Source organism: Agromyces mediolanus (assembly GCF_023715325.1).
GTDB lineage: Bacteria > Actinomycetota > Actinomycetes > Actinomycetales > Microbacteriaceae > Agromyces > Agromyces mediolanus_A.
The window spans coordinates 114033-171703 of record NZ_JAMBNX010000007.1 but is presented as its reverse complement, the minus strand read 5'-3'; the positions used below and the strand labels follow the sequence as shown (position 1 = coordinate 171703).

General features: G+C 71.7%; 42 protein-coding genes (2 of these 42 cut by a window edge). 13 read left to right on the top strand and 29 right to left on the bottom strand.

Features of this window, described 5'->3' with window-relative positions; translation table 11 throughout:
- The 5 genes from M3147_RS13615 to M3147_RS13595 form a co-directional block, all read right to left on the bottom strand.
- On the bottom strand, positions 1 to 867 hold the 5' portion of the coding sequence (locus M3147_RS13615; RefSeq protein WP_251204008.1) for a LacI family DNA-binding transcriptional regulator. 195 nt of this gene lie to the left of the window's left edge; only the first 867 of its 1062 coding nucleotides appear in the window; the start codon lies at positions 865 to 867; the stop codon falls past the left edge of the window.
- Positions 864 to 1892 carry a DUF2804 domain-containing protein gene (locus M3147_RS13610; RefSeq protein ID WP_251204007.1) on the bottom strand — a complete coding sequence of 343 codons (1029 nt, stop codon included), beginning with the start codon at positions 1890 to 1892 and terminating at the stop codon, positions 864 to 866. The genes M3147_RS13615 and M3147_RS13610 overlap by 4 nt, the downstream gene beginning before the upstream one ends.
- Positions 1867 to 3753 (bottom strand): glycoside hydrolase family 2 protein, encoded by a 1887-nt coding sequence (locus M3147_RS13605; RefSeq protein WP_251204006.1) that lies wholly within the window; start codon positions 3751 to 3753, stop codon positions 1867 to 1869. Before M3147_RS13605 ends, M3147_RS13610 begins: the two co-directional genes overlap by 26 nt.
- A complete protein-coding gene (locus tag M3147_RS13600; protein WP_251204005.1) occupies positions 3750 to 5093 on the bottom strand; it encodes an MFS transporter in 1344 nt (447 codons plus the stop codon). Before M3147_RS13600 ends, M3147_RS13605 begins: the two co-directional genes overlap by 4 nt.
- Before the next feature lie 214 nt (positions 5094 to 5307).
- Complete coding sequence (locus M3147_RS13595) at positions 5308 to 5958, bottom strand: GntR family transcriptional regulator (RefSeq protein ID WP_251204004.1); 651 nt, start codon at positions 5956 to 5958, stop codon at positions 5308 to 5310.
- A 74-nt stretch (positions 5959 to 6032) separates the two neighbouring features.
- Between M3147_RS13595 and M3147_RS13590 the strand changes: the two genes are divergently transcribed.
- Complete coding sequence (locus M3147_RS13590; protein ID WP_251204003.1) at positions 6033 to 8858, top strand: FAD-binding and (Fe-S)-binding domain-containing protein; 2826 nt, start codon at positions 6033 to 6035, stop codon at positions 8856 to 8858.
- Between the two features lie 235 nt (positions 8859 to 9093).
- Here M3147_RS13590 and M3147_RS13585 read toward each other — a convergent pair whose 3' ends face one another.
- The 7 genes from M3147_RS13585 to M3147_RS13555 all read right to left on the bottom strand — a co-directional run bounded on the left by M3147_RS13585 (position 9094) and on the right by M3147_RS13555 (position 18914).
- Entirely contained in the window at positions 9094 to 10230 is a 1137-nt protein-coding gene (locus M3147_RS13585) for an NAD(P)/FAD-dependent oxidoreductase (RefSeq protein ID WP_308201071.1), read from the bottom strand.
- 5 nt (positions 10231 to 10235) lie between these two features.
- A complete protein-coding gene (locus M3147_RS13580) occupies positions 10236 to 10526 on the bottom strand; it encodes a YHS domain-containing protein (RefSeq protein WP_251204001.1) in 291 nt (96 codons plus the stop codon).
- A gap of 56 nt (positions 10527 to 10582) precedes the next feature.
- On the bottom strand, positions 10583 to 12853 hold the full coding sequence (locus M3147_RS13575) for a heavy metal translocating P-type ATPase (protein WP_251204000.1): 2271 nt from the start codon (positions 12851 to 12853) through the stop codon (positions 10583 to 10585).
- Positions 12853 to 13770: a heavy-metal-associated domain-containing protein gene (locus M3147_RS13570; RefSeq protein WP_251203999.1), complete on the bottom strand. Its 918-nt coding sequence runs from the start codon at positions 13768 to 13770 to the stop codon at positions 12853 to 12855. Before M3147_RS13570 ends, M3147_RS13575 begins: the two co-directional genes overlap by 1 nt.
- Positions 13770 to 13979: a heavy-metal-associated domain-containing protein gene (locus tag M3147_RS13565; RefSeq protein ID WP_251203998.1), complete on the bottom strand. Its 210-nt coding sequence runs from the start codon at positions 13977 to 13979 to the stop codon at positions 13770 to 13772. Before M3147_RS13565 ends, M3147_RS13570 begins: the two co-directional genes overlap by 1 nt.
- A 190-nt stretch (positions 13980 to 14169) precedes the next feature.
- The gene (locus M3147_RS13560) at positions 14170 to 15648 is read right to left on the bottom strand and encodes a VaFE repeat-containing surface-anchored protein (protein ID WP_251203997.1); all 1479 of its coding nucleotides are present in this window, start codon (positions 15646 to 15648) and stop codon (positions 14170 to 14172) included.
- A 122-nt stretch (positions 15649 to 15770) separates the two neighbouring features.
- Positions 15771 to 18914: a right-handed parallel beta-helix repeat-containing protein gene (locus M3147_RS13555; protein ID WP_251203996.1), complete on the bottom strand. Its 3144-nt coding sequence runs from the start codon at positions 18912 to 18914 to the stop codon at positions 15771 to 15773.
- A gap of 173 nt (positions 18915 to 19087) precedes the next feature.
- Here M3147_RS13555 and M3147_RS13550 point away from each other — a divergent pair, with 173 nt between their 5' ends.
- Both M3147_RS13550 and M3147_RS13545 read left to right on the top strand, forming a co-directional pair.
- Positions 19088 to 19492 carry a VOC family protein gene (locus tag M3147_RS13550; RefSeq protein WP_251203995.1) on the top strand — a complete coding sequence of 135 codons (405 nt, stop codon included), beginning with the start codon at positions 19088 to 19090 and terminating at the stop codon, positions 19490 to 19492.
- Positions 19489 to 19779, top strand: a complete 291-nt coding sequence (locus tag M3147_RS13545) for a winged helix-turn-helix transcriptional regulator (protein WP_251203994.1) — start codon at positions 19489 to 19491, stop codon at positions 19777 to 19779. The genes M3147_RS13550 and M3147_RS13545 overlap by 4 nt, the downstream gene beginning before the upstream one ends.
- A gap of 44 nt (positions 19780 to 19823) precedes the next feature.
- Here M3147_RS13545 and M3147_RS13540 read toward each other — a convergent pair whose 3' ends face one another.
- The 4 genes from M3147_RS13540 to M3147_RS13525 are packed head-to-tail and all read right to left on the bottom strand — an operon-like array spanning position 19824 to position 25850.
- Positions 19824 to 21701, bottom strand: a complete 1878-nt coding sequence (locus M3147_RS13540; protein ID WP_251203993.1) for a hypothetical protein — start codon at positions 21699 to 21701, stop codon at positions 19824 to 19826.
- A complete protein-coding gene (locus M3147_RS13535) occupies positions 21701 to 24301 on the bottom strand; it encodes an alpha-mannosidase (RefSeq protein ID WP_251203992.1) in 2601 nt (866 codons plus the stop codon). Before M3147_RS13535 ends, M3147_RS13540 begins: the two co-directional genes overlap by 1 nt.
- On the bottom strand, positions 24298 to 24876 hold the full coding sequence (locus M3147_RS13530; RefSeq protein WP_251203991.1) for a D-sedoheptulose-7-phosphate isomerase: 579 nt from the start codon (positions 24874 to 24876) through the stop codon (positions 24298 to 24300). Before M3147_RS13530 ends, M3147_RS13535 begins: the two co-directional genes overlap by 4 nt.
- A complete protein-coding gene (locus M3147_RS13525; RefSeq protein ID WP_251203990.1) occupies positions 24873 to 25850 on the bottom strand; it encodes an ROK family protein in 978 nt (325 codons plus the stop codon). Before M3147_RS13525 ends, M3147_RS13530 begins: the two co-directional genes overlap by 4 nt.
- Positions 25851 to 26019: 169 nt before the next feature.
- Between M3147_RS13525 and M3147_RS13520 the strand changes: the two genes are divergently transcribed.
- Positions 26020 to 27540 (top strand): sulfatase family protein, encoded by a 1521-nt coding sequence (locus M3147_RS13520; protein ID WP_251203989.1) that lies wholly within the window; start codon positions 26020 to 26022, stop codon positions 27538 to 27540.
- An 18-nt stretch (positions 27541 to 27558) separates the two neighbouring features.
- Here the strand turns inward: M3147_RS13520 and M3147_RS13515 are convergent, their stop codons facing one another.
- From M3147_RS13515 to M3147_RS13485, 7 genes are read right to left on the bottom strand one after another with little or no spacing between them, the layout of a single operon-like run.
- Positions 27559 to 28581 carry a LacI family DNA-binding transcriptional regulator gene (locus M3147_RS13515; protein WP_251203988.1) on the bottom strand — a complete coding sequence of 341 codons (1023 nt, stop codon included), beginning with the start codon at positions 28579 to 28581 and terminating at the stop codon, positions 27559 to 27561.
- Positions 28578 to 30428, bottom strand: a complete 1851-nt coding sequence (locus M3147_RS13510) for an MBL fold metallo-hydrolase (RefSeq protein WP_251203987.1) — start codon at positions 30426 to 30428, stop codon at positions 28578 to 28580. The genes M3147_RS13515 and M3147_RS13510 overlap by 4 nt, the downstream gene beginning before the upstream one ends.
- Positions 30425 to 32197 (bottom strand): hypothetical protein, encoded by a 1773-nt coding sequence (locus M3147_RS13505; RefSeq protein WP_251203986.1) that lies wholly within the window; start codon positions 32195 to 32197, stop codon positions 30425 to 30427. Before M3147_RS13505 ends, M3147_RS13510 begins: the two co-directional genes overlap by 4 nt.
- A 9-nt stretch (positions 32198 to 32206) precedes the next feature.
- Positions 32207 to 33679 carry an alpha-amylase family glycosyl hydrolase gene (locus M3147_RS13500; RefSeq protein ID WP_251203985.1) on the bottom strand — a complete coding sequence of 491 codons (1473 nt, stop codon included), beginning with the start codon at positions 33677 to 33679 and terminating at the stop codon, positions 32207 to 32209.
- On the bottom strand, positions 33676 to 34323 hold the full coding sequence (locus tag M3147_RS13495) for an aspartate/glutamate racemase family protein (protein WP_251203984.1): 648 nt from the start codon (positions 34321 to 34323) through the stop codon (positions 33676 to 33678). Before M3147_RS13495 ends, M3147_RS13500 begins: the two co-directional genes overlap by 4 nt.
- Positions 34320 to 35183 carry a hypothetical protein gene (locus tag M3147_RS13490; RefSeq protein ID WP_251203983.1) on the bottom strand — a complete coding sequence of 288 codons (864 nt, stop codon included), beginning with the start codon at positions 35181 to 35183 and terminating at the stop codon, positions 34320 to 34322. The genes M3147_RS13495 and M3147_RS13490 overlap by 4 nt, the downstream gene beginning before the upstream one ends.
- The gene (locus tag M3147_RS13485) at positions 35170 to 36591 is read right to left on the bottom strand and encodes an FGGY-family carbohydrate kinase (protein ID WP_251203982.1); all 1422 of its coding nucleotides are present in this window, start codon (positions 36589 to 36591) and stop codon (positions 35170 to 35172) included. The genes M3147_RS13490 and M3147_RS13485 overlap by 14 nt, the downstream gene beginning before the upstream one ends.
- Before the next feature lie 86 nt (positions 36592 to 36677).
- Here M3147_RS13485 and M3147_RS13480 point away from each other — a divergent pair, with 86 nt between their 5' ends.
- The 9 genes from M3147_RS13480 to M3147_RS13440 all read left to right on the top strand — a co-directional run bounded on the left by M3147_RS13480 (position 36678) and on the right by M3147_RS13440 (position 48981).
- On the top strand, positions 36678 to 37427 hold the full coding sequence (locus M3147_RS13480) for a DeoR/GlpR family DNA-binding transcription regulator (RefSeq protein ID WP_251203981.1): 750 nt from the start codon (positions 36678 to 36680) through the stop codon (positions 37425 to 37427).
- Positions 37424 to 38671, top strand: a complete 1248-nt coding sequence (otnK, locus tag M3147_RS13475) for a 3-oxo-tetronate kinase (RefSeq protein ID WP_251203980.1) — start codon at positions 37424 to 37426, stop codon at positions 38669 to 38671. The genes M3147_RS13480 and otnK overlap by 4 nt, the downstream gene beginning before the upstream one ends.
- Positions 38668 to 39264 (top strand): class II aldolase/adducin family protein, encoded by a 597-nt coding sequence (locus tag M3147_RS13470; protein WP_251203979.1) that lies wholly within the window; start codon positions 38668 to 38670, stop codon positions 39262 to 39264. Before otnK ends, M3147_RS13470 begins: the two co-directional genes overlap by 4 nt.
- A 153-nt stretch (positions 39265 to 39417) precedes the next feature.
- Positions 39418 to 40392 carry a carbohydrate ABC transporter permease gene (locus tag M3147_RS13465; RefSeq protein ID WP_251203978.1) on the top strand — a complete coding sequence of 325 codons (975 nt, stop codon included), beginning with the start codon at positions 39418 to 39420 and terminating at the stop codon, positions 40390 to 40392.
- Entirely contained in the window at positions 40392 to 41321 is a 930-nt protein-coding gene (locus M3147_RS13460) for a carbohydrate ABC transporter permease (RefSeq protein ID WP_251203977.1), read from the top strand. Before M3147_RS13465 ends, M3147_RS13460 begins: the two co-directional genes overlap by 1 nt.
- Positions 41322 to 41436: 115 nt before the next feature.
- Positions 41437 to 42798 carry an ABC transporter substrate-binding protein gene (locus M3147_RS13455; protein ID WP_251203976.1) on the top strand — a complete coding sequence of 454 codons (1362 nt, stop codon included), beginning with the start codon at positions 41437 to 41439 and terminating at the stop codon, positions 42796 to 42798.
- 98 nt (positions 42799 to 42896) lie between these two features.
- A complete protein-coding gene (locus tag M3147_RS13450) occupies positions 42897 to 45371 on the top strand; it encodes a hypothetical protein (protein WP_251203975.1) in 2475 nt (824 codons plus the stop codon).
- Positions 45368 to 47230 carry an ABC transporter ATP-binding protein gene (locus tag M3147_RS13445; RefSeq protein ID WP_251203974.1) on the top strand — a complete coding sequence of 621 codons (1863 nt, stop codon included), beginning with the start codon at positions 45368 to 45370 and terminating at the stop codon, positions 47228 to 47230. The genes M3147_RS13450 and M3147_RS13445 overlap by 4 nt, the downstream gene beginning before the upstream one ends.
- Positions 47231 to 47232: 2 nt before the next feature.
- Positions 47233 to 48981, top strand: coding sequence for an ABC transporter ATP-binding protein (locus tag M3147_RS13440; RefSeq protein WP_251203973.1), 1749 nt, complete (start codon positions 47233 to 47235; stop codon positions 48979 to 48981).
- A 53-nt stretch (positions 48982 to 49034) separates the two neighbouring features.
- Here M3147_RS13440 and M3147_RS13435 read toward each other — a convergent pair whose 3' ends face one another.
- From M3147_RS13435 to xylA, 6 genes are all read right to left on the bottom strand, one after another.
- Positions 49035 to 50444, bottom strand: coding sequence for a GH1 family beta-glucosidase (locus M3147_RS13435; protein WP_251203972.1), 1410 nt, complete (start codon positions 50442 to 50444; stop codon positions 49035 to 49037).
- Positions 50441 to 51961: a sulfatase family protein gene (locus M3147_RS13430; RefSeq protein ID WP_251203971.1), complete on the bottom strand. Its 1521-nt coding sequence runs from the start codon at positions 51959 to 51961 to the stop codon at positions 50441 to 50443. The genes M3147_RS13435 and M3147_RS13430 overlap by 4 nt, the downstream gene beginning before the upstream one ends.
- Positions 51958 to 53439, bottom strand: coding sequence for a sulfatase-like hydrolase/transferase (locus M3147_RS13425; RefSeq protein ID WP_251203970.1), 1482 nt, complete (start codon positions 53437 to 53439; stop codon positions 51958 to 51960). Before M3147_RS13425 ends, M3147_RS13430 begins: the two co-directional genes overlap by 4 nt.
- Before the next feature lies 1 nt (position 53440).
- Positions 53441 to 56026 (bottom strand): glycosyl hydrolase 2 galactose-binding domain-containing protein, encoded by a 2586-nt coding sequence (locus tag M3147_RS13420; protein WP_251203969.1) that lies wholly within the window; start codon positions 56024 to 56026, stop codon positions 53441 to 53443.
- A 79-nt stretch (positions 56027 to 56105) separates the two neighbouring features.
- The gene (gene xylB / locus M3147_RS13415) at positions 56106 to 57395 is read right to left on the bottom strand and encodes a xylulokinase (RefSeq protein ID WP_251203968.1); all 1290 of its coding nucleotides are present in this window, start codon (positions 57393 to 57395) and stop codon (positions 56106 to 56108) included.
- Positions 57396 to 57409: 14 nt separating this feature from the next.
- Positions 57410 to 57671 carry the 3' portion of a xylose isomerase gene (xylA, locus tag M3147_RS13410; RefSeq protein WP_439954201.1) on the bottom strand. 926 nt of this gene lie beyond the right edge of the window, so the window shows 262 of its 1188 coding nt (coding positions 927-1188); the start codon falls outside the window, past its right edge; the stop codon is at positions 57410 to 57412.

Genomic DNA, 57671 nt, shown 5'->3' with positions numbered 1-57671 from the left:
CCGGCCGGGCACGTCCACTCCGCCCTCGCGCAGGGCGCGCAGTGCACCGATCGCGAGCAGGTCGTTCGCGCAGACGAGCCCGTCGAGGCCGCCCAGGCCGTCCGGTGTCGCGAGCAGCGCCCGCACCCGCGCATCCCCCTCCTCGCGGGAGTAGTCACCGTCGGGCGAGCGCTGATCCCACGGCGACACCTCGAGCAGATGCCGCGGGTCCGCCTCGAGCCCGGCGGCGCGGAGGGCCGTACGGAACCCCTCGAGGCGGAGGTCCGCCGCGGCGGCGCCGCTCGAGGCATCCGGAACCGTGCCGAGGAAGCCGAGCGTGCGCCGACCCGCGGCGACGAGATGGCCGGTCGCGTCGCGCGTGCTCGTCACGCTGTCGACCACGACGCGGTCGACGCGGGCCGCGCGGATGCGCTCGCCCAGCACGACGAGCGGGGTGCGGCCTCGGGCCGCCATCAGTTCCTCGTCGCCGATCGACATGGCCGACAGCAGGATGCCGTCGCTCAGCAGGGTGCGGTAGCCGGATGCCGCGCGCAGCTCCCGTTCGGCATCGCCGTGGGTCTCGTCGACGACCACGTCGTAGCCGACCGCCTCGGCCGCGGTGACGACGGCGTGCGCGAGCTGGGCGAAGTACGGCAGCGAGAGGAACGGCACCGAGAGGGTGAGCAAGTTGCTGCGCCCGACGCGCAGCTGCCTCGCCGCGAGCTGCGGGCGGTAGTCGAGCTCGGCGATGGCGGCCTCGACCCGGGCGCGCGTCGCGGCGCTCACTGGCGCCTTCCCGCTGATGACGTTCGAGACGGTGCGGTAGGAGACGCCCGCGATCGCCGCGACGTCCTTCAGCGTCGGCCCGGCCGAGCGGCGGGCGCTCACCAGCGGTTCCGGACGTCTTCGGCCCAGCCGAGCAGGCCGTCGAGTTCGATCCGCTCGCCGCCGGCCTCGACCCAGCCGGAATAGTGCCCGAAGCACTGGTGCCCGTGCGAGCCGAACACGCCGAGCTCCGTCGCGCTGACCCGGTCCCAGAACGGTTCGAAGCGCAGCTGCGCGGATGCCCCGTGGATGCGCCAGGGCGCGAGCCAGTTCCGCTCGTCGTACTCCCAGTCGAGCTCCTCGCTGAGCTTCGAGAGCCGGCCGTCGACGACGACCGCGTTCTCGGTGGAGCCGGTGCCGTCGGTCCACTTGCCGCCGAGCTGCAGTCCGACGGTGCGGCCGCCGACCCGGCCCGAGGCGGCGCCCCAGTTCCACACCATGCGGTAGGGCCAACGGCCGCGGCCGTGGTCGAGCACCGCCCAGCTCTCGCCGAGGGGCAGCTCCACGATCTCGGGGGCGCCGAGCTCCGGCGCGTCGAGCTCGAGCCGGCCGCGCGCGGGGCGGGCGACGTCCTTCACCGTGTACTGGAACCGCCGCGCCGACCAGGGCACCACGACGCCGAGCCGCTCGTGCCCGACGGGCAGCTCCGCCAGGATGTCGACGCGGGCGCCCGGCACCTCGGCGCGGAGCCGCGTGCCCTTGGCGGTCTCCTCGAGGTCGATCGCGAGATCCTTCGCGCGTGCGCGGGCCGGGCCCTCGCCGAGCGAGGCGGGCAGCGTCACGCCTCGGCCGAACGGCACGATCGCCCCGCGGTCGAGCGTGCGCCCGGTGCGCCGGTCGTGCACGAGCACGCCGTGCACCGCCGCGTAGTCGATCGAGGAGACCGTGAGCGCCACGAGATGGCTCGGCGTCGTGACCGCCCAGTACTCCCAGCGCTTGTTGCGCCCCCAGCTGCGACGGCCGCCGATGCCCGAGGTGTCGTGCAGCGGCGTGCGGGTCCAGCCGACCGCGGCCGGGTTCAACCGGTTGTCGGCGCCGCGCAGTGCGACGGGGGCGGTGAGCTCACGCTCGATGATCGTGCGAGGCATCCTGGGCCTTTCTCGTGGGGTGCGGGGCGGGAGCGACCGCCTTCGCGAACCGGGCGGCGAGCTCGGCGTTCACCTCGCGCACGCGGTCGGCGTGCAGCTTGCGCACCCGGCGGTCCGCCGTGAGGACGCCGTTCAGCTCGTCCTCGACGTCGGAGAGCTGCGTGTAGACGAAGCCGCCGAGCCCGGCGTCGATCGCGGGGGCGATCTCGTCGCGGTGCAGCGCGACGAAGGCCTCGGTCAGCTCGTCGACGCTGGCGTATCGACGGTAGCCGAACTCGCGCGGCCCGAACTCGTGGCCGGGCAGGCGCAGGCTGTAGCCGCCGTACTCCGACACGACGATCGCCCGCCGCTCGCGCTGCCAGCGCCGTTCGGGCCGGAGCTTGCGGAAGTACACGTGCAGGCTGCGGAGGTCGCCGCCGCCCTGGTCGTGCCACCCGCTCGCGTGGTCGATCACCCGGTCGGGGTCGAGTTCGCGCAGCCGCGCGGCGACGGCGAGCGCATCGAACTGACCCCAGCCCTCGTTGAACGGCACCCACACCGCGATGCTCGGGGCGTTGCCCAGCAAGCGCACCGTCTCGTCGAGCTCGGCGAGGAACTCGGCGCGCCCCTCGGCGTCCTGCCGGCCGAAGCGGCGGTGCCGCCGGTCGTCGAGCCGCAGCGGCAGCTTCACCGGGAGCGTCACGACCGCGGGACGGTACCGGCGGCCGCCGTTCACGAAGTCCTGCCAGACGAGCATGCCGAGCCGGTCGCAGTGGTGGTACCAGCGCAGCGGCTCGATCTTGATGTGCTTGCGCAGGGCGGTGAAGCCGAGCGCCTTCATCTCCTCGATGTCGTGCACGAGCGCCGCGTCGGACGGCGGCGTGTAGAGGCCGTCGGGCCAGTAGCCCTGGTCGAGCACCGCGGCGTGCAGGATCGGCTCGCCGTTCAGCACGAGCCGCTGCCGGCCGTGCGCGTCGGGCGCGATGCCGACGGAGCGCATGCCGAAGTAGCTCTCGACGCGATCCTCGCCGAGCCGCACCTCGAGCTCGTAGAGGAAGGGGTCGCCGGGGTGCCACCGTCGCGGCTGCGGCACCGGCAGTCGCAACGGCTCGCCCACGGGGCCGGTGGCCCGCGCGACCTCGCGGCCGGCGGCGCGCACGATCACGCTCGCGTCGGGGCGGGCGGATGCCTCGTCCGCCGCGTCGGGGCGGGCGGATGCCTCGTCCGCCGCGTCGTGCACCGCCCCGGGCCATCCGCCCGCCTCGACGACGAGCTCGACCGCCTCCGCCTCCAGCATCGGCCGCACGCGGAGCGTCGCGACGTGCACGGCCGGAACCCGCTCGAGCCACACCGTCTGCCAGATGCCCGACTGCGCGGTGTACCAGATGCCCCCGCGCTTCAGCGCCTGCTTGCCGCGCGAATGGAAGGAGGTGTCGCTCGGGTCGACAACATCGACGACGAGCTCGTGCGACTCGCCGTCGCCGAGCTGGGCGGTCACGTCGATCGTGAACGGCAGGTAGCCGCCGCGGTGGCCGCCCACCTGCACCCCGTCGACGAGCACCCGGCAGCGCTGATCGACCGCACCGAAGTGCAGCAGCACCCGGCCGCCGCGGGCCCCGCCCTCGAGCTGCACCGTGCGCCGGTACCAGAGGTGCTCGTCGGGCTGCAGCTGCCGGCCGACGCCGGAGAGCTCGGACTCGGGCGAGAAGGGCACGACGATCTCACCGTCCCACTCGCGCGGGTGGAGCGCGTCGCCCGTGAAGGCGTACGACCAGCGGCCGTTGAGGTTCTGCCAGTGCGCGCGGACGAGCTGCGGCCGCGGGTATTCGGGCAGCGGGTGATCGGGGTCGAGCGCGTCGGCCCAGGGGGTGCGCCGGCTCATCCGTGCTCCGCCATGGCTGGTTCGGCGCGACGCAGCACGCGCGCCCGGAGGGCGAGACCGAGCGGCACGAACAGCAGCACGACGGCCGCGGCGCCGAAGATCTCCGGGCCCGGCACCGGGTGCGCGATCCCGAGCTCGGTGTAACGGTGCGCGGATCCGGAGATGACGGCCGCACCGATCGCCGGCCCGATGATCATCGGCAGCATCACGGCCAGGATCATCCGCGCGCCCTGCACGCCGCCCGCGCGGTCCGCCGGGGTGTGGTCGCGGGTGAGCGCCGAGACGGCGGCGACCGAGCCCATCATCCCCGCCATCATCACGGTGGCCGCGGCGATGACGCCGACCGCGTCGCGCACGAAGATCATGGCCACGAGACCGGCCGCGAAGGCGCCGACGGCGTACGGCAGCACACGCGTCTTGCCGAATCGGTCGATGAGCCGTCCGCCGACGACGCTCAGCGCCGACGCGAGCACCAGCACGACGCCGAGCACGATCGCGGAGCCGTCGAGCTCGAGCGAGTAGCGCAGGTAGATGAGCACGTACGGCAGGAAGACCTGGGAGCTGACCCCGATCACGCCCCAGATCGCCAGCGTCGCGAACAGCGCCGGCTCGCGCCGCACCGTCGCCGGCCGGAGCCCCTCGACGACCGCCTTGAGCACACCGTGCTCGTGCCGGGCGACGCCGCGGTCACGCACCAGGAACCACGCCGCGACGCCGGTGGCGGCGGTCAGGCCGCCGACGATCCCGAAGAAGAGCTCCCAGCGCCCGGCCTGGGTGAGCGGGTCGAGCAGGGCGAACACGAGCAGCATGCCGAGGAGCGGCATGACCGCGAGCCAGCCGTCGACGCGTCCGCGATTGGCGGGCACGGTCGAATCGGTGACCCAGGCGGCGAAGGCGGCGTCGTTGGCGCCGGAGCCGATGAAGCTCATCACACAGTCGAGGGCGATGATCGCGATCACCGCGGTCGCGACGGTGGCGCCCGCGCTCGCGACGGCGGATGCCTCGCCGGCACCGGCCGCCGCCGCGCCCGCGCCCGCGGCGCCCGCGCCGACCAGCCCGAAGGCGGCGGTCACGAGCCCCCAGGCCACGTAGCCGATCGCGATGAACTCGCGGCGGCGGGCGAGCCGGTCCGACCAGGCGCCGAAGAGCAGGGTCGCGGCGGTCGCGGCGATCGCGCTGAGCGCGACCATCCAGGCGATGACGGCCGGGTCGGTCGAGATGGTGTCGTAGACGAACACGTTGAGGTACATGTTCTCGATGACCCAGGCGAGCTGGCCGACGAGGCCGACGACGAGCACCGCCGTCCAGGTGCGGGCGCCGAGCGGCGCGGAGGAAGCCATGGCTCGGGGACTCCTTGCGGTCGGGCGGGCTGACCCGGGTTTCAACGTTGAAATCACGCGAACTCTAACAGCTCGCCCAACGCCACGGAAGTCGGGCACCTCGAACCCCCAACCCGACTTGCCCGACTTTCATGAAAGTTGGGCAAGTCGAACCCCCATCCCGAGTTGCCCGACTTTCATGAAAGTTGGGCAAGTCGGGAAAGGGGGCGGCGGGCTACGGGGTGGAGACGGCGGCGGCGAGGCGCTCCTCGGCCCGACCGAGGTGCTCCGCGAGGACGGCGGCGGCCGCCTCGCCGTCGCCGTCCGCGATGAGCTCGAGGATGCGCTCGTGCTCGGCGAGGATCGTGTCGACCGAGATCAGCCCGCGGCCCTGCACCTGCGCCATGCACTGCCGCACCTCCTCGGTGAGCGAGCGGTAGGCGCGGCTCGTGCGCTCGCTGCCCAGGGCGTCGACGATCGCCGAGTGGAACCGCAGGTCGGGGTCGACGATGTCGACGCTCGAGCCGCCGAGGTGCGTCGCGATCTCGGCATCCGCCTCGGCCGCGGCATCCGGCCGCCTCCGCTCCGCCGCGAGCTCGCGGATCGCGGCGCTCTCGATGCGCCGCCTGGTGCGGTAGACGTCGCGCACCGCGTCGGCGTCGAGGCGACGGACCCTCGCGCTCCGGTGCGCGGTGCGCTCGAGCACGCCCTCGGCGACGAGTTTCTCGATCGCGGCCTTCGCGCTCGGCCGCGCGACGGCGAAGCGACTGGCCACCCAGGCCTCGGTCACGGCCCGCTCGGGTTCGAGCTCACCGCCGATCGCGGCCGCGCGCAGCGCCTCGGCGACGGCGTCGACCACGCCGGTGACCCGGATCCCCTCGACCATGCGCTCGCCCTTCCGCGCGTCAGTATACTTGTCCGACCATCTCGGTATACTTGTCTAACAATCTGGAGCCACCAATGTCGCCTGCCGCCGTCGCCAGCGTCCTCGACTCCGCCCTCCTCGGCGAGCGCGTCGCGGTGAGCGAGCGCTCCATCGACCGCTTCGCGAAGGCCCACGACGCCTCGCACTACCTCTTCGTGCCCGAGGCCCTCGTCACCCCGGACGACGCCGATGCCGTCGCCGCGGTCTTCGCCGCCGCGCGGGCCGCCGGCCGCAGCGTGACGTTCCGCTCCGGCGGCACGAGCCTGTCGGGCCAGGGCGTCACCGACGAGCTGCTCGTCGACACCCGGGCGCGGTTCCGAGGCATCCGCATCGGCGACGCGGGGCGCACCGTCCGGGTCGAACCCGGCGCGACCGTGCGCCAGGTCAACCAGCGGCTCGCGCGCCACGGCCGGAAGCTCGGCCCCGACCCGGCCAGCGAGATCGCCTGCACCATCGGCGGCGTCATCGCCAACAACTCGAGCGGCATGGCGTGCGGCATCACCCAGAACGCGTACCGCACCATCGCCTCGCTCACGATCGTGCTCCCGAGCGGCACCGTGCTCGACACGGGAGCCCCCGACGCGGCCGAGCTCCTCGCCACCCACGAGCCCGAGCTGCACGCGGGGCTGCTGCGGCTCCGCGAACGGCTGCTCGCTTCCCCCGCGGCGGCCGAGTTCGTGCGCCGGCAGTTCTCGATGAAGAACACCATGGGCTACGGGCTGAACGCCCTGCTCGACTTCGCCGAGCCGCTGCGCATCCTCGAGCACCTGGTCATCGGCAGCGAGGGCACGCTCGCCTTCGTCGCGGAGGCCGTGTTCGACACCGTACCGCTGCTCCCGCACGCGGCCACCGCGCTGCTCGTGCTGCCCTCGCTGCGCGAGGCCACGGCCGCACTCCCCGCGCTCGTCGCGACGGGTGCGGCGACGATCGAGCTGATGGATGCCACGTCGCTCCTCGTCGCCCAGCGCGCCGCCGACGTCCCCGTGCAGATCGCGGCGCTCGACGTCGACGGGCACACGGCGCTCCTCGTCGAATACCAGGCCGAGACCCCCGAGGTGCTCGATGCCGCGCTGACGGGAGCGGCACCGCTCCTCGACGCACTCCCCCTCGCCACACCCGCCGCGTTCACCTCCGATCCCGCGGAGCGAGCCGCGCTCTGGCACGTGCGCAAGGGTCTCTACACGACGGTCGCGGGCGCCCGGCCGAGCGGCACCACCGCGCTGCTCGAAGACATCGTCGTACCGGTCGAGCGGCTGCTGCCCACCTGCGAGCGCCTCATCGAGCTCTTCGCCGAGCACGGCTACGACGACTCCGTGATCTTCGGCCACGCGAAGGACGGCAACCTGCACTTCATGCTCGGCGAGCGCTTCGACGACCCCGCGCAGCTCGCCCGCTACGAGCGCTTCACGGAGGACCTCGTGCGGCTCGTGCTCGAGCAGGGCGGCTCGCTCAAGGCCGAGCACGGCACCGGACGCATCATGGCGCCCTTCGTGCGGCGCCAGTACGGCGACGAGCTCTACGAGATCATGCTCGAGGTGAAGCGGCTGTTCGACCCGAGCGGACTGTTGAACCCGGGCGTGGTGCTCTCCGACGACCCCGACTCGTACCTGCGCAACCTGAAGCTCGTGCCCACCGTCGAGGCCGAGGTCGACCGCTGCGTCGAGTGCGGCTACTGCGAGCCGACGTGCCCGAGCAAGGACCTCACGCTCACCCCGCGTCAGCGCATCGCGCTCCGCCGCGACATCGCGAGCGCCGAGGCCGCCGGGGACACCGCCCTCGCCGCCGAGCTGCGCGACGACTACGAGTACGACGGCGAGCAGACCTGCGCCGTCGACGGGCTCTGCGCCATCGCCTGCCCGGTCGACATCAACACGGGCGACCTCGTGCGCCGGCTCCGCGCCGAGCGCCGGAACCCGGTGCTGAACGCCGGTTGGTCGGCCGCCGCTGCGGCGTGGGGGCCCGTCACCCGCCTCGGTGGGATGGCGCTCACCGTCGCGAACGCGCTGCCCGCCGCGCTGCCGCGCGCGGCGACGACCGTGGGGAGGGCGCTGCTCGGCCGCGACACGGTGCCCGAGTACGACGGCGGCCTGCCGCACGGCGGCGTGAAGCGCCCCGAGCCCGGCGGCGACCCCGAGACGGCGGAGGCGGTGTTCTTCGCGGCCTGCATCGGCACGATGTTCGGCCCGGAGCCCGGCGGCATCGGGGCGACGGCGGCACTGCTCGAGCTCGCCGAGCGGGCGGGCGTGGGGCTCGTCGTCCCCGAGGGCATCGGCTCGCTGTGCTGCGGCACGCCGTGGAAGTCGAAGGGCTACCTGGACGGCTACCGGACGATGACCGAGCGGGTGCTGCCCGCGCTCCTCGCCGCGAGCGACGGGGGCCGCCTGCCGATCGTCTGCGACGCGGCATCCTGCACCGAGGGGCTTACGACCATGCAGGACCTCGCGGCGGCGGCGGGGCGCGAGGCTCCCGAACTGCGGTTCGTCGACGCGACCCAGTTCGCCGCCGAGCGGATCCTGCCGCGGCTCGAGGTGACCGCGCCGGTCGGTCGGGTCGCCGTGCATCACACCTGCTCCACTGCCGTCCTCGGCGCGGGCGGCGCGATCGACCGCATCGCGCGCGCGGTCGCAGCCGAGGTCGTGCTGCCCGACGACTGGAGCTGCTGCGCGTTCGCGGGCGATCGCGGCCTCCTGCACCCCGAGCTCAGCGCGAGCGCGACCGCCCGCGAGGCGGCCGAGGTCGTCGCCGCCGACGCGGACTGGCACGTCTCGGCCAACCGCACCTGCGAGATCGGGATGACCCGGGCCACCGGCCGCCCGTACCGTCATCTTCTCGAACTGCTCGAGGTGGCGACGCGGCGCTGACGCCCGCCGCCGGCGGGCTGCACGAGATTTCTCGAAAAATCTCGAGTTCGCCGGTAACGCTTTGCCCTCTGGTGGAAACAGAGCAATTGAGGTGGCCGGCGCGGTCCGCAGGTTCGGGGGAGCTTCGGACCCCGGCCATCCTCAACATCCGCTCGGGCCGGGGCTTCAGACCGCGGCCAGACGAGGCACCACCCAGACGAGACACCGGGCGCCGCCCGGAGCACGCACCGTGCCACTAGTGCAGGCGCGGGCTCCACTGCAGCACGGTCCCCACCGCGCCGATCCCGCTGACGCCGACGATGCGGCCATGCAGCTCGTGCCGCACGACGAGCTCCTCGCTCTCGTCGAGCCGCGGTCGGCCGCACGCCGGTGCGCCCACCCCGGAGACGACGAGCCCGTGCACCGTCGCGAGGTACGAGCTTCTCGGCAGGTAGACGCCGGGATCCTCTCCCACGCCGAACGCGTGCAGCACGGACCGCGCCGCATGCATCCCCTGCGCCGCGGCATCCTCCCAGTGGTCGATACGCCAGCTGCCGAGCACCTCGTCGTGGTGCACGGCCACGCCGCCCGCGGCGAAGACGTCCGGCGCCTCGGCGCGCAGCCGACCGTCGACGTCCACACCGTCGGGCCAGGGGTCGGGCGCGGCCGGCTCGGTGCCGAGCGCGAGCAGCACGAGATCGGCGGCGACCCGTTCGCCCCCGTCGAGCTCCAGCGCGACCCCGTCGTCGACGACCGCGATGGCCTCGACGGTCCGGCCGAAGCGTGTGCGCACGCGCGCCCGGTGCTCGGCGGCGAGCCGCTCGGCGACGGGTGCGCCGAACGCGGCGACGCCGGGCACCCGGCTGCGTGCCACGAGCGTCACCGTGTGCCCGGCCGTCTGCAGCTTCGTTGCGGTCTCGGCGGCGATCACCCCGCCGCCGAGGATGGCGATCCGCGCGGGCGCGGCGAGCCCGGCGAGCCGCTCCCGGAGCCGGACCGCGTCGGCGAGGGTATGCAGCCCGTGCACGAGACCGGCCGCGCGCGCCTCGGCGCCGCCGGGGAGCCCGGGCGGTAGACCGCGCGGCCGGCTTCCAGTCGCGACGACGAGTGCGTCGTACCCGAGCCTGGAGCCGGAGGCCAGCCGCAGCTCGCGGGCGGCGACGTCGACCCCGTGCGCGGTGTCCGCGACGAGGTCGACCTCGGGCAGCGGCAGCGCGACGGCCTCCGGCGGGAGGGGGCCGAACGCGACCCCCGGGATGAGCATCCGCGTGTACGGCGTCTCATCGCTGCGGGCCACGAGCGTGACCCGGGTGTCGCCGCGCGACGCGAGCGTCCTGGCGGTCCCCACCCCGGCGGCTCCTGCCCCCAGGACGACGACGTGGCGCGGCGACACGTTCGCTACGCCATGTTCGCGGCGTACTTCGCCGGGTCGGAGTCGAACGCGGGACCGCAGCCGGCGCAGCAGAAGTAGTAGCGCTCGCCCTCGTAGTCGCGGAACAGTCCGGCGGCCTCGGCCGCGGCCTTGCTGACCGGGCTGCCGACCATCACGGGGCACGTGGTCTGATCGTCGGCGGAGCCCCCGCCGAGCAGGTTCGCCTTGCCGTGGCCGCTGACCGCGGCGCTGTGGGCGGCGTCGCTCGCCGCCACGCCGGTGCTGCAGCAGGAGTTCGCCTGGGTGTCGTTCGTCATGATGGTGCCTTTCGTGTTCTGGATGGTGGTGCAGGTGGAACTGGACGGCTCGGCCGTCAGGGCTTGGCGACGCTTCGGAATCCGCGCAGCCGCAGGCTGTTGCCGACGACGAAGACGCTCGAGAACGCCATCGCCGCCCCCGCGAGCATCGGGTTGAGCATGCCGAGGGCCGCGATCGGGATCGCCGCCGTGTTGTACGCGAAGGCCCAGAACAGGTTCGTCTTGATCGTGCTCAGGGTCTTGCGGGAGAGCCGGATCGCGTCGACCGCGCTGCGCAGATCGCCTCGGACGAGCGTGAGGTCGGATGCCTCGATCGCGACGTCCGTGCCGGTGCCCATCGCGAGCCCGAGATCGGCCTGTGCGAGGGCGGGCGCGTCGTTCACGCCGTCACCGACCATCGCGACGACCTTGCCCTCGGCTTGGAGGCGGGCGACGACGTCGACCTTGTCCTGCGGCAGCACCTCGGCGTACACGTGCTCGATGCCGACCTCGGCCGCGATCTGGTGCGCGACCGCCTCGTTGTCGCCGGTCAGAAGCACGGGGGTGAGCCCGAGCGACTTCAACTGGGCGATGGCCTCGGCGCTCGTCGGCTTCACCGTGTCGGCGACGACGAGGATGCCTCGGGCCCGGCCGTCCCAGCCGATCGCGACGACCGTCTTGCCCTCGCCCTCGGCGCGGGCCTTGGCTGCGGCGACCTCCGGGGAGAGCGTGAGCGCCCAGTCGGCGAGCAGCGACTCCCGGCCGATGACGACGGAGGCGCCGTCGACGATGCCCTGCACGCCCTTGCCCTCGACGTTGGCGAAGTCCTCGGGCGCGGGCAGCTGCCCCACCTCCTGCGTCGCGGCCTTCGCGATGGCCTGCGCGATGGGGTGCTCCGAGGCATCCTCGAGGGCGCCCGCGAAGCGGAGCAGCTCGGCCCGGTCGACCCCGGGCTCCGTGACCACGTCGACGAGCGTCATCTTGCCGGTGGTGACCGTGCCGGTCTTGTCGAGCACGACGGTGTCGATCTTCCGCGTGGACTCGAGCACCTCGGGACCCTTGATCAGGATGCCGAGCTGCGCCCCGCGGCCCGTGCCCACCAGCAGGGCGGTCGGGGTCGCGAGACCCAGCGCGCAGGGGCAGGCGATGACGAGCACCGCGACCGCGGCGGTGAAGGCGGCGGCGACCGGGAACCCGGCGCCGATCCACGCGCCCAGCGTGACGACGGCGACCACGATCACGATCGGCACGAAGACCCCCGAGATGCGGTCGGCGAGGCGCTGCACCTCGGCCTTGCCCGTCTGGGCGTCCTCGACGAGCTTCGCCATCTGCGCCAACTGGGTGTCCGAGCCGATGCGGGTCGCCCGCACCACGAGCCGGCCGCCCGCGTTGACGGTCGCGCCCGTGACCGGGTCGCCCGCGCCCACCTCGACCGGCACGGACTCGCCGGTGAGCATGGAGGCGTCGACCGCGGAGCTGCCGGAGACGACCACGCCGTCGGTGGCGATCTTCTCGCCCGGACGCACGATGAACTCGTCGCCGACCGCGAGCTCCTCGACGGGGATCTTCACCTCGGCGCCGTCGCGCAGCACCGAGACCTCCTTGGCGCCGAGCTCGAGCAGCGCGCGCAGCGCGGCACCGGCCTGACGCTTGGAGCGCTTCTCGAAGTAGCGGCCCGCGAGGATGAACATCGTCACACCCGCCCCGACCTCGAGGTAGATGTTCGCGGCCCCGTCCGAGGGCGCGATCGTGAACTCGAACGGGTGCGTCATGCCCGGGACGCCCGCCGTGCCGAAGAACAGCGCGTAGAGCGACCAGAGCAGGGCGACCGAGGTGCCCATCGAGATGAGCGTGTCCATCGTCGCGGCGCCGTGCTTGAGGTTCGTCCAGGCGGCCTTGTGGAACGGCCAGGCCCCCCAGACGATGACCGGCGCGGCGAGTGCGAGCGAGGCCCACTGCCAGTAGGTGAACTGGAAGGCGGGGATCATCGCCATCGCGATGACCGGGACGGTCAGCACGATCGAGCCGATGAGCCGCTGGCGCAGCGAGATCAGCTCGGGGTCGTGGTCGGCGTCGTCCGCCGCACCGGTTCCGCCGCGCTCGCTCGACTTCGGCGCCGGGAGCACCGCCGTGTAGCCGGTCTTCTCGACCTCGGCGACGAGCAGTGCCGGGTCGTAGCCCTCGGGCACGGTGACCTTCGCCTTCTCGGTCGCGTAGTTGACGGTGGCCTGCACGCCGTCGAGCTTGTTCAGCTTCTTCTCGATGCGGTTCGCGCAGGAGGCGCAGGTCATGCCGCCGATCTCGAGCTCGATGCCCGTGCCGCCCGTGAGGGGTGCCGTGGTACTCATCAGTGCGCCTCCCCCGCCGTTCCGACCGAAGCGTCGATCACGAACTCGGCCGTGTGCACTGCGCCGTCGACCTGGAAGTCGAGGTAGAGCAGGTACCGGCCGGGCGTGGGGGCGCTCGCGGCGAAGGCGATCTCCGGGCCGCCGGTCGATCCGGCCTCGGGCTCCTCACCCTCCGGGTGCACGTGCAGGAAGGCGAGATCGCCCTCGCGCAGCGCCACGAGGTGGCCGAAGGCGCCGAGGTACGGCTCGAGTCCGGTGACGGGCGTGCCGTCGCGCTCGACCGTCAGCGTGAGCTCGCTCGACGCGCCGGCGGTGAGCTCGCCGTCGATGGTGACGACGAAGCCGTCGACCTCGCTGCGCCGCGTCGGCTCCGCGGTGACCGGGTTCAGCTCGCCGGCCACGTCGAGCGTGCGGGTCAGGGTGACGCCCTCGGCGTCGTCGCCCGCGGGCGTGAAGTCGGCGTAGAGCCGGTAGCTGCCGGCCTCGTCCCACGTCCAGGGCAGCGACCAGGTGCCGCTCGCCGCGTCGAGCGCGGGGTGGACGTGCCGGAAGCCGGCGCCGTCCGAGCGCACGACGATCGTGTGCAGCTCCCGTTCGTGCGAGGTCGTGTACTCGGTGACCGGGTGGCCCGAGGCATCCAGCACCTGGAAGCGGAGCTCGCCCGCTTCGCCGACCGCACCGGGTGCGGTCACCGGCGAGAGCAGGTACCCGTCGGCGTCGATCGAGACGCCGTTGGGTCCGTGCGCCGCCATCGCGGCGCCCTCGGCGCCGCCTTCTCCGTGCATGTCCATATCGCTTCCTTCCGCCCACGCTGCGACGAGGCTGTCGGGCACGACGACCCCGGCGAGCGCGAACGCGCCCCCGAAGGCCACCGCGAGCCCCGCCCCGTAGAGGGCGAGTCGTGCCCCGGCCCGCATCAGATGCGCACGGCCGAGTAGCCGGCCTCCTCGACGGCGGCGAGCACCGCCGCGTCGTCGATCTCTTCGGCCGAGCTCACGACGAGCCGGCCGGTCTGCGCGCTGACCTGGATGTCCTGGATGCCGGCGAGTTCGCCGACCTCTTCGCGAATCGACAGCTCGCAGTGCCCGCAGGTCATGCCGGTCACCTGGTACTCGTTGGCGGTCATCGCTTCTCCCTTTCGCCGCTCGTACCCGTCGGGGTACCTGTGCACGAGATAACGATATACCCTCCGGGGGTATTCCGCGAACCGCGCCCGGGCGTCGTCGGGAGACGACGAAGGCCCCGGATGCTCCGGGGCCTTCGTGAGGTGTCGCGGATCGGCGACGACCGAATGGCGCGGGCGCCCTACGGGGTCGTCATGCGCCCGCCACTCGCCGCCGCGCGAGGAGCGCGACGAGACCGGCCGCGATGAGCAGCACGCCCGCTGCGGGCCATCCCTCCGGGACGCCGGTCTTCGCGAGCTCCGTCGGGCCGCCCTGCTGGGCCGGCGTCGACGACGCCGGCGCCGCCTCGACCGTCACCGTCTGCGCGGCGTCGTTCAGGTCGCGATGCGTGGCGACGGGATCGGCGACCCCCTCCTGCGTCAGCGTCTCGAATGCGACGAGCTGCTGTCCGGCATAGCCGGCCGGGACGGTGAAGGAGACGTCCACCGAGCCATCGGGCGTCGACGGCGTGAAGGTGGCCGAGGCGCGGATGCCCGTGCCGGACCCGTCCGCCTTCCGCATGAGCTCACCCGTCACGGTGTACCCGACTCCGGGCGTGAGGTGCTGGTAGGCGATGGTGTCGATCGCGGTGCCTCCGGTCCACGGCAGCGTCTGGTCGCCGTCCGCCTCGTCGACGAGCGTCGTGCCGATGACGGGCGGCACGACGTCGCCGGTCCAGGCCGCCGCGGCGCTGGCCGTCGAGACCGCGCCCGCCGGAGCGACGAGGGCGATGGTCTGCGCATGGTCGGCCTCGGTCGGCGTGCCGCCGCGCACGGTCGGCACGGACACGATGCGGCCGCCGACCGTCGAGCCCTGGGCGGTCGCGGTGACCGTCGCGGTACCGGGCGCGCTCGTCCCGCGCAGGTCGAGGTACAGCTCCTGCCCGTCGACGACGGCGTCCTGGTCGATCGGCGTGCCCGCGGCGTCGGTGATCGGAACCACCGGCTCGGCCGCGACCCGCACGCTCGGGCGATCGGTGGTGACGATGAACGGTCCGACCAGGGTCCCGGCCTCCTGCGGGGCGGTGGGGCCGGAGATCGAGAGGGTGATGGAGAGGTCCGCGGGGGTCAGGCCCCCGCTCGCCTCCGCACCGTCGACGAGGTAGCGGTAGGCGGCCTCCGAGTTCGGGGTCTCCCAGGGCCAGGCGGCGTCGAAGCCGAGGTCCGTGTAGCGCCAGATCGCATACTGGGCCGCTTCGAAGGCGTCGGCGGCCGTGATCCCCGGCGCCCCGGCTGCCGATCCGAGCTCGGCCAGCGGCACCGCGGGATAGCTGTTCGCGAGGATCCACATCACCTTGCTCTGCACGACCGGATCGGTGAACAGGTTCTCCCCGAGGAAGTCGTCGACGACGCCGATCGTGCCCTCGACGCGGGTCAGTGCGGTCACGTCGTGCTCGATGCAGTACGCCCAGAGGTCGGGCTCGCCCGGAGCGGAGGGATCGGCCGGGGTGTCGAGGTAGATCGGGAACGCGCCCGTGCCGCCGTATCCCTGCCGCGTGCCGAGATAGACGGAGTCGCCCGCCTCCGGCGCCGCGACCGCCGCCACTGCCGGTGCGACGAGTGCGGCACCGAGTGCCAGGACTCCGATCGCACCCATCGCGCGAAATCGACTCGCCCGCTTGGTCTTCACCATTCCACCGCTCCTTCGCTTCCGGCGCACGCCGGATCTCCGCCAGCATCAACGTATCCAGAACGGGAGGGGGGTATCCAGCGGTGATCCGGAAAGCCCCCCGAACCGGGGTGATCCGAGACCGTTCAGCGCCCGCCTGAAGCGCGGCGACGCCGGCGCAGTGCGAGTGCGCCGCCGCCCGCGAGGAGGATGGCGAGGGCCGCGGGCAGCGTGGGGTCGATGCCGGTGCCGGCGAGGCCGGCCCCGCTCCCGGACCCGCCGGCGGCATCCGCCGCGACCGCCCACACGCCCTGCGCATCGTTGTCGGTCGGCGAGGCATCCGTGTCCGTGTCGATGGTGGGCACGACGAGCGGGCCGAACTGCTCGACGACCGTGTCGACGAAGCCGTCCCCGTCGAGGTCGCTCAGCTCGGCCGGGGCGACGTAGGCGACGTTTCTCATCGTGACCGCACCGGTCGGGACGGCCACGATCCGCGCGACCACGCGCAGCGCGGGGCCCTCCTCGCCCGCGGGAAGCTCGGCGGAGGCGGTCGCGACCCCGCTCGAGACCCGGTAGCCGTCGCCGGACATGCCGACGAGCTCGACCCCGGCCGGAAGGAGCTGCGTGATCGACCAGCCGGCGGGTGCTGCGCGCGGTCCCGCGTTGTGCGGGACCAGCGTCCAGGAGAGCGTGTCGCCGGCCCGCAGCACCGCATCGCCGGCGAGGTCGAGCCGTTCCGTCAGGGAGAGATCGATGCAGCTCATCGGATACAGCACCGGAGCCTCGCTCAGCTCGAGCACCTCCGCGCCGCCGCCGTCGTACCACAGGGCGCCGTCGAGATACCCGGTCGCTCGGCAGTTCGAGCCCCAGTCGTTCGGCTCGTCGTAATCACGGGCGTCCACGGCGACCGGACCCCCGCCGGGCAGTGACTGGAGCGCCGGCGCGGTGTCGTCGCCCTCGACCGCGTTCGCGAACGCCCGGACCGCCGTGGATGCCTCGGGGAACACGTTCCCGGTCACGAGCACCGGGTCGCGGAGCGTGCGACGCTCCGCCTCGGGGGACGCCGCATCGGCCGTGCCCACCGAGACCCAGGTGCCCGCACCGCGGAAGGTGTTGCCCTGGACCACGATCCCCGAGGACGAGTACGAGCCCGCCAGCGCCCCGTCCTGCCAGAGCGGCTCGACCGAGACGGCGACCGCACCGTCCGATTGCTCGACGGCGTTGCCCGCGATCGTGAGGCCGTGCGCGCCGCCCGCGGTGACGAACGCGGGCTGCCCCGACACGGTGGCGCGCTCGATCGTGACGTCGCTCGTGCCCTGCAGAACGTGGATCCCGTCGCCGTTGTCGGTCATCTCGACGTCGTGGATGCGCAGGTCGTGGCTGATGCCGTCGCCCGGGTTCGTCACCACGAACAGGCCGACCGTGGCATTGCCCGTGAACGTCGAGCGGCTCACCTCGAGATTCGCGACGCTGCGACCGTAGAGCGCGCGTTCGACGACACCCGACACGGTGGCGTTCGCCACCGTCGCCCCGTCCGTCGCCGAGTAGAAGAAGCCGTACGAGCCCGCGTCGATCGAGGCGCCGTCGACGTGCACGTCCGCCGAGCCGTACGCCCGGAGGATCGCCGCCCCGGTGACGGAGGTGACGCCCTCCCGGCCGTGGACGACGAGGTCCGACGCGGTGACGCCGGTGGACTGATGCACGACGAGCGCCGCGCCGGTGAGCTCTGCCTCGATGTCGCTGACGACCGCGTCGACGGCGCCGAGCAGGTAGACGCCGTGCGACGCGGCGGCGGCCCCCGTCACCGTGACGTCGGTGATCCTGAGGTCCGCCCGGTCGGCGCCGGGCGGCATCGAGGATTGGCTGCCGACCGCGTAGAGGAACCCGGTCGCCGTGAGGGTCGTGACGGTCGCCCGACCCGCGTTCACGAGATTCACGCCGGTTCCGCCAGGACCCCACGATCCCACGTCGAGGACCGCCCCGGTGACCGACGCGCCCTGCGTGGAGCCGAGCGTCACGGCGCCGAAGGCGGTGATCCGCGGTGCGGTGATCACGGGGCCGGCGCCGGTGTTGTCGAGGTGGGTCGTGATGCCGTACATCATGCCGGTCACGACGACGTCCTCGATCTCGGCGCTCGAGGACCGCAGCACGAGGATGCCGGTCGACTGGGCCGCGTCCGCCCCGGTGATGCGCGGGCGGACGACGCTGGGCGTCGCGGTGGTGCCGAGCGCGATGCCCTCCCGGCTCGTGCCCGTGATCGTCGCGTCGGTGATCGTCGGCCCCGCCGCGGTGCTCGTGGTGGCGGTGCCGATGCCACGGGCGAACCCCGTGACGGTCGCCCCGTCCACCACGGCCGCGCTGGAGTTCGCCAGGTCGATGCCGGTGCCGGTGCCCGCGGGCCCGGCGATCTCGACGGCGGTGACGATCGGCGCCGCGGCCGAGCCGAGCGCGAGGCCCGAGATCTGCGCGTCGATCCGGCCGCCGGTGATCTCGATACCGGCGGTCGTCGCCGCAGCGGCGACGACCACTCCGCTCGCGACGCCGGTGATCGCGGCGTCGGTGATGGTCGCCGAGCCGGTGGTGAGGTTGACGCCGTAGGAGGATGCCTCGCCGCCGCCGTCGATGGTGAGCCCGTCGATCACGACCCCGGTCACCCCGGCCGCGAGCTGGACGCCGATCGGCCGGGCGACCGGCGTGGGGTTCTGCACGGTGAGGTCGCTGAGCACGACGCCGGAGCCGGTCACCGAGACGATCGCGCCGGTCGCCGCGGCGGCGACCACCACGTCGTCGGCCAGCGCGAGCCCACCCGCCGACACGGTGAAGCGGGCGTAGAGCGTGGAGGCCGCGGCGCTGTCGATCGTCACCGTGCGCGAGACCGCGAGCGCGCCGGTGAAGGCGTAGTCCCCTGGGTCGAAGGACACCGTGCCGCCCGTCGGTGCGGCGTTCAGCGCCGCATGGAGGGGAAGGAGGGCCGCCGGGTCGGCCGGCCGCTCCGCCGGGGTGCCGACCCAGGCGATCTGCAGCGCGTTCGCGTTCGGGATGACCGAGGGGTCATCCGGCGGAGTCTCGACGATCGAATCGTCGATCACGGGAGCCGGCTCGTCGAGGCCGTCCGGAACGTCGGAACCGCCGGGCGGCGGCGGGTCACCGGTGGCGGGGTCGTCGGGCGCGAGCAGCGCCGGACGAGCGCTCGACGGAGCCGGCTCGGCCACCGCCGGGCTGCTGGTCAGGCAGACCGCGCCGGCGGCGACCCCGAGGCAGATCAGCGCGCCGAGCCAGGGCGACCGCATCCCACGGCGTCGACGAACCGTTTCCGCATTGCCCATCGGATCCCCCCGGAACCGCCGGCCGTGTTGGGCGGGCCGACCCTCCGCAGTGTAGCGAGCAGCGGCCCGGTTGCCCAGAGTGAACGGAAGCGCTGCCGGGGCTTGACGCAGCACTTTCATTTTGCAAGCATGCCGTCATGAGTCTCTTCATCAGCTGCCCCGTCGCAGACGTCGAACGCACCACCGCCTTCTACACCGCCCTCGGCTGGACCCTCAACACCGAGATGTCCGACCACAACGTGTCCTGCTTCGCCATCGCCCCCGAGCAGTACCTCATGCTCTCCAACCGCGAGGCGTACGCCGCCGTCGGCGGCACCGAGGAGCTGATCGGCGGGCCGGACACCCCCTCGAAGGTCACCGTCTCCTTCGATCTCCCCAGTCGCGAGGCGGTCGACGAGCTCGTCGAGCGGGCCCGCGCCGCCGGCGGCCGAATCGGCGACATCGACGACTACCCGTTCATGTACCAGCGCCAGTTCGACGACCCGGACGGCTACCACTATTCGCCGTTCTGGATGAAGCCGGACACCGATCCGACGGCGTGAGCGACCTCGCCACCGCCCTCGAGATCGTCGGCCCCCGCTGGGCCCTGCTCATCGTGGAGCGCTTGCTCGACGGCCCGCAGCGCTACGGCGACCTGCAGCGGGAGCTCGGCACGCCGACGAACATGCTCGCGACCCGGCTCCGCGAGCTCGAGGCGGCCGGGGTGCTGTACCGGTTGCCCCTCAAGCACAACACCCGGGCCTACGCGCTCACCGAGCGCGGGCTCGCGCTGCGCGCGGCGATCACGGCCCTCGGGCGCTGGGCCGCCGACGAGATCGGGCCCTCCTGACGCACCGGAACGGCCGACGATCCGGCTGCCGACGCCGGAGGCCGTCACCGCTCGAGCGGAGTTCGTCCCGGCCTCTCCCGCGAACGCTCGATGTCGTCCTCGCACGCGAGGAGCAGGACACCAGCACTCCACGCGTGCGAGAGGGTCAACAGCATCCCCTTGGGCTGGAAGCACTCGGTCTGGTAGAAGCGCTCGGTGACCATTCCTCGGTAGGCGTTGAAGTCCCCGTCGAATCGGGCGACGAACTGCCGGAAGCAGGCGAGGGTCTCCTCCGCGCGCTCACGATAGTGGTCGTCCCCCGTCGCCTCAGCCAACTGGAAGAACTCTCGGGTGCAGACGAGTCCATACGAGTGCAGGTGCTGGTTGGACGGCGATGCCTGGTCCGCGCCCCTCGTGCCGAAGTCGTAGACGTCGAGCATGGTCCCGGCTGGGAACGACACGTCGTACAGGTAGCGGAAGGTGAGGGCGAAATCCGCGGATCTCTTCGCCAACCGCAGCCATCGGTCGTCCCCGTCGAGGTGGAACAGCGCCATGTACGCCATCACTGCGACATAGCCGTCCTCGCTCGTGACGGCGAGGTCGACGTCCTCCGGAGCACCATGCAGATAGTCGGCCTCCACGAAGCTCGCGTAGTACTCCCCCGCGCGCTGCGCGGGGGCACGCCAGCGCTCGTCCGAGCGCGCGGCCTCCGCCAGGGCGGCGGCCCAGGCAAGGCCCGCTGTGCCCGACCAGCTCAGCACCTCCCCGGTCTCCGCGTGATGCATGGAGCCCACGTTGCCGTCCTCGCGCTGCCGACGCACGACGACGTCGAGATTGGCGAGGGCGGTGCGCCGCCAATCGTCACGCCCGGCGGCCTCGGCGGCACGCAGCAGGAAGTGGGTCGCCTCGCCGAGCGTCCGTGAATGCAGCCCGCGCCGGTGCCGCGTCCAACTCTGGGTCCAACCGCGGTCGCGGTACCAGACCCCCCAGAGCGTCCCGCTCGGAGAGAGCTCTGCGGTGCAGAAGTCGATGACGCGTGATGCGGCATCGAGCATCGCCTGGTCGCCGACCCGGAGCCCGTGGCGCAGCATCGCGTACGCCCAGGGGATGCCCGAGACCCAACCGACATGCATGGCTTGCCGGTCGACCGGCTTCCCGTCCTGCCCGGACACGCCCCGGTCGAAGCCCACCGTCTCGAGCAGCACGCCGGGATCGGGATCGTAGTGCCAGTCGAGCAGGCCGCTCGCTGCGAGATCCGCAGCGCGCTCGACACTCATCCACGGTCGCAGCGGCGCGCTCCCCGCGTGACGTGCGTGGAGCTCGCGCAGGACCCGCGCCGAGTCCTGCCGATCGGCACCCACCGCGTGCACGGTGACCGTCGTCTCGAAGGTCTCGCCAGGAGCGAACCGATGCCTCGCCACGAGCGCCTCCCTGGGCGTCTCGTCGCCGTAGTACGTGACCGGCCCCTCCTGCGCCGGGAACGTCAGCGCGACCAGCGCAGTCTCCCCGTCGTGCGAGAAGCCGATCCCGGTCAGCCCGGCCTCGGTCTCCGGTGCGGCGGAGAGGGCTACGCCGTCCCCGCCGTCATGCGGCCAGGCGAAGACGACGGGCGCGGCGGCTCGATCCCCCCGGAAGTGCCACTCATCGCTCACGAGCCGCGCGTGCGCGTCCTCACCCCGCGCTCCGATCTCGAACCGGGGATACCGTCGGGCATTGCCCGCCGGTCGGTTCTCGCCGTAGAACAGCCCGGGAATGAGCCACCAAGGTTCGGAGGCCCCCTCGAGGCCCAGCGTGACGCGCACCGCGGCTTCGACGGACGCATCGGCGCGGAGCGTGACCTGCACACGGTACTCGACCGCGAGTGCGGTCCGTCGACGCGCCTCGAGCGTCACGTCGAACACGTCTTCCGGCGCGTCGAGGATCGCGATCAGCGGGGTCCGCATCACACGTCCTCGTCGAGCGGCCACTCCAGGAGGTCGACCTCGGTGATCGGCGCCGCAGGATCGGCGGGCACCCGGAAGGTGCGCAGCTGGAACGGCTCGAACTCCGCCTCGACGACGCGATCCAGCACCGGCAGCTCGATGCGCGCCCGGGAGGCCTCGCCGCGCGTCTCGACCGCGCGCACGATCAGGTCGGTCGAGCCGTCGGCGGCGAGGTCCTCGCTGCCCTTGACCGCCGTCACCATCACCGAGCCGCCCGCATCGTCGGCGTAGCTCCCGCGCGCGGCGAGATCACCGTCGTGGAAGGACTCCAGCTGAGCTCGCACGGGCTGTTCCAACACGGCTGCGCGCCGCGTCGGCTGGGCCGCCCGCCAGTCGCCCGCGTGCGGGACGAGTTCCATGCGGAAGCGCTGGATGCCTTGGTCCTGGTACGAGTAGACGCCGTCCGGGTCGAGCAGGCGAGGGTCGTGCCACGAGTACACCGGGCTCCGCACCGCGGTCACCCCGATGCTCGGCACCTGGGCGCCGGCATACCCGGCGGGAGAGGCGTCCCAGCCGTGCTTGTTCGTGCAGATCACCGTCAGTCCGGCGGCCTCGGATCCGAGCTGCCCCGTCAGGTCGACCCAGGACTGGGCGGGCTCCTCGGCACCGTCGACCGGGCGCTGGATCACCCCGAACGGGATCTCGTAGGTGGCCTCGGGCTCGGTGATGCCGATGGGGAAGCGCAGCTTCATCAGGTGCGCACGCTCACGCCAGTCGAGGGTGTTCTCGATACGCAGTGCGTCGCTGTCGTGCGTCAGCACCAGCTCCTGCGTGAGCGTGCTGGAGCCCCAGCTCCGCTCGACGAGGATCCGGGCGCGCAGCGGGCCGCGCTCCCGCACGACGATGCGGTCGAGAGACATCGACGCCCCCTCCCACGCATAGGAGATGACCCGGTGCCCCCACGTATCGGTCGGGTCGTCGTTGATCACCGTGCGGGGCTCCCCTTCGGTCCCCGCCAGCACATCGATGCCGGTTCGCAGGTCGAGCAGCGACACGACGTCGCCGGTCGCCGGATCCAGCCGCACGCGCAGGACGCCGTTCTCGAACTCCGTGCCGTCGTCGCTGACGCGGATCTGCGACTTCTGGGCGTCGTCGCGGCCGGGGAGCATCGTGTACCGGGCGTAGCCGAGCGCCGGCACCTCGGCCCGGAAGGTCACCGCGCCGCGGCTGACGTCGCCGGTGGTCGCGGTCGACTGCGTCGGCTGCGAGCGCACTCGCCGCCCGTCGGCATCCACGATGCGCACGCCCGTGCGCTGGCCGCCGTACTGCAGGTCCACGTCGACGGAGACGGCCCACGGATGCGGGTTGAACACGATCACCGGCTGCGTCTCGGGATCGAGCGGGATGTCGATGCGGCGCGCGATGCGGTTGTGCGCCCTGGCGGTGATGCGCTTCGCGATCGCGACCGCCTCGCCGAGCTGGTCGCGCGCGTCCTCGTACGACGGCTCGATCGCGGACCCCGGCAGGATGTCGTGGAACTGGTTGAACAGGATCTGCTTCCACGCCCGGGCGAAGTCCTCGCGCGGGTACTCGGCCCCGGTCAGGATGCCGTCGACGGCCGCCCAGCGTTCGGCGGTCAGCACGGCCCGCTGCGCACGCCGCTGCCATGCCTTGATGCCGGAGTGCGACGAGTAGCATCCCGGGGCGTGGTGCTGCAGGTCGTCGCGCCGCACGTCGAGGCCGTCGAGGAACGCGTCGCCTCGCGCGTACATCTCATCGAAGTAGGTCCGGGGGGACGACATCTTCATCCTTCCAAACGTGCCCATCCGGTCGTACCGGTGGATCGAGTCGATGTTCATCTTCGTGGGGCCGCCGCCGTGGTTGCCGACGCCGTAGAACACCATCATCTGGCCGAGCGACTTGTCGAGCTGCGCGAGCGCCTTCTCGGTCTGGTGCGCGACGTCGCCGGGGCCGCTCGTGTACTCGAAGGGGATGCGGTGCGCGAGCACGCGCGAACCGTCCGGGGATTCCCAGTGGAACAGGGTGCCGGAGAAGTCGCTCTCGTGCGGCCCGGGGCGCAGGAAGGCGTAGGAGTCCATGCGTTGCCCGCGCAGGATCATCGGCAACGTGGCGCTGTGCCCGAACGGGTCGACGTTCATCCCGACGGTCGCGATCCGCCCGAACTTCTCGCGGAGGTAGCGCTGCCCGTACAGCCCCTGACGGACGAACGACTCCCCCATCGGCATGTTGTTGTCGGGCTCGACCCACCAGCCGCCGACATTCACCCAGCGACCTTCGTCGACGCGCTGCTGGATCCGCGCGAACATCTCGGGATCCTGTTCCTCGACCCACTCGAGGAGCACCATCTGGTCGCAGGTGAAGATGAAGTCGGGGTACTCGTCCATCCGGTCCAGCGCGCTGCGGAAGGTTGCGCGCGCTTCCTGATAGCCCTCCTGCCACGTCCACAACCACACGGGATCGATGTGCGCGTTGCCGATCATGTGGAGCTCACGATCGGGCGTCGCGACAGGGCGGACGTCGGCGCTCAGCGCGCTCGCGCCTGCCCCGGACGGCGCGTTCGCGATGGGGGCCGACTCGGCCCGGCGCTGCGCTCGGCTCATGACAGCTCCTCTCCCGCGGCCCAGGCATCCAGGATCTCGGAAAGCGCGTGCAGGAAGAAGGTGTGCACCTCTTGGATCCGCGGTGTGTCCGTGGTCGGGGACAGCAGCAGGAAGTCCGCGTACTCGGCGGCCGGACCGCCGTCGCCTCCTCCGAACAGCACCGTGGTAGCGCCGTTCGCCCGTGCCGCCCGGAGACCCTGAAGGATGTTCTCGGAGCGGCCGCTGGTCGTGAAGGCGCACACGACATCGGCCGGCCGGGCGAGCGCCTCGACCTGGCGGCCGAAGATGTCCTCGAACCGGTAGTCGTTCGCGATGCAGGTCGACACGGTGGCATCGGTGGTGAGCGTGATGGCCGGGAGCGGGCGCCGGTCGCGGCGGTAGTGCCCGATGACCTCACCGCTGAAATGCTGGGCGTCCGCCGCGCTGCCACCGTTGCCGAACGAGTAGATGACGCCGCCGGCCTCGACCGCCTCGATCATCGCGGCGCCGACTCGTCGAACCTCGTCGAGCCGGTCGGCGGTCTTCTCGGCCGCGACGCGATAGTCGTCGAGTTGCGCGGTGAGCCAGTCGGTCATGAGGTCTCCTTCAGAAGATCGAGGTCGTACGTGAGGTCGAAGGCCAACGCGGCGGCGCCGACGACGCCGACCTGGTCCCCGAGTGCGGCGAGAACCACGCCCGCGGTCGCTGCCGGGGCCATGGCGCCGCGGCGCACGAGGTCGGCGACGGGATCGAGCAGCAGGGCGCCCGAGCGGGTCACGCCACCGCCGAGCACGACGATGTCGGGCTCGAAGACGTTCACGAGGTCGGTGACCGCTTGCCCGATCAGCGCCGTCGTCTCGTCCCAGATCTCCTGCGCGACGGCGTCGCCGTCGGCGGCGCACTGGGAAACATGCTCGGCGCGGACGGGGTCGTACCGGCGCAGCGCGGAATCGCGCGGATCGTCGGCGAGCAACTCGGCGGCGCGGCGCGCGATCGACGTTCCGGAGGCGTACGCCTCGAGGCAGCCCCGCCGCCCGCACAGGCACTCGCGGCCGCCCCGTTGCACGGTGATGTGCCCGAACTCCCCGCCGTTGCCCGCAGCGCCGCGGTGCAGCTCGCCCCCGATCACCGCCCCTCCGCCGATGCCGGTCGAGATCGTGAGGTACAGCGCGATCTCCGCCCCCTGCGCGGCACCGTACCGGTACTCGCCGAGCGCCGCGGCGGTGGCATCGTTCTCGAGGACGGCCGGTACGCCGTAGTACTCCTGGGCCATCGCGACGATCGGCACGTCGATCCAGCCGGGAAGATGCAGCGGCCCGGTCAGGACGCCCGCCGCGGCGTCGAGCGGACCGCCGCAGCTGATGCCCACGGCGCTGACGACGTCGACGCCGGCCGCCGCCATGCTCCGGCTGCCCTGATCGAACAACGAACGCAGCACCTCGTCGGCGGGTCGCTCTTTGCGGGTGGGCTCGGAGAGGAAGCCCACGGTCGTTCCGTCGGGCAGGATCACCGCCGTGGCGAGCTTGGTGCCGCCGATGTCGAGGGCGAGCACGGGTGTGGTTCGAGACATCCTGTGGTCTTCAGTCCGTTCTGGTGCGTTCGGCGGGCGAACGCGCACTGCAGGTGGAATGCCGATATGGCAACGTTCCCACATCGTAGCCACAGAGTGCGCCGGGTGACAAGCCTCACCAGCTTGTCGATCGATGCGCGCCGGGCTAGGCTGCGAGATCATGGGAACGATGCCACATTCACGTCGGCCGGCGAATCTCGTCTTCATCATGTCCGACGACCACGCGGCGCACGCGATCTCCGCCTACGGCAGCCGCGTGAACTCCACGCCCAACATCGACCGACTGGCGGACGAGGGCGCGCGGATGGATGCGGTCTACTGCACGAACTCGATCTGCAGTCCTTCGCGGGCCTCGATCCTCACGGGAACGTACAGCCACGTCAACGGCGTCTCGTCGATCTGGACGGAGATGGACTACCGCGTGCCGACGTTCGTCGACGCGCTGCACGGCGCCGGCTACCGCACCGCCCTGTTCGGGAAGTGGCATCTCGGAGAAGGCGCGCGATCGTCGCCCCGCGGCTTCGACACCTGGAAGGTGTTCCCCGGTCAAGGCGCGTACCTCGATCCGACCATGATCGACGAGACCGGGACGCACGTCGTGCCGGGCTACGCGACCGACATCGTCACGGACCTGGCCATCGACTGGCTCGACGGCCTCGACCGCGACGAGCCCTTCTGCCTCCTCGTGCACCACAAGGCGCCGCATCGCCCCTGGGTCCCCGACGAGAAGCACCGCCACCTCTACCCCGAGGGGACCATCCCCGAGCCGGACACGCTGCTCGACGACCATGGCTCCCGCAGCCGGGCGGTCCGCGACGTGCACATGTCGATCGCCGACGACCTGGGCGCGGACGATCTGAAGACTCCCATCCCCGACGAACTGCGCGGACCGGAGAACCGTGACGCCCGGCTGCGCTGGAAGTACCAGATCTACCTGCGCGACTACCTCCAGTGCGTGCAGTCGATCGACGACAACGTCGGCCGCCTGATCGACCGGATCGACGAACTCGGGCTCGCCGAGGACACCATGATCGTCTACACCTCCGACCAGGGGTTCTTCCTGGGCGACTACGGCTGGTTCGACAAGCGCCTGATGTACGACCCGTCGCTGCAGATGCCGATGCTGATCCGCTGGCCGGCGGAGATCGCGGCCGGGTCGCGCTGCCAGGCCCCGATCACCAACGTCGACTTCGCCGCGACGTTCCTCGACGTCTGCGGGATGGACGCCGACGCCGCCCTTCCCACGTCTCAAGGTCGCAGCTTCCGCGCCCTGCTGCGCGGGGAGGAGGTGACGGATTGGCCGGATGCCGTGTACTACCGGTACTGGGAGCACGAGGACCCGGTCCACCACGCGCCCGCCCACTACGGCATCCGCACCCGCACGCACAAGCTGATCCGCTACTACGGCGCGGGCCTCGACGTGCCCGGTGCGTCGGATCGCACCTCCGAGCCCGAGTGGGAGCTGTACGATCTGCTCGCAGACCCGGCCGAGGTGCGCAACGTCGCCGCGGATCCCGCCTATGCGCAGATCCGTGCGGAGCTCGAGACCAAGCTGGCGGAGTACCAACGGCACTACGGCGATGAGCCGTATCTCGGGCCGGAGACGCCGCACCCGGCTTGGGGAGCGCATGATGCCGAGGCGATCGCGCGCGTCCCGCTGTTCCTCGCGAAGGTGCGGGGCGACAGCTAGGCCCGGATCCGGCCGGGATCAGCGGCGCGGCGGTGCCGTCGAACCGCGGTCGACGAAACTCGTCGGCAGGACGACCGTACGGATCGGCGCCGCCGGGTCCTGCGTGCGTTCGAGCAGCGTCCGGACTGCGGCCGCGCCGAGCCCCGGCGTGTCCTGTCCGCGCGCGGACAAGCCCGGCTGGACGAGCGACATCCACGGCGCATCGTCGAACCCGACGATGCTGAGGTCCTCCGGGATCGCGAGGCCGAGCTGTCGCGCGGCGCGCCACACGCCCTCGGCGAGCACGTTGTTCGCGGCGAACACGGCGGTCGGTCGATTCGCGCGGTCGAGCAGGGAGACCGCGGCCGCAGCGGCAGCCGTCGCGTCCCAGCCGGCGTGGACGATCAACTGCGGATCCGGCTTGACGCCCCGCTCGCCCAGCGCGTCCAGGTACCCCTGCTGGCGCTCGTCGCCGGTCGTCCATTCGGTCTCGTCGATGAGCAGCGCAACGCGACGATGCCCGAGTTCGAGGAGGTGCGCCGTGGAGTCGCGCGCGGCCGAGCGGTTGTCGACGACGACGGCGTCGGTCCCCTCCGGATCGAAGCGGCGATCCACCTCGATGAGCGGCACACCGAGCCGAGACAGGAAGGGCGCCAGCTGGTACGAGACCGGAGTGGCGATGACGCCCGCGACCCGGGAGGCGACCAGATTCTCCGCCGCCTCGAGCTCGTCCTCGGCTCGACCGCGCAGGTCGACGAGCACGATCGAGTGGGAGAAACGGCGAGCCTCCAAGCCCACACCCGAGGCGAGCTCCGCGTAGAACGAATTGCGCAGATCCGAGACGAGCACGCCGATGGACCGGCTCCGACCTTGCTTCAGACTGCGGGCGGTCGTGTCGACGACGTAGCCGAGCTCCTTGGCGGCGGCACGCACCCGGTCACGGACCTCGGGCGCCGCGTACCCGTGCCCGGACATCGCGCGCGAAGCGGTCGAGCGGGACACCCCGGCCGCGGCGGCCACGTCCTTGATCGTCGCCCGCGCCGAGGTTCCGTCCCCTCTCATGCGGTCGGCCCCGCCGCCACGTCGACGAGCGCCTCGGCGTGCTGTCCGAGCATCAGATCGCCCACGACCACATCGACGGCGACGCGTTGCCGGAGCCCGTCCGCGGCGGCCACGACCGTGAATTCCACGCTGCCCTCCTCGAACGGCTCCAGCGACACCGTCGTCTCGGCGTCGGTCATCAGCCACCCTAGTGGGCAGATCGGGCGGATCCGCGCCTCAACGCGGCGGCCGTACGGGTTGCGCACCTCGACGCGGAAGGTGAGCCGATCGCCGCACCCGGCCCGGCTCCGGTAGGGCACGATCCGGGCGACTTGGCCGTCGGGACCGATGCGCAGCTCGTCGAGCGGGAGCAACGCTTCGTGCACCCGGTCGACGTGCGCGCCGGCATCCTGCAGATAGGCGAGATAGTCGTCGTCGACCCAGCGCGGCGCCCAATGCCCGGTCACCATCAACCCGGGGGCGATGCGAGCGTAGAGCTCGGCGCTCCGCCGGTAGTCCCCGAGACGGAAGAGGTTCCGGTACTGGTAGTTCATGACGTCTCGGCGGCCGTCGCGTCCGCCGAGCCCCTCCTGCTGGTCCCCGGTGAAGACGACCCGGATCCCGTCGATGGACGCGCTGTAGGCCACGGCGTACAAGGTGTGCCCCGGCTGGGCGTGCGCCGTGAACTCGTACTCGTTCCATGCGAACGGCTCGTCGAGCGGGAGCACCCGATCGGCGATGATCGGCTCGTACCACTGGCACGGCAGATCCTCGCGCCACGGGTCGGCCATCACGGGCGCCACGTTCTCGGGGATCCAGAGCCGGGTGCCCTCGACCTCGCGCAGCAGAGGCATGCCCGCGACGTGATCGTCGTGGTAGTGGGTGGGCAGGGCCACCGTCACCTTCGTCACGCCGTAGCGCCGCCGCAGCGCGGGGAGCGAAGCGAGCCACGGACGTTTCGCCGCCCGCTCCTGGCCGGGGATGAGCCCCGTGATCATGTCGTAGCCGTAGTCGACGATCAGCGCCTCGCCGGTCTCGGACAGCACGACGTACGAGCAGGACATCGCGGTGCGGTTCAGCAGCAGGTGCGGGGTGATCTCGACGAAGGGGTCGTCGAGCCGGTCGGGGAGATCCCAGGCGTAGGGACGGCGTGAATCGACGTAGGTGATCATCCGCTCCGCCAGAAGCGCGAGCGCGCCCTCGGGGTCGTCCATGACCGCACCGTGCGAGGGTGCGAGCGCCGTGAGCCCCTCGCGCGCCAGCAGCAGCGCACTCAGCACCGTCATCCCGGGGCCCTCGTTCTCGGTGTACGACCACTGCGTGGCGGCGAGCGACCAGACTTTCCCCGGCGCGTAGATGAGGTCGCCCGAGAAGCCGATGCGGGCGCCGTCGCGGTCGAGCACGTACGTCACCGACCCCACGGTATGGCCCGGGGTGGGAAGCACGCGCAGTGCGGCCGCCGGTGTTTCGAGGACCCGGTACTCCGGCACCGAACCGTGCACCGGGACCGACTCCAGCAGCGAGAACCGGTCCTGGCGGAGGGTGTAGTCGTTGTCCAGCTGGCGACGGCGCCACATGTCCTCGACGTCCGCGAACAGATCGATCTCGACCGGTGGCACCCAGATGCGCGCACCGTGCGCCACCGCCCTGGGCAGGCCCTGCCCCTGATCGCGATGGTGGTGGGTCATCACGATGTCGCTCACCCGGGATGCGCCGATCAGTCCGAGGTGGTCGAGCACGAGCCCCGATCCGAAGTCGACGACCGTCGCCTCGCGGGATCCCGCGGGCGCCGTGGGATCCACGATGGCGTACACGGCGCACGTGTCGTCGATCCGCCAGACGCCGGGAGCGATCTCCTGCACGGTCATCGGAGGCTCCTCCGATACTCCGCCCACGTGGACCCGACGAACGCCAGATCCTCGGAGGTGATGAGCTCGCCCTCGTCGATGCGTTCGACGTAGTAGAGGGCGGGAACGCCGAACCCCGGCTGCGCGGCCGCGTAGGCGAGCCACTCGGAGCGGTCGGGCATGGGCCACTGGTCGGTGTCGACGAGATGGTGCGGCAGCGCGCGGCCGACGATCGAGGCCCTGACACCGAGCTGCGCGACGACGCCGACCGCTCGCCCGTCGACGTCGCGTTCGAGGACGTCGTTGGTGCGGACCATGTCCGTGACCTCCGCGAAGGACGGATGGACGGTGTGGGTGATCACGAGGGCGTCCGGCTTGATCGCCTTCGCGGCCCTATGCAGATCGCCGACCAGGCGGTGGAGCGCGGCGATCCCCCAGACGCCGTCGGAGTCCGGTGCCGAGCGGAAGCTCTGCCCCTCGGGGGCTCGCTGGGTGAAGTCGACCTTGAATCCGTCGGCGTCCAGACCCTGGGGGCCGAGGAGCCGCTCGACGATCCTCGTGAGCCGGGCCCGGTACGCGGCGCTTCCCGGATCCGCTGCCACCGGGACTCCCGCCCCGTCGAGGATGCACTCCTCCGCGGGGAGCCCGGTCGGATCCCACGCCTTCCACCAGAGCAGGACCCGACGCCCCTCGGCATGGCGATCGGCGATCCATCCCCGCATATCCGGCCAGGCTCCGGGGTCGGGATCCGCCGTGCCGTAGGCCGCCTGCCAGCGGTCGTCGATCACCACCGTCCCGGGGTCCAGCTCCGCATCGCGGAGCACTCCGAGCAGCTCGTCGTACACCTCCTGGCGGGATAGCTCGGGGGCTGGGGCCGTGCCGCGCGCGACCTGCGCGCCCCACCCGCAGAAGATCGGTTCCCGCCACCACTCGACCGTGTCCGGCCGGTGCTCGGTGGCGTACCCGTGCCGGATGAGGTCGTCCCGATGGAATGAGATCGCGTCCAGCGCTTCCGGCACGTGCCGGAGCACGACCGCCGGCGACGACCACGCCCCGTCCACGACCGTGTGCCCGCCATACGTCGCGTTCAGCGTGAACCCGCCGTCGAGCGCCTCGTAGCGGAGGGAGGTGAACCGGAGTCGATCGACGTGGTCGCGGATCGACAGCGCCAGCCACGGGCCGCCGGTCGGGATCGTCGGGCCCTCCGGGTGGCGGCGGCCGAACGCCAGCACCAACGGCGGCGGCGAGAAGATCCCGTGCACGCGGCCCGGGTCGGCGTCGCCGACGATGCCGAGCTGCGCCGAGGCGGCGGCCGGACGGACGAACGCCACCGGCTCGGTGGGCGTCGGCACGAAGAGGGAGCGGGCATCGATCGATGAACGGAACGTGCCGCTGGCCCCGGTCGGAAGCCGTGCGCTCCCGCCGAACTGCACCAGCTCGGAGACGCGCCCCTCGCCGATGACGTCCGTGCGGAGCTCGACGGCCTCGGCGGTGCAGCGCAGCACGAGACGGCGCTGTCGCCACACGGTCGAGACCGCCGGAACCTCGACGACGACGACGTCGCCGTCCCGGGTCACGACCGGGGCCCCGACCGAGACCGTCTCGTCCCGTGCGTCCACCGTGTGCACGGCGGACAGCGCCGACAGGCGAGTCCAGCGCTCGCCGCCGGCATCACGCAGCTCCAGATAGGGCGAGCGCGTGACCCCCCGATCTCCGATACGCCAGCGGAGTTCGTACTCCGCGGTCCTCACCGACAGGTGCTCGCCATCCTCGGCGATCGAAGGGGTCATGGCGCCATTCTATGTGGCAGCGTTCCCACACGCGGCGGGCCCGCGCTCCAGGAGATCGAACTCGGCGCCGTCGACCTCGATCCGGAAGGTCGCCGCGGCCAGATCGACGTCGAGCCGGGCGGTGCGACCGGCTCGAGTCCAGACGAGCTCCAGCTCCGAGGCGGACCGCACCGACCACCGGAAGTCGCCCTCGAAGATCGGGTCCCGGCGCAGCTCGGCGAGCGCGAGCTGGCCCCTGGTGACGGGCGTCTCCATCGCCGCGCGGACCTCATCGGGGGTGTACCGGTGCCGATTGACGTCGCGCCCCTGGCCGGTGCGCGCGAACTCGTCGGCGTCGTCCCGCCCGCCCAGCAGGCCGACGTAATAGAACTGCGGCTCGCCGGGAAGGAAGATCTGGAACGCACGCGCGAGCAGCATCCGCCGGGTGTCCCCGCCGAGCACGGAGAAGAAGGTGGCGTTGATCTGGTGCGGCATGGAAGCCCAGGTCGGCACCACCGAGGCGCGCCGGGAGTGACCCGACGTCGCCGCTTCGGCGGCGGCGAAGATCTCCGCCATCTCGTCGACCGACAGGATCCCGGCACGATCACCCGACGGACCGGCATCGATGACGCCGATGCCGTCGTGCGTATCGAGCACGGTCACTGCGTTCTCCGGCCGATGCTCGAGCCACCAGGCGAGCCGGTCGACCCGCCCGGTGGCGAGCGCGTGCAGCAGGAGCGGCGGCGTCGCGAAGTCGTACACCAGGTCGACGAGTGAGGCGATGGCGATCTGCTGCGTGTGGTGAGCGTGGACCTCGACGAGCACGCGCATCCCGCGGTCGCGGATGATCTTCGCGGCGACGGCGACGAACTCGAGCGTGCCGGGCGTCATGAAGGAGTCGGTACCCGGGGTCTTGATCGCGTAGCCGACCGCGTCGAGTCGCACGACGCGGACGCCCCCGGCCGCGAGGGTGTCCGCGAGGCGCTCGAGGTACGCCGTCCCGGCCGGATGGGTCACGTCGATGTCGACCTGGGTCGGCATGAACGTGGTCCAGACGAGCCGCCGCCTCCCGTCCGCCGCCCGATACGGCGTGAACGGCACTCCGGGCCGGGGGCGGTAGAAGGCGGTGAGGTCGTCTTCCGACGCACCGTGGGGGAACACCCGATCGAAGGTGAGGAACATGCCGTCGTGGACGGAGTCGCTGCCCTTCTCGAGCCAATCGGCGAACTCCGCGGATCGCGAGCTGAGATGGTTCACGATGAGGTCGGCCGTGATCTCGCCGCGCTCGGCGAGGTTCCGCACGTCCTGCCAGGTTCCCAGTCGCGGGTCGACCGCAGCGTGGTCGATGGGGTCGAACCCGGCGTCGTCCCCGTCGAAGGGCGTGAAGAACGGGAGCAGGTGGACGCCCGAGAAGACGTCCAGCTCCTCGCGCAGCAGGCGCTCGACGCCGGCGATGTCGCCTCCGAGCCGGTCCGCGTACGCCAGGAGCGAGACGCCCCTCATCGTTCCCCCCGCAGCGCCGTGAGGAACGACGCGGCGCCCGTCCGCGGCGAGGTGAGCACGCGCGGGTCCTCGCCCGCGCCGGCGGCCATGGAGGCTTGCGCAAGCACGATGACCTCGGCATCCTCGGCCGCGATCGCTTCGGCGACCAGCCGATCGTGCTCGGCATGATCGCCCCGGGCCCGCGCCGCGCCCGCGTCGGGGACGACGCGGGCGGTCACGCCGACCCCCGGGTCCGTGAAGCGTTCGACCAGGCGCGCCGTGGGCCCGAGGGTGGTGCCCAGGGTCGCGAGGATCGTGATCCGTCGGTCCGCTGCGACGGCCGCGCGGGCCGCGGCCTCGCGGGCCATGGCCTCGTCGACCCGCATCAGTCGTACGCCCGCGGCGCGGGCCGCCGACTCCGCCGCCTCGCCGATCGACGAACAGGTCACGAGCACGGCGGCCGCGCCCCCGTCCCGCAGCGCCTCGAGGTGGCGGCGGATGTCAGCCTCGACGTCGGGCGTCACCTCGCCTGCGTCGACGGTGCGCTCGAGCAGCGTCGGGTCAGCGACGTGCACGATCTCCAGCCCGCTTCGGCTCGGCTGCAGCAGCTCGTCGAAGACCGCGGGCAGCACGGTGACGGTGTGCAGCAGGCCGACCCGCGTCATGCCCGCGTCCACGGCCGGCCCGCCTCGTCGACGGTCTCGATCAGCGCTTCGAGCCGCGGCACGGAGACCGACCGCAGCTGCGCACGGACGTCATCCACGCCGACCAGGTCGCTCCACAGCGCGCGCCCGGCGAGGAATCCGCTGGCGCCCTCGAGGCACGCGGCGCGGACCGCGTCGCGGAACCGCTCGCGCGCGACGCCCTGCGAGAGCACCACCCAGGGGGTCGCCATCGCCTCGTTGAGCGCTGCGCTCGCTTCGCGCTGCGCCCGCTCGTCGCCCTCCCCGGCGAGTGGGACCTGCGACTTGTACAGGCTCGGCTGCAGGGCCGACAGCTCGCGCGCCGCTTCGCGGATCGCTACGTCGGCATCCCAGTCCTGGTCGCCCGGGACCGCTCGCACGACCGGCTCCAGCACGGACAGCACCCCGCGCTCCCGGGCGAGCCGGATGAAGCGATCGGCGAGCTCGACCCGAGCGTCGCGATGCTCGTCACGACGCCAGATGAGCAGCAGCTTCAGCGCGACCACGCCGTCGAGCGAGCTCGCGACGACCTGCTCGTCGATGAACGTCTCCTCGACCGGGCCGCCGTCCTCCTGCTGCAGCGCGTCCGCCGCCAGGATGAGGCCGGTCGTGCTCGGCAGCGCGGAACGGACGGCGTCGAAGCCGTAGCGGTGGTCCGCGAGGAACCCCGAGGCGACGGGCCCGAGGACCGTGGCGACATCCTCCTTGAACTCGTTGAGGACGGCGTCTTCCGGCCGTCCGCGGCCGGCCAGGTCGAACATGTGCCGCAGGCTCTCGCGCTGGTCCATGGCGACCATGGCGAACGTGCCGGTCGGGCGGGCGATGGCGTCAAGGGTGGTCATCGGTCTCCTTTGTTTCGATGGTCGCGGCCGCCGCCTCTCGGAAGCGGGCATAGGCGGGAGCGAGGTCGACCGGGATGGGGGCGACCTCCTCGGACGGCAGGGTGGCGCCGGGATCGACGTGACCGGCGTGCACGCCGGCGAGCAGCGCCGCGCCGATCGCGACGGGCTCCGGTTCGGTCACCCGGACGACGGGGGACGCGGAGGTGGCGGCGACGAGCCCGCCCCAGGCCGGGATGCGCTCGGTGAGCGAGCCGAGGAGGACGACGCGCTCGGGCGCGACCTCGACGTATCCGGCCATCGCCTCGCGCATCCATCGGGACTGCAGCACGATCGCTTCGAGCACGGCGCTCGCGATCAGCGTCGGGTCGGTCTGCTCGGTGCGGATGTCGAGCGTCGCGGACGGATCGGGAGCGGGACTCTGCCGGCCCCGGGGATAGGGGAGGACGGTCACACCGCTCGGCGTCCAGCGGTCGGCGGGCAAGGCCGCGAGAAGGTCGGAAGCGCGGACCCGCGTCGTCCCGAACGTCCGGTTCAGCAGGGCGCCGCACGCGGGGCTGCCCGCCATGAGGGTCCTCCACCGTCCGTCGACGGAGCGCCCCGAGGTGAAGCCGTCTCGCACCGTCTCACCGGCGCGTTCAGACGCGGTCGGCACGAGGATCGCCTCGGCGGTCCCGAGCGAGTCGGCGAAGGACCCTGGTTCGCGGGCGCCGGCGGCCCAGGCCCCGACGGCATGGTCGTGTCCGGCGGTGAAGACCTGGATCCCGGTGCCCAGGCCGAAGCCACGCGCTGCGGCCGTCGTCGTTCCGGCCGCTTCCCCGACCGGCCGGACCGCCGGCAGCGCCCCGGGGGACAGCCCGACCGCCTCGGCGATCTCCTCGTCCCAGGCGCCGTCGACGAAGAGCATCGTCCGCGTGGCGAGGGTGGGATCCGTCGCATGCACGCCGGTGAGCGCGCGGACGACCAGATCGGCGACGCCGAGCCAGTGCGCAGTGCGTGCGAGCAGGCCGGGGTCCGTCTCGGAGAGCTCGCGCAGCGCCGCCGCGGTCGGCTTGGGCGAGAAGGGGATGCCGGTGCGCGCATCGAGGTCGGGGAATCGCTCCGAGAGGAAGCGCACCCCGGCTCGGCCTGCACTCCGCTGCCAGCGCACGAGCGGCCCGAGCGCGGTCCCGTCGGCACCGAGCGCGACTCCCGTCTCGGCCATCGAGGCCACCGCGACCGCGAGCGGCGCGGGCCGATCGTGCAGCGCTTCGCGCACGGCCGAGGCCGTCTCGGAGATGAGCGCCTGGGCGGTGTCCGGGGTCGCTCTGCGCGCGACCGCGACGGTGCGCAGCACGCCGGACGGGCTCACCTCGACGAGCGCCGCCTTGATCGTCGTGCTGCCGACGTCGATTCCGAGCAGAAGGACCACGCCCCACAGTTTGTGACATTTTGAACAGACCTGCAACTTCTGTGAAGAATTTGACATTCTTCGCGTCCGGCCGCTTTGATGAGGGGATGCGGTACACGCGGGCCGAAGAACGACGAGCCGAAGTGGAGCGGATCCTCGCCGAAGAGGGCTATGCCTCCTCGACCGAGGTCGCCGAACGCTTGGGCGTCTCGACGATGACCATCCGGCGCGACCTCCAGCAGCTGGAGGAGTCCGGCCGAGCCCAGCGCGTCGCCGGCGGTGCGACCATCGCCATCCGCGGTCTGCCGTTCGAGCGCCGCAGTGGCGCCGAAGCCGCGCAGAAACGCCGGCTGGCCGCGATGGCGGCCGCCGAGATCGGCGACGCGGCGATGGTGGCATTGGATGCGGGCACCACCGTGGCCGGCATCGCACCGCTCCTCGAGGACGCGACCATCGTGACCCATTCGCTTCCGGTGATCACGGCGGTGGCCGGGCGCGTGGGGACCCTCGTCGCACTGGGCGGGCTCTTCCAGCCCGACACCCGCGCGTTCGCCGGGCCGATGGCCGAACAGGCCGCCCTCGAGGTGCACTGCGACATCGCCGTGCTCTCCGCCACGGGCGTGACCGGAGACGCCCTGTGGGGCACCAACGCCCTGGATGCCTCCCTGAAGCGCGTCCTCGCATCCATCGCCGACCGCGTGCTCGTGGTCGCCGACGGGACGAAGCTCGGTGCACGGGCACCGCTGCGCATCTGCGAGACCGAGCTCGTCGACCTGCTGCTCACCGACGACCGCGCCGACCCCGCGGTCTGCGACGCCCTCCGCGCGCGCGGCATCGACGTGAGGATCGCGCGATGAGCATCGCCCTCGGCGTGGTGGCCGACGACCTCACCGGGGCCTGCGACGTCGCCGCCGGGCTCGCGACGGCGGGGCTCGACGTCGACGTGCTCCTCGGCGTCCCCGGGGCGCAGGAGCCGCCGACGGGGGACGTCGCGATCGTCGCGCTCAAGTCCCGCACCGCTCCGACCGCCGAAGCCGTCGGCGACAGCACCGCGGCCGCACGCGCGCTCCGACGCTGGGGGGCCGAGCGCCTCTATCAGAAGTACTGCTCGACCTTCGACTCGACGCGGACCGGGAACATCGGGCCGGTGGCCGACGCGTTCGGAGACCTCGGAGTCGGCCCGACGATCGGCACCCCGGCCACCCCGACGGTCGGCCGCTCGATGTACGACGGGCATCTGTTCGTGGACGGCCGGCTCCTCTCGGAATCGCCCCTCGCGCAGCACCCGCTCACCCCGATGCGCGATCCCGACCTCGTGCGGGTGCTCGGGCGCCAGACCGATCGCCCGGTGGCACTGGTCCGATACTCCGTCGTGCGCAACGGCGCCGTCGCCATCGCCGAGGCGCTGCGCAGCGCCGAACAGCAGGGCGCGGGGCATGTGCTCGTCGATGCGCTCGACGACGAGGATCTGGATGCGCTCGCAGCCGCGCTCGATTCGCGACCCGGCGCCGCGCTCGGGGGCGCCGCGGGCCTCGCCGCCGCGCTGGGCCGGCGCCTGAGCAGACCGGCCTCCCGCGATGTCCAGCCCCCGCCCGAGGGGCGATGCCTCATCCTCGTCGGGAGCGCCTCGCAGCGCACCGCCCGCCAGCTCGCCGCGTACGGCGGCCCGACCTTCGCCTTCCGTGCGATCGATGCGATCTCCGCAGCCGACGAAACCGCCGATGCCGCGATCGAGGCCATCCGCGACCTCGAGCATCCGCTCGTCGCAGCGCAAGCGTCGCCCGACGAGGTCGCCGAGGCCCAACGCCGGTTCGGCGTCGCCGAGTCGGCCGCGGCGATCGAGCGCCTCCTCGCCCGCATCGCGTCTCGCGCCGTCGCGGACCTCGGCGTCCGCCGCGTGCTCGTGGCCGGCGGGGAGACGTCCGGGGCGGTCATCACCGCCCTCGGCGTCTCGCGCCTGCGCGTGCGCCGCGTGGTCGATCCCGGTGTCCCGTGGATGTCGGCCGAAGACCGCGGAGGGAGGAGCCTCGACCTCTGCCTCAAGTCGGGGAACTTCGGCAGCGACGAGCTCTTCCTCCGAGCCTGGGAGGAGGTGCCGTGACCGCCGCTCGCCTCGCCGATGCGTGCACGGTCGTCGCCGCCATGGGGCTCTCCCCCGGGTCGAGCGGCAACGCGAGCCTCCGCGACGGGTCCCGTGTGCTCGTCACCCCGTCCGGTGCGGCGCTGCGCGAGCTGTCGCCCGATTCCGTCAGCGTCCTCGACCTCGATGGTCGGCACCTCGACGGCCCCGCCCCGACCAAGGAGGCCGGGATGCACCTCGCCGTCTACCGGGCCCGGCCCGATGCCGGCTGCATCGTGCACCTGCACTCTCCGGCGGCGACCGCACTGTCCTGCATCGCGGCGCCGGGCGAGGACCCGCTGCCCCCGTACACCCCCTACCGGATCCGGCTGCTCGGGCGAACACTCACCGTGCCCTACGCCCCGCCCGGATCGGAGGAACTCGCGGCGCTCGTGGCCGACGCCTCCCGGGGTGCGCATGCCCTCCTGCTCGCCAACCACGGCGGGCTCGTCGCCGCAGCGGATCCGGCTTCGGCGGTGAGCGTCTACGAGGAGCTCGAGACCGCCGCGGAGCTGACGCTGCGGCTTCAGGGGACGGCCGCCCGGCGCCTCGATCCCGGAACGGCCTGGTCCTGACGTGCTGCTCCAGCCCATGCCTCACGCCGACCTTGCCACACCGGCGCCCACCGGGTACTCTCACGAATGTGGTAACGATGCCACATCTGCCCACCGCATCAACGAAGCTGAAGGAACGGGAATGGCTCACACCCCCACGGGGAGGCTCGGTTCATGAGTCCCCAGGTCGACCCATCGACGGAAGCCATCGTCACGCGAGACGCGTCCCGACGCCCCGGACGCAAGCCGCGACAGCGCTACGACCGTCGCGAAGCGATCGCCGGGTACCTGTTCATCTCGCCCTGGATCATCGGGTTCTGCATCTTCACCGCCGGAGCGATGATCTACAGCGTGGTGCTGGCCTTCAGCAAGTACAACCTCGCGAGGAACTCCCTCTCGCCCGCCGGCTTCGCGAACTTCGAACAGCTCTGGGAAGACCCCCGTGTCGCGATGTCCCTGGGGAACACGCTGGTCTACGCGTTGATGGCCGTCCCCGCCGAGATCGCGTTCGCCCTGCTGCTCGCGCTGATCCTGAACCGGGTCGCGCGCGGCGCCGGAATGTTCCGCACCCTCTACTACCTGCCGAAGATGACCCCGGTCGTCGCGACCGCCTCGGTCTTCCTCATCCTGCTGAACGGCAACAGCGGCGCGGTGAACGAGTTCCTCGGCTTCTTCGGCATCCAGGGGCCGCAGTGGCTCATCGACCCCGCCTGGATCAAGCCCAGCATCGTCCTGATGGCCCTCTGGACCACCGGCGGCTCGATGGTGATCTTCCTCGCCGCGCTCAAGAACGTGCCGCAGGAGCTGTACGAGGTGGCGTCCATCGACGGGGCCGGACCGGTGCGCAAGTTCGTCAACATCACGCTGCCGATGATCTCCGGTGCGATGTTCTTCAACACGATCGTGCTGACGATCGCCGCGTTCCAGGTGTTCGACCAGGCGTACGTGCTGTTCTGGCGCGACCAGTCCGGAGCTGCGCCCGAGTCCTCGCTGTTCTACGCGATCTACCTCTTCCAGCAGGCGTTCCGCCAGTTCAACTTCGGGTTCGCCGCCGCGATGGCGTGGCTGCTCTTCGTGATCATCATGTGCGTGACGTTCATCCAGATGAAGGTCGGCAACAAGTTCGTCTATTACGAGGGAGGACGCTGATGACTCTCGCTCCCACCGCGGTCGAGTCGGTCGACACCGAGACCGCCGAGGCGCCGGCTCCGCCCAAGCGCCGGAAGAAGCTCATGCCCAAGACCGTCATCGGCAGGACGCTGCTGGCGATCGTCGCGACCGGCTTCGCGCTGCTGTTCGCCTACCCGTTCCTCTGGCTGGTGTCGGCGAGCTTCAAGCCCCGCGGCGAGGTGTTCGACAACCAGCTCATCCCGAAGACGTTCTCCCCGCAGAACTACAGCGAGGTCTGGGACCAGCTGCCCCTGATGCACTGGCTCTTCAACAGCATCGGCATCGCCCTGCTCGCTGCGACCGCGGTCGCCGTCGCGAGTTCGATCGTCGCGTTCGGCTTCGCCTATTTCCGGTTCCCTGGTCGTGGGCTGTTGTTCGGGGTCGTCCTCGCGACCATGATGCTGCCGGCAGCGGTCACCATGATCCCCGTGTACCTGATCTGGAAAGAGACCGGGCTGGTCGGAACGTGGGTGCCGCTCTGGGGCGCCAACCTGTTCGGCTCGGCGTTCTACATCTTCCTCCAGCGTCAGTTCTTCATGGGCCTGCCACGGGAGCTGTTCGAGGCCGCGCGCCTCGACGGCGCGAGCTACTGGGGGATGTTCTGGCGGATCGCCATGCCGCTCTCGGTGCCCTCGTTCATCATCGTCTTCCTGTTCGAGTTCCAGGCGAGCTGGAACAACCTGCAGGGCAGCCTCATCTACCTGAACAGCGGCTCCCCCGAGGAGTTCACGGCGCCGCTCGGCATCGCGTACGCGATGACGAAGTACAGCCCCACCAACGGCGGCGAGGGCGACTATCAGTACGTCATGGTCGCGGCGCTCCTGGTGACGGTTCCGATGCTCATCCTGTTCGCCTTCGGTCAGCGGTACTTCATCCAGGGCATCGCGACGACCGGCAACAAGGGCTGACCGGACACCCGCTTCGACGGCGGTCATCGTCGAACCATATGAGAAGGTTCCCACACCGGTTGGCCCTCTCACCTCACGAAAGCGGCGAAGCTGCCGCTCCACGAAAGGAAACGAAATGAAGAAGCGGTTCACGGGCGCGGTCGCCCTGGGCGCGATCGCCGCCCTGGCCCTCACCGGCTGCGCCGGCGGAGGCGAGGAGGCCGGTGCGGACGTCGACTTCACCGCCAAGCCCTCCGGCACGCTCAGCATGTGGGGGTTCGAGAATGCGGACGATGTGGGCCAGGCGCGTCTCGACTACGCGGCGGCACAGATGCCGGACGTCGAGATCACGCACGATGCCACCGCGTTCGACTCGCAGAAACTCACCACGCGAGTCGCGAGCGGCGACGTGCCCGACGTGGTCCAGATGGACCGCCGCCTCGTCGCCCAGTACGCGGCGCAGGATCTCATCCTGCCGCTCGACGCGTGCTATGAGGCGAAGGACGTCGATCCCCAGGAGCGGTGGTACAAGATGGTCGCCGATGAAGTGACCTGGGATGACCGCGTCTGGGGCGCGCCGCAGTTCTACCAGCCCCCGGCGATCATCGTGAACCAGGCGATCCTGGCCCAGGCGGGCGTGTCGGCGGAGGACTTCGACACCTCCGACACCACCAAGCTCCTGCCCGCCATCGAGAAGGTGTACCAGGAGCAGGGCGGCAACCCGTCCGTCCTCGGATTCGACCCCAACGACGCCACCAACTCGGAGCTGTACATCCTGGCGATGGGCGGCCAGCTCACCGACGCCGACGGCAAGCCCACCCTCGACGACCCGTCCAACCAGGCCGGCATCGAGCTGCTGCAGCAGATCCACGACGCGCAGGGCGGATTCGCGAAGGACAAGAGCTTCACGGATTCGTTCGACCGGTTCGGCGACAACAACCAGTACGTCGCCGGCCAGGTCGCGGCCGAGATGAACATGCAGTGGTACGTCAACGGCCTCTCGAAGTACGCCGACCAGCTGGAGCTGGGCGTCGTACCGCTGCGTGACGCCAAGGGCGAGCCGTTCGCCGCGGCCAGCGGCTCCGCGTTCGTCATCCCGGCCGGTGCGAAGAACCCGGCCACCGCGTGCGCATGGATCACCGACGTCACCTCGCTCGGGTCGTGGGAAGCGGCCGGAGACGCCCGCGGGGAGACCCGCAAGGCCGACGGCGGGATCAACGCCGGCCTGTTCACCGGTTCCCCGGAGGCCGATCAGGTGATCAAGGAGAAGTGGGTGACCGGATCCTCCGACGCCAACTTCGACGCCGTGATCGACGACTACTACGCGATCCTGGACTACGGACGTTCGTACCCGGCATCGCCGGCCGGTCAGACGGTGCTGTCCGAGATCCGCAACGCGGTCATCGCCGTCCTGGTGGGTGAGAAGTCGATCGATCAAGCCCTCTCCGACGCCCAGTCCACGGCCATGCGCGACTACGAGTCGATGATCGCGGACTGATTTCGAACCGGACGATTCGTCGTCCCCCGGGAGGGGCGTGCCCACGTGCGCGTCCCTCCCTCCGCATCTTCTCGACCACGAGCACCCGCTGGAGCGGCATGGCCATCCGACGAATCTCACTCATCCCGCACACGCATCACGATGTCGGCTACACCAACAGTCCACGGATCATCGACCGCATGCACCGTCGCATCGTCGATCGAGTGCTCGACCTCGTTGAGCAGGATCCCGCGACCGATCCGGCGTCGCTGCGGTGGACCTTCGAGGCCGCCCGTCCCGTCGCCTCGTTCCTCGAGACGGCGGCCCCAGAGCAACGCCGGCGCTTCTTCGCTCAGCTTTCGGCCGGACGGCTGTCGGTGACCGCCGGCTACCTCAACATGACCCAGTTGCCGGACGCCCCGGAGCACGATGAGATGTTCCGCGTCGTCCGCGCGCTCCAAGCCCAGGGCATCCCCGTGCGGACCCAGCAGCACGGCGACGTCAACGGGATCTCCTGGGGCGCGACGGACCCGATGCTGGACGCCGGCGTGACCCGGCTGGTGATGGCGCTCAACCCCGACCACGGGCGTGCGCCGTTCACGCAGCCGAGCGCGTTCCAGTGGGAGACGCCGTCCGGCCGACGGGTCTTCGTGTGGCTCTCCACGCACTACGGCTACGGCGAGGAGTGGGGCATCGTCCAGGGCGACGTGTCACACGCGCTGCCCCGCATCGAGGAGTTCGTCAGCGCCCTGGACGGCCGCGACGACTACCCGTTCTCAACGGCCGTCGTGCATGCCGGCAACGACAATCGCTGGCCGACCAGGGGTCCCGCCGCCGTGGTGGAGGCCTGGAACGCGAAGCACCCCGACCTCCCGATGGCCTGCGAGACGATCGACGACGCGCTCGATGCGATCCAAGCCGAGGCGTCCACGGCCGAGCTCCCCGTCGTGCGCGGCGAGTGGGCGGACTGGTGGTCGCACGGTCACGGATCCACCGCTCGCGAGGTGGCCGTGTACCGGGAGGCCCGCACCCTGCTGCGCCAGGCGGAGACCGACTTCGCGCTCGCCCGGCTCGCCGGCGAGGGCGGGGGCGAGGGCGAGATCGCCTTCTCGGAGGTCCTCGGCTACCGACGCGCGCCAGTGCGTCTCCGCACCGCGGCGGAGGTCGACGCGGACCTCGCCGAGGTGCGCGAGTGCCTGCTGCTCTACGGTGAGCACACCTGGGGCAGCTGGGAGACCTACTCGAAGCCGCATTCGACGTTCAGCCACTCGCACCACAATGCGAAATCCTCCTTCGCCTACGCCGCCTACGACTTCGGCCGCGACTTGGCGATCGAAGCCTGGCACCGCCTCCTCCGAGTGGGTGCGAACGAGCCGGAGCTCGAGGGGCGCGTCCTGGTGTTCAATCCCTCGCCGCACGCGCGCACCGAGACCATGGACGTCGAGGTCGACGACGGCACGCGCCGGGTGGCCGTGTCCGCGACGGTCCCCGCGTTCGGGGCGGTCTCCGTCGAGGTGCCGGCCCCCGGCGAATGGGCTCCCGCTCCGGAGTCCGTCGCCGCCGGCCGGTACGAGGTGACGGTACGTCCCGAGTCCGGTGGCGTCGTGTCGATCGTCGACCGGACGAACGGCCGCGAGCTCGTGGACGGCGAGGCGGCTTGGGGCCTCGGCGCCGTGGTCACGGAGGAGATCCCGAGCGACAGCGCACATCCCGCCGTGACGGTGAGCCCGAAGCTCTTCCATCCGGATCATCCCGGTCCGGAATTCGTCCGCGCGGCGGCGTCGGGCGACGGTCCGGTCCTCGTCCGGGTGGTCGGCCCGGTGACGCAACTGCGGTGGGAATCCGCGCTCACGGGCATCCAGGCCATCGTCTCGACCTTGACCATCACCGAGGGCGCCCCCGACCTCGAGCTCGCCGTGCGGATCTCGAAAGCCGAGCGGTTCGCCCCGGAAAGCGTCCACATCGCGTTCCCGTTCGCCGTCCGGTCGCCGCGCTTCCTCCTCGAGACCGCCGGGGCCGTGTTCGAGGCGGACCACGAGCAGTTGCCCGACACCAGCAGAGACTGGTACTCGGTGCAGCATGCGATCGGCGTGGGCGGCGAGGACGGCGGGATGCTCTGGGGCACCTACGATGCCCCGCTCGTGCAGCTCGGCGCGCTGCACACCGGGGAGTGGGCGCGGCGGCTGGTCGCGCCGCGCGGCCACATCCAGAGCTGGATCGCCAACAACCTGCACTTCACGAACTTCCAGGCGCGGCAGGAGTTCACCCGGGCGTTCCGATATCGCTTCCGCCCAGCCGAGGTCACTCGCGCGACCGTGCGCGGATACGCCGCCGACCTCGCTCAGCCCCTGCAGCCGCGATTCGTGCGGGGCGAGCAGCGGCCCTTCGCCGCGCCGGTGTCGGTGACTCCCGACGACCTGCTGACGGAGTTCCGCCCGGCACCGGACGGCGGGCTGCGCGTGCGGCTCCGGAACCCGGGCGACGCCCCGGTCGCTCCCCTGATCACCGCCCCGGCCGGCTGGGAAGTGGAGTCGCCCGCCGAGATCCCCGCGTTCGGCAACGGCGAGGCGTTCATCCGCCGGACCGGCTCATGAGCCGGGGCGGTCCGTTCCGGCTGTTGTGGTGGCAGGCGCGGCGACAGCCCGGCACCCTCGCTGCGGGGATCCTCTTCGGCATCGCCTGGATGCTCTGCCAGGTGGCCTGGCCGTACCTCGTGAGCCAGGCGATCGATGGCGGCACCGCGGGCGGTTTCCGCGGCATCGTGCCCTGGGTGCTCGCACTCGCGGGCGTCGCGCTCGCGCAGGCGGGCTTCGCAGTGCTGCGGCACCGGATGGCGGTGTCGAACTGGTTGCGGTCCTCGTTGTCGCTGTCGCGTCGCGTCGCGCATCACAGCGCCGCGACCGGAGCGGCGATCAAGGCGGGGACCTCTCCGGGTGAAGTCGCCTCCACCGTGGCGAACGACGCGATCCGGATCGGGGAGCTGTTCGATGTCACGGCCCGGTTCTCGGGCGGTGTGGTCTCGTATGCGGCCGTGGGCGCCATCGCGATGGCGACCTCGGTCCAGCTCGGGATGGTCGTGCTGGTCGGCATGCCCCTCCTCGTCCTCGTCATGACGGCGTTCCTGCGACCGGTGCAGCAGCGGCAGGCGCGCTGGCGGGCCGAACAGGGCACGCTGGCCGATCTCGCGACCGACACGGTGGTCGGGCTCCGGGTGCTGCGCGGCATCGGCGGAGAAGCGTATTTCGCTCGCCGCTATGAACTCGGATCCGAGCGGTTGCGGCGGCGCGGCATCGAGATGGCGCAGGTGTCGACCTGGATGGACGCGCTGCAGATCCTCCTTCCCGGCCTGTTCATGGCCGTGGTGGTGTGGATGGCTGCGAGCCTGGTGCTGGACGGCGCCATCTCACCCGGAGAGCTCGTGACCTTCTACGGATTCTCGGTGTTCCTGATCATGCCGCTGCGCATCACGGTCGAGGCGACCGGCGCGTTCGCACGCGGTATGGTCGCTGCGCGCCGGATGACCGACGTGCTGGCCGTCGAGTCGGCGGTCAAGGATCCCGAGACGCCTGTTCCCGCGCCAGAGACGGCGACCGAACTCGCAGACGTCGCCTCCGGCATCGTGATCCGCCCCGGCCGTTTCTCGGCGATCGTCTCGGACGATCCGGCGAGCGCGACCACGGTCGCCGAGCGCCTGGCCCGTCGTGACGACCGGTCCTTGCGCGAATCCCAGGTGCTGTGGGGCGGCACCGAACTGACGCGGCACCGGGTGAAGGACGTGCGCGACCGCATCGTTCTCGTCGGCTCCGACGCCTACCTCTTCTCCGGCCCGTTGCGGAACGCGCTCGACATCCGAGAGGTGCGCCGGCCCGGGCTGCCGGGCAGCGCGGCCGCCCGACGCCGGCGGGTCGACGACGCCCTGGCCGCCGTCGCGGCGCAGGATGCATTGGACGCCCTCCCACGGGGGCTCGACGAGCACATCCCGGAGCGCGGCAGCAACTTCTCCGGCGGGCAACGGCAACGTCTGAGCCTCGCCCGCGCGCTGCTCTCGGATGCCGAGGTGCTCATCCTCGTCGAGCCGACCAGCGCGCTCGACGCGAACACCGAGGCCATCGTGGCTGCGCGCCTGCGGAGGGCCCGGAAGGGGCTGACGACCGTCGTCGTCAGTTCCAGTCCGCTGCTTCTCGCCCAGGCCGACGAGGTCCATGTGCTCGACGGCGGCCGCGTCGCGGGCACCGGCACCCACGACGGACTGTTGCGCAGGGCTGATCCGGTCGGACGCCAGTACCGCTCCGTCGTCGCCCGCACGGTCAACGACGCCGAGCCCGACGAGCCCGTCGTCTCGAACGAGACGTGGACGGGCTCGATCGACACGGTCTGGGCCCAGGCCGTCTCGACGGGCTCGATCCCCCTCCCGCACCCCATCACGAACCCGGACGAATCCGAGGAGGACTGACGTTGCTCCCCATCGCAGACGGAGCCAGAGTCCGTGCCGAAGTCGCATCGCTCATCCGCGGACACCGCATCGTGCTCTCCGTGGTCGTCGCCCTCCAGGCACTCGCCGCGGTCGCCGGCTTGCTCAGCCCGTGGCTGATCGGGCGTGCCATCGATGCGTTGACGAACGGCACCTCGACCTCGACCGGCATCGGACTGGTGCTGGTCGCGCTGGTCTGCGCGACCACGGTGCAGGCGTTGGTCACGCGTTTCGCCCAGCTTCACGCGCTGCGCCTCGGCGAGACGATCTTCGCCAGGCTTCGCGAACGCTTCCTGCGGGCCGTGCTCGGGCTCCCGCTCGCCGTCGTCGAGGCCGCCGGCACCGGCGACATGCTCGCGCGGACGACCACCGACATCGACGCGGTCGCGCAGATGGTGCGCTTCGGCATCCCCCGGATCCTCGTGACCACGACGACGGCGGCGCTGACGATCGGTGCCGCCTTCCTGGTCAGCCCGATGTTGGCGATCGCCACGCTCGCGGGCGTCCCCATCCTCTTCGCGGGGACCCGCTGGTACATCCGGCGGTCGATCCCCGCTTACCAGCGCCAGCTCGCATCGTACGGACGCCTCATCGGAGTCGTCAACGAAACCGTGGAAGGGGCGGACACGATCGATGCGCTCGCCCTGGCCACGGCGCAGCAGGCGAAGATCGACGCCGCGCTGACCGAGCGCCGCAACGCGGAGTGGTACACGCTCGGTCTCCGCTCGATCTGGTTCCCGTCGACGACGCTCGGGCTCCTCGTGCCGGTCATCGTGGTGCTGCTCGTCGGCGGTGCGGCGCTCGATTCCGGCATCGCGACCGCCGGCCAGGTGGCGGCGATCACGCTGTACACGATGCAGCTGTCGGGGCCGGTGGAGGAGCTGATCGGCTGGATGGACCGGATCCAGGTCGGTGCGGCCGCGCTCTCACGCATCGTGGGGGTGGAGGACGTCGACGCGGAGATCCGTTCCAGCCACCCGGACCCGCTCGACGAGCGGGTCGTCGCGGAGTCGGTGCGGTTCCGCTACCCCGAGGGCGGCGAGGTGCTGCACGGCATCGACCTGGTGCCCGCGGTCGGCGAGCGCATCGCCGTCGTCGGCCCGTCCGGATCCGGCAAGTCCACGCTGGGCCGGCTCCTCACCGGCATCGCCGCGCCCACCTCCGGCCAGGTCACCCTCGGCGGGGCCGAGATGGCGCAGATCCCGCTCGACGAGCTCCGGGGGCGCGTCGCACTCGTGACGCAGGAGCATCACGTCTTCGTCGGGACCCTGGCCGAGAACCTCCGACTCGCGGCTCCGGCGGCGTCGGCGCAGGAGTTGACCGCGGCGCTCGAGGTCGTAGGCGCCGACCGGTGGGCGCTGTCCATGCCGAACGGCCTCGAGACGCACGTCGGGGCGACCGGTGTGCTGCTCACGCCGGCACAGGCCCAACAGGTGGCGCTCGCCCGACTCGTGCTCCTCGATCCCCACACCCTCGTACTCGACGAGGCCACGTCGCTGATCGACCCCCGGGCTGCACGAGGGTTGGAGCAGTCCTTGGACTCGGTCCTCGAGGGGCGCACCGTGATCGCCATCGCGCACCGTCTCCACACGGCGCGGGATGCCGACCGGATCGTCGTCATGCGGGGCGGTGTGATCGTCGAGAACGGCGCTCACGACGAGCTGCTCGCCGCGGACGGCGAGTACGCCGCGCTCTGGGCCGCCTGGAGCAGCCAGGACTCGCACCCGGCATGAGCCGCCGGGTGAACCGCCGGGTGAACCGCGGTCCACGGTTCACCCGGCGCCGCTCAGCCGAAGGCCCCGAGGCTGTCCACGACGCGGCCGACCGGCCGGGTCTCGTCCCAATCGACGATGCCGCCGGCCCGCGCGATCTCGGCGTAGTGCAGCGCCGAGTCCTTGAGGATCCGCTCGCCCGTCCGGTAGTCGACGTAGACCATGCCGAACCGGGGGCGGTAGCCGAGCGCCCATTCGAAGTTGTCCATCAGCGACCAGTGCAGGTAGCCCGTCACGGGCGCCCCCTGAGCGATGGCCACACGTATCGCCTCGAGGTGGGCGCGCAGGTAGCGGATCCGACGCACGTCGTGCACCTGCCCGTCGTGGCTCGGTGAATCACCGTAGATGGCGCCGTTCTCGGTGATCATCAGCGGGACGCCCGGGTACTCCCGGTGCAGGCGCAGCAGCAGTCCGGTCAGCGCCTCCGGGACGATCTCCGTGCCTTCGTCGGTACGCGCGGCAGCCGGGTCCGAGACGACCTGCCACGGGAAGGGACGGTCCGGTCCGACCTCCGCCGCCTTCATGACGCGTTGCGTGTAGTAGTTGATGGCGAGGAAGTCGCTGCGACCCGCGATCCGCGCCTCGTCTCCGTCGCGGATGATCCCGTCGAGCCCGCCGCCGATGGCTCGCTCCCAATGCTCACGCATGTCCGCCGGGTAGCCGCCGCCGAGCAACGGCTCCAAGAACCAGCGGTTCACGTATCCGTCGGAGCCGCGGGTCGCCGCGATGTCGGCGGGATCGTCGCTCGCCGGGACGCAGGGAAGCAGGTTCGGGGCGGCGCCGATGCGCCCGCTGGTGTGGGCGCGCATGACGTCGACCGCGGCACCGTGTCCCAGCAGCACGTGATGTCCGGCGGAGACGGCGGCGCGGAGGTCGCGGACGCCCGGCGCGTGCAGGCCGAGCTGGTACCCGAGGAGTTGGATGATCCAGGGCTCGTTCTGCGTGATCCACCAGGGCACCCGGTCGCCCAGCCGCCGCGCGGCGGCCTCGGCGTACTCGGCGAACGCGTCGACCGTGCTCCGTGCGGCCCAGCCGCCGTCCGCCATCAGCGCCGACGGCATGTCCCAGTGGTTCAGCGTCACGACCGGCGTGATCCCGCGGGCGAGCAGCGCATCGACGATCCGGTCGTAGTGGTCGAGCCCACGGGTCTCGATGCGCCCGGTCCCGTCGGGCACGATCCGTGACCAGGCCAGCGAGAAGCGGTACGCGTTGAGATTCATCCGCTCGAGCAGCTCGAGGTCCTCCGGCCAGCGTCGGTACGAGTCGCAGGCGACGGCGGCGTCCCCGCCGCCCTCGATCGCCCCGGGCCGGGCCGCGAAGTCCTCCCAGATGGATCGCCCACGGCCATCCGCATCCAATGAACCCTCGATCTGGTAGGCGCTCGTCGCCGCCCCCCAGAGGAAGCCGTCGGGGAATCCGGTCATACAGTCGTCTCCTTGTTCGGTTCTCGTGCGCCCGCATCGACCGGCTCGGCCGATGCGCTCACCGCTCGTGCCGCGGTCGGGCCGAGGTTCAGCGGGGCCCAGATCGTCTGCACTGCCGGGCTCTGGTCCAGTTCGTACGCTCTTCGGGCACGGAACCACTCGAGGATCTCGTCGTGCCCCGGCTCGAGCGCGAGGTTGTGCTGCTCGTCCGGGTCGGAGCGACGGTGGTACAGCTCCTCGACGAGTCGATCCGGTGTCGATTTGCCGAACCAGTACACGTACTTCCACTCCTCCGTCTCCAGCAGCTGCCAGCGCGTCCCCGACTCGGCGAACCCGTACTCGCGCACGCTGCCGGTCTCGCCACGCACGATCGGCAGCAATGAGCGCGCGGGAATGTCGCCGGCGAACGCGAGGCCGTCGCCGCGCAACTGCGCGGGGTCGATCCCCGCGCTGTCGAGGATCGTCGCGGCGACGTCGACGAGCGAGACCGGCGTCGAGTTCCGCGCGGAATCGAGGTGATCCGGATGCCGCACCGCCAGTGGGATGGACGCCGACTGCCACCAGGGCACCGCCTTCCCCATGCGTCCGTGATCGCCGAGCATCTCACCGTGATCGGACGTGAACAACAGGACGGTGTCGTCCAGCAGATCGTGCTCCTCGAGGTAGTCGATGATCCGCCCGATCTGAGCGTCGATGAGCTGGATCATCGCCTTGTAGTTCCGGCGCTTCTGCCAGAGCCCCTCCTTCTGCTCGCTCGTGAGCGGCTCGTCCTCGACGAAGTCGTCGACCTCCTCGTACGGAACGCGGTCGATCCAGGATTGCGGCGGGTCGAAGGGCATGTGCGGACCGCAGAACGAGGTGAAGAGGAAGAACGGCTTGTCGCGCGGGCGGTCGCGAAGGAATCCGAGCGCCCGGTCGGCGGTCACCACGTCGATGTAGTCCTCCTCGGGGAGGAAGGTGGGCTGGACCGCCTCGGCCTTGTGGACGATGCCGTCCTCGGACTCCAGGCTCGCCTCGACGAAGTCGAGGTACGTCTCGCGGAGGCCGCGCTCTTCGAGGTGCTTGCCGTAGTCGCAGTAGTTGCGCAGCATGAGCTGCTTCCCAGCGGTCTCCCACAGCTCGTCGAAGCCGAACCCGCGGACCTGTTCACGCAGGGCGACGAGGTCGAGGATCTTCCCCCGCGGGGTGTCGCCGGCCCAGGTGGCGAGCACGTGCAGCTTGCCCGCCGCGGCGGTGTGGTAGCCGTTCCTCTGCAGGATCTGCGCGTAGGTCGGGATGGTGGGATCGAGATCACCGTACATCGCGAGCATCCCGATCTGGTGCGGGTACCGACCGGTGAGCAAGGAGGCGCGCGCGGGTGCGCAGATCGGGTTGCTGCTCGTGCAGCCGCTGAACGCCGTTCCTTCGGCGATCCGGTCGATGTGCGGCGTCGCGACGTTCCCGCTCCCGCTGTAGCCGACGTAGTCGCGACGCTGCTCGTCGGTCATGAACAGGATGATGTTCTTGCGTGTGGTCATGCGGAGGTCCCCTTCGAGTCCGTGATCTGCTTCGAGTCCGTGATCTGCGGCGGAGGTGCGAGGTGCGTGGGCACCGGATGGTACGGGCGTCCGGGGACGAGCGCCCCGCCGTCGACGAACCCCTCCGGTCGGTCGGCCAGCGCGGCGATCAGCATCTGCCGCCACTCCTTCAGCCGGTCAGCCTGGCCCTCGTGCTCGGCGAGGTCGATGGCCTCGCCAGGATCCGCTCGGAGATCGAAGAGGTGCTCCCGCCCCGTCTCCGTGAACCACACGTACTTCGTCCGGCCGTCGGTGAGTGCCTGGAAGGAGCTCCCGTCCCCGTTCGCGAGCTCCAGGTGGACCGGATCGCGGTCGAGGGGCGCGGCGGTCGTGAGCAGGGGGCGGAGGCTCACCCCGTCGATGCCTGCGGGAGCCTCGACTCCGGCGAAGTCGAGGAGCGTCGGCATGACGTCCTCCAGCGAGACCGGGCTGTCCAACACGGTCCCCGGGCGGATGCCGTACCGCTCGGGGGCGCGAATCAGGAGCGGGATGCGTGCCGCGCCCTCATAGGGCAGCGACTTCCGCCAGAGGTGGTGGTCACCGAGCATCTCGCCGTGATCGGCGGTCACCGCCACGACCGTGTTCCCGGATTGCGCGCCGGCCCCTCTCAGGCCGTTCAGCATCGTCAGCACCCGGCCGAGCTGATCGTCGATGTGGTTGATGAGGCCGTAGTAGGCCGCCCGGGCGGCGCGGCCGAGCTCTCCGTCGAGGCGGGCGCGCGCCGCGTCCGGCGCATGGGGCGTATCGGGCTCGTCCGCCCAGTCTCCGACGACGGGCTCGGGGAGCTCCATCCGCAGATACCGATCGAGGTAGAAGGCCGGCGGCACCAGCGGGGGGTGCGGGGCGAGCAGCGAGATCGTGAGGAAGTACGGTTGCGACGGATCACGGCGCTGCAGGAACCGGCGTGCCTGGGTGATCGTCCACGCGGTGAAATGGGTGTCGTCCGGATACGGCCACGGTGCGACCGTCCAATCGTTCTGCATGATGCCGGTCGAGTACAGCGGTCCGCCGTAGGGGTCGGCCGGATCGTGTTCCGCATCGGTGCCGAGGCGCTCGGCGAGCCAGCGCTGGTAGTCCTCGCCGATGGTCATCTCGTCGTAGCCGAACCGCTTGCGGGCGGGGTGCTGGTGCATCTCCCGTCCGACGAGCTGCGTGTGATAGCCGGCCGCCCGCAGCAGCGCGGGCAAGGTGCGCTCCTCGTCCCACTCCACGCCGTCGCGGAACCCGAGCAGCCCATGGCTGCGAGGGGCTTGCCCGGAGAGCAGCGACCGGCGGGCAGGAATGCACACGGGCGCGGTGGAGTACGCATGCGTGAAGCGGGCACCTGCGGCGGCCAGGCCGTCCAGCCGCGGAGTCAGGACCGGGTGGCGTCCCTCGATGCCGAGGCAGTCGCCGCGCAGCTGGTCGGCGACGATGAGGATGATGTTGGGGCGAGGCATCTCAGCTCCGTTCTCCGGGAAGGGCGTCCGGCGAGGGCCGCACGGTCAGTGGCTCGACGTTCCAGGCGTCCAGCCAGAGCATCCGCTCCTCCGCCGGCACCCCGCTCCAGCGCACGGCGAGCGTGCGGCGCTCGCCCGGGAGCAGCGGCCGAGGGTCGTCCCGGACGATGACGCTCCCGGGAGCCCCCCACGGCCGCCCGTCATGCAGCGCAGGCCCGACGACGGCCGGGCCGCCGGTGTGGGCGATCGTGACACTCCAGTCGTCCCCCTGCTCGACGACGCGCACGGTGAGGTGTGCGGGGCGGAGCTCCGTCAGCGGCGCGAGGTCGCTCCCGAGACTCGCGACCGTGCGCTCGAGGTCGACGAGCGTCCCGTCGGGTCCGTGCCATCGTGCCTCCCAGATCGCGATTCCGCCCTCCGGCGGCCGCGGCACGACGAGCGCTGCGACGGCGGTCGGGGCGGCGATCGCGGGCAGGTCCGTGACGTTCGTCTCGGCCAGGATGGCGCCGTCAGCATCGCGCAGGAGGAACCGCAGCTCCGAACCGCGCTCGATGCCGTCCTCCGCCCACAGCCAGGCCTGAGCGGTGGGGTCGGAGGCGTCGCCCCAAGCGGACTGCGCGGTGCGGATGGTCGCTCGGTTCCGCCCGAAGGCCCGCCGCGCCGCGTGGAGGGCCGGCTTCGCCTCGCCCGACCACTCGACGACGCTCGTGCACCAGGCATTCGGGAAGCTCTCGGCGAGCTGCCACGGCAACACCATGCTGCATCTCGGCCAACGGCGACGGTCGGCCTCGATCGCGTACTGGAGGCCGGTCGCCTGCAGCCACTGACTCGCCCGCTGCATGCGGGCGAGGTCCGCGATGCGGCCGCCGAAGGAGTCGGCGACGAGTCCGGCGTTGTTCCACCATTGCCCGAGGTGGCGGTAGACGGGATTGCTCAGATCGGCCGGCCATCGTCGCCCCGCCGGCACGATCGCCCGGAGGGAGCGCATGCTGGCCATTCCCTCGACGCCGAACTCCGTGTGGGCGAGGCTCGTTCCCGCATCGGCGAGCGTGTGCTGTCCGATCAGGCCCTGATGCTCCCACGGGCCGTGCACGTCGTGTTGATCGTCGGGGGCCTCCGCGATGCGGTCCAGTCGATGATGGAAGGTCGGACCCGACGGCGAGGTGGGCAGCCAGGGGCGTCCTGGGTCGATGCGGGCGAGCGCGCTGCGCATGGCCGCCAGTACGGGCGAACGCGCTTCGTCCAGCGGGCCGGCCGCATCCTCCAGCTCGTTGCCTCCGCACCACAGGAACAGGCTCGGATGCCGCGCCAGTCGTGCGGCGGCCATGGTGGTCTCCTCGACCGCGTGCGCGATGAAGTCCGCGTCCGTCGCCGGGGTGCTCGTGATCCCGGAGCTGGACTGCGGGAGCTCCTGCCACACCAGGAGTCCGCGCTCGTCGCACGCCTCGTAGAAGTGGTCGGACTCGAGGAGACCACCGCCCCAGACGCGCAGGATGCGCGCCCCGGACTCCACGGCGAGGTCGAGCAGGTGATCGACCCGCTGGTGCTCGATGGCGCCGAACAGCAGGTCCGCCGGCGCCCAGTTCCATCCGACGAGCGGGAGGACGCGGCCGTTGACCTCCGCGGTGTACCCCAGCGCCGTCGACGGCGCCCCGGGGTTCGGGATCAGGCGGGCACTGCGGAAGGCGACCCGCATCACGCGCTCGTCCAAGAGCCGGCCGTGGTCCGAGACCGTGACCCGCAGCTCGTAGAGGACCTGATCCCCCATGCCCACCGGCCACCAGCGCCGGACGTCCGGAACGGAGAGCTTCAGTCGGGCGCTGGGCCCGACCAGCTCGACCGAGGTGGCGGCCGTACTGCGCCCGTCGAGGGAGAGTTCGGCCGTCACCGTGGTGCCCGCGCCCGCGACGGTCGCATCGATCACGACCTCCCCGGCGGGATCGCCGACGTCCACGTGCGTGCGGGCGTGGACCGACGCGAACCCAGAGCTTCCGGTGATCAGGCGCACCCCCCGCCAGACGCCCTGATGCCGCATCCGGGGTGCGAAGTCCCAGCCGCTGCCGACCCGCGGAGCGAGCCGGCGCACCCGTTCGGTGCGCCCGACCTGGGGTTCGGTGTCGAGCGCGGGACGCACCACGACCGCGAGGGTGTGCGGCCCGGGTGACACCTCGGGCTCCCCCGCCTCGCCCAGCCGCACCCGGAGGGCCCGGAAGAGGCCGTCGACCGTGCCGACCTCCCGCCCGTCCCAGAAGACGCTGCCGCCGGGGTCGATCCCGTCGAGTTCGAGCCACGCCGCCTCGCCCGGTTCGAGGTCGGGCAGCTCCACCGAGCGCCGATACACCCAGTGGCGGTCGCCGACCCACTCCACCTCGCGGCTGCGTCGCGCCTGTCGCGGCTCGGGCACTTCACCGGCGCGGATCAGGTCGTCGAGCACGGAGCCCGGGACGCGAGCGGGGATCCACACCGCCGAGTCGGCCGCCGAGGTGACGCTGTTGCGCCGATCGATGAGTTTGGAGACCACCCACTGCCACGTGTCGCCCAGCGCTTCACGCAGCTGCCAGCCCTCGCCTTCGAGACGTTGGATCACCCTCACTCCTCGCTGGTTCATCCCACGATATGGGAACGTTACCACTCGCCGGCACGACGTCCTTCCGGCACCCCGCTCCTCAGTCGGTCAAGGTTGCAGCGGCCTGCCGCGCCGCGCCGATCGCGACGTACTCCTGCGCCGGCGGCACCGTCACCGGAAGCCGGAGCACGTCGGACGCGAGTTCGCGCACCGCCTCGGATCGGGCGCCACCGCCGATCAGCAGGACCCGCTCGAGCGGGACCTCGAGGCCGCGGAGCGCGTCGAGACCAGCGCTGAGGCCGCGGAGCATGCCCTCGACCGCCGCTCTGGCGAGATTCTCACGCGTCGTCGAGGCGAGCGTCATCCCCGACAGCGTCGCCGTGGCATCCGGGAGGTCGGGCGTTCGCTCACCGACGAAGTACGGCTGCAGACTCAACCCGCCGGCGCCAGGCTCCGCTCGCAGGGCGAGGGCGCTGAACGCCTCGGCGTCGACGCCGAGCAGGGCGGCGGTCACGTCGAGGACCCGAGCCGCGTTGAGCGTCGCGACCAGCGGAAGGAATCCGCCGGCCACATCGGCGAACCCGGCGACGGCCCCCGTGGGATCCGCGACCGGCTCACGGCTCACGGCGAAGACCGTGCCGGATGTGCCGATCGAAACGACCGCGTCACCGGCGACTGCACCGAGCCCCAGAGCCGCCGCCGCGTTGTCACCCGCGCCCGCGGCGACCCGGCGGCCTCCCGCGTCCAGCACGGATCCGGCAGGGTCGAGCACCGGAGGCAGGAGCGCGTCGTGGCCGAGCGCGGCGATGAGCAGGTCTCGGTCATAGCGCCCGGTCGCGGGACTCCAGTAGCCGGTGCCGGACGCATCGGAGCGATCGGTGAACAGCTCATCGAGCACGGGGTGCGTCGGCCCGAACCCGCGCAGCCGCCAGGTCAGCCAATCGTGCGGGAGCGCGACGCAGGCCACCCGCGCCGCGTGCTCGGGCTCGGTGTCGCGGAGCCAGCGCAGCTTGGTGATCGTGAACGACGCGACCGGCACCAGGCCGGTGCGTGAGGCCAAGGCCTCGGCGCCGAACTCCGAGATCAGTGCCCGAGCGGCGGGTCCGGAGCGGGTGTCGTTCCACAGCAACGCGTCGCGGATCACGTGACCGCCCGCGTCGAGGGCGACCATGCCGTGCTGTTGACCGGCGATCGACCAAGCGGCGACGTCCGCCATCCCGCCGGCGTCCGCGATCGCGAGCTGCAGCGCCTCCCACCACGCCTCGGGGTCGACGGAGCTCCCGTCCGGATGCGGTGCGCGCCCCGCGCGAACGATCGACCCCGACGTGGTGTCGACGATCACGACCTTGCACGCCTGCGTCGAGGAGTCGACCCCCATCACGAGCGCCATGTCAGCGTCTCACCTCACCGGCGCGCGCCGAGGAGATGCTCCGTGGCGAGCTGCTGCAGTCGCACGAACCCGAAGCCTTCCGCGTCCAGGTAGGAACCGGCGTCGAAGTCTTCGTATGCCGTGCGGTCCGCGAGGAGTTCGTCGTACGACTCGCCGGCCCCGAGCGTGGGCAGCGCGAGCTCGGGCACCCGTGCCGCCGTCAGCGCTTCCTGCACCTCCGGGTCCGCGCGGAACGAGGCCGCACGCTCCTTGAGGAGGAGGTACATGCGCATGTTC

Bases quoted from the DNA above. Each gene is read 5' to 3' on its own strand.
- M3147_RS13610 (WP_251204007.1), bottom strand. From the start codon at position 1,892: ATGCCTCGCACGATCATCGAGCGTGAGCTCACCGCCCCCGTCGCACTG.
- M3147_RS13605 (WP_251204006.1), bottom strand. From the start codon at position 3,753: ATGAGCCGGCGCACCCCCTGGGCCGACGCGCTCGACCCCGATCACCCG.
- M3147_RS13600 (WP_251204005.1), bottom strand. From the start codon at position 5,093: ATGGCTTCCTCCGCGCCGCTCGGCGCCCGCACCTGGACGGCGGTGCTC.
- M3147_RS13595 (WP_251204004.1), bottom strand. From the start codon at position 5,958: ATGGTCGAGGGGATCCGGGTCACCGGCGTGGTCGACGCCGTCGCCGAG.
- M3147_RS13590 (WP_251204003.1), top strand. From the start codon at position 6,033: ATGTCGCCTGCCGCCGTCGCCAGCGTCCTCGACTCCGCCCTCCTCGGC.
- M3147_RS13580 (WP_251204001.1), bottom strand. From the start codon at position 10,526: ATGACGAACGACACCCAGGCGAACTCCTGCTGCAGCACCGGCGTGGCG.
- M3147_RS13575 (WP_251204000.1), bottom strand. From the start codon at position 12,853: ATGAGTACCACGGCACCCCTCACGGGCGGCACGGGCATCGAGCTCGAG.
- M3147_RS13570 (WP_251203999.1), bottom strand. From the start codon at position 13,770: ATGCGGGCCGGGGCACGACTCGCCCTCTACGGGGCGGGGCTCGCGGTG.
- M3147_RS13565 (WP_251203998.1), bottom strand. From the start codon at position 13,979: ATGACCGCCAACGAGTACCAGGTGACCGGCATGACCTGCGGGCACTGC.
- M3147_RS13560 (WP_251203997.1), bottom strand. From the start codon at position 15,648: ATGGTGAAGACCAAGCGGGCGAGTCGATTTCGCGCGATGGGTGCGATC.
- M3147_RS13555 (WP_251203996.1), bottom strand. From the start codon at position 18,914: ATGCGGTCGCCCTGGCTCGGCGCGCTGATCTGCCTCGGGGTCGCCGCC.
- M3147_RS13550 (WP_251203995.1), top strand. From the start codon at position 19,088: ATGAGTCTCTTCATCAGCTGCCCCGTCGCAGACGTCGAACGCACCACC.
- M3147_RS13540 (WP_251203993.1), bottom strand. From the start codon at position 21,701: ATGCGGACCCCGCTGATCGCGATCCTCGACGCGCCGGAAGACGTGTTC.
- M3147_RS13535 (WP_251203992.1), bottom strand. From the start codon at position 24,301: ATGAGCCGAGCGCAGCGCCGGGCCGAGTCGGCCCCCATCGCGAACGCG.
- M3147_RS13530 (WP_251203991.1), bottom strand. From the start codon at position 24,876: ATGACCGACTGGCTCACCGCGCAACTCGACGACTATCGCGTCGCGGCC.
- M3147_RS13525 (WP_251203990.1), bottom strand. From the start codon at position 25,850: ATGTCTCGAACCACACCCGTGCTCGCCCTCGACATCGGCGGCACCAAG.
- M3147_RS13520 (WP_251203989.1), top strand. From the start codon at position 26,020: ATGCCACATTCACGTCGGCCGGCGAATCTCGTCTTCATCATGTCCGAC.
- M3147_RS13515 (WP_251203988.1), bottom strand. From the start codon at position 28,581: ATGAGAGGGGACGGAACCTCGGCGCGGGCGACGATCAAGGACGTGGCC.
- M3147_RS13510 (WP_251203987.1), bottom strand. From the start codon at position 30,428: ATGACCGTGCAGGAGATCGCTCCCGGCGTCTGGCGGATCGACGACACG.
- M3147_RS13505 (WP_251203986.1), bottom strand. From the start codon at position 32,197: ATGACCCCTTCGATCGCCGAGGATGGCGAGCACCTGTCGGTGAGGACC.
- M3147_RS13500 (WP_251203985.1), bottom strand. From the start codon at position 33,679: ATGAGGGGCGTCTCGCTCCTGGCGTACGCGGACCGGCTCGGAGGCGAC.
- M3147_RS13495 (WP_251203984.1), bottom strand. From the start codon at position 34,323: ATGACGCGGGTCGGCCTGCTGCACACCGTCACCGTGCTGCCCGCGGTC.
- M3147_RS13490 (WP_251203983.1), bottom strand. From the start codon at position 35,183: ATGACCACCCTTGACGCCATCGCCCGCCCGACCGGCACGTTCGCCATG.
- M3147_RS13480 (WP_251203981.1), top strand. From the start codon at position 36,678: ATGCGGTACACGCGGGCCGAAGAACGACGAGCCGAAGTGGAGCGGATC.
- otnK (WP_251203980.1), top strand. From the start codon at position 37,424: ATGAGCATCGCCCTCGGCGTGGTGGCCGACGACCTCACCGGGGCCTGC.
- M3147_RS13465 (WP_251203978.1), top strand. From the start codon at position 39,418: ATGAGTCCCCAGGTCGACCCATCGACGGAAGCCATCGTCACGCGAGAC.
- M3147_RS13460 (WP_251203977.1), top strand. From the start codon at position 40,392: ATGACTCTCGCTCCCACCGCGGTCGAGTCGGTCGACACCGAGACCGCC.
- M3147_RS13455 (WP_251203976.1), top strand. From the start codon at position 41,437: ATGAAGAAGCGGTTCACGGGCGCGGTCGCCCTGGGCGCGATCGCCGCC.
- M3147_RS13450 (WP_251203975.1), top strand. From the start codon at position 42,897: ATGGCCATCCGACGAATCTCACTCATCCCGCACACGCATCACGATGTC.
- M3147_RS13445 (WP_251203974.1), top strand. From the start codon at position 45,368: ATGAGCCGGGGCGGTCCGTTCCGGCTGTTGTGGTGGCAGGCGCGGCGA.
- M3147_RS13435 (WP_251203972.1), bottom strand. From the start codon at position 50,444: ATGACCGGATTCCCCGACGGCTTCCTCTGGGGGGCGGCGACGAGCGCC.
- M3147_RS13430 (WP_251203971.1), bottom strand. From the start codon at position 51,961: ATGACCACACGCAAGAACATCATCCTGTTCATGACCGACGAGCAGCGT.
- M3147_RS13425 (WP_251203970.1), bottom strand. From the start codon at position 53,439: ATGCCTCGCCCCAACATCATCCTCATCGTCGCCGACCAGCTGCGCGGC.
- xylB (WP_251203968.1), bottom strand. From the start codon at position 57,395: ATGGCGCTCGTGATGGGGGTCGACTCCTCGACGCAGGCGTGCAAGGTC.